At 30.9% G+C, this 41,392-nt stretch carries 32 protein-coding genes and 1 pseudogene; 27 read left to right on the top strand and 6 right to left on the bottom strand.

Translation table 11 applies throughout. The features are described from left to right. The 13 genes and pseudogenes from ACIQ66_RS09120 to ACIQ66_RS09060 all read left to right on the top strand — a co-directional run. Positions 1-2,910, top strand: a 2,910-nt coding sequence (locus ACIQ66_RS09120; RefSeq protein ID WP_396212491.1) for a translocation/assembly module TamB domain-containing protein, incomplete at its 5' end; no start/stop codon positions are given. A 136-nt stretch (positions 2,911-3,046) separates the two neighbouring features. Beyond that, positions 3,047-4,033: a 6-phosphofructokinase gene (pfkA, locus tag ACIQ66_RS09115; RefSeq protein ID WP_396212490.1), complete on the top strand. Its 987-nt coding sequence runs from the start codon at positions 3,047-3,049 to the stop codon at positions 4,031-4,033. 102 nt (positions 4,034-4,135) lie between these two features. Beyond that, a complete protein-coding gene (gene gap / locus ACIQ66_RS09110; protein ID WP_396212489.1) occupies positions 4,136-5,143 on the top strand; it encodes a type I glyceraldehyde-3-phosphate dehydrogenase in 1,008 nt (335 codons plus the stop codon). A gap of 123 nt (positions 5,144-5,266) precedes the next feature. Beyond that, a complete protein-coding gene (locus tag ACIQ66_RS09105) occupies positions 5,267-6,118 on the top strand; it encodes a BadF/BadG/BcrA/BcrD ATPase family protein (RefSeq protein WP_396212488.1) in 852 nt (283 codons plus the stop codon). A gap of 17 nt (positions 6,119-6,135) precedes the next feature. Then, complete coding sequence (locus ACIQ66_RS09100) at positions 6,136-6,507, top strand: methylglyoxal synthase (protein WP_396212487.1); 372 nt, start codon at positions 6,136-6,138, stop codon at positions 6,505-6,507. A 557-nt stretch (positions 6,508-7,064) separates the two neighbouring features. Beyond that, on the top strand, positions 7,065-7,658 hold the full coding sequence (locus ACIQ66_RS09095; protein ID WP_396212486.1) for a DUF1016 N-terminal domain-containing protein: 594 nt from the start codon (positions 7,065-7,067) through the stop codon (positions 7,656-7,658). Then, positions 7,655-8,866: a DNA cytosine methyltransferase gene (locus ACIQ66_RS09090; protein ID WP_396212485.1), complete on the top strand. Its 1,212-nt coding sequence runs from the start codon at positions 7,655-7,657 to the stop codon at positions 8,864-8,866. The genes ACIQ66_RS09095 and ACIQ66_RS09090 overlap by 4 nt, the downstream gene beginning before the upstream one ends. Next, complete coding sequence (locus ACIQ66_RS09085) at positions 8,859-10,376, top strand: DNA cytosine methyltransferase (RefSeq protein WP_396212484.1); 1,518 nt, start codon at positions 8,859-8,861, stop codon at positions 10,374-10,376. The genes ACIQ66_RS09090 and ACIQ66_RS09085 overlap by 8 nt, the downstream gene beginning before the upstream one ends. A gap of 10 nt (positions 10,377-10,386) precedes the next feature. Further along, positions 10,387-11,082: an HNH endonuclease gene (locus ACIQ66_RS09080; protein WP_396212483.1), complete on the top strand. Its 696-nt coding sequence runs from the start codon at positions 10,387-10,389 to the stop codon at positions 11,080-11,082. Between the two features lie 13 nt (positions 11,083-11,095). After that, positions 11,096-11,740, top strand: coding sequence for a hypothetical protein (locus ACIQ66_RS09075; protein ID WP_396212482.1), 645 nt, complete (start codon positions 11,096-11,098; stop codon positions 11,738-11,740). A gap of 8 nt (positions 11,741-11,748) precedes the next feature. Then, complete coding sequence (locus tag ACIQ66_RS09070; RefSeq protein WP_396212481.1) at positions 11,749-13,680, top strand: McrB family protein; 1,932 nt, start codon at positions 11,749-11,751, stop codon at positions 13,678-13,680. A gap of 6 nt (positions 13,681-13,686) precedes the next feature. Further along, positions 13,687-16,044: a DUF2357 domain-containing protein gene (locus ACIQ66_RS09065; protein WP_396212480.1), complete on the top strand. Its 2,358-nt coding sequence runs from the start codon at positions 13,687-13,689 to the stop codon at positions 16,042-16,044. 278 nt (positions 16,045-16,322) lie between these two features. Then, positions 16,323-17,198, top strand: a pseudogene (locus ACIQ66_RS09060) (Abi family protein). A gap of 435 nt (positions 17,199-17,633) precedes the next feature. Here the strand turns inward: ACIQ66_RS09060 and ACIQ66_RS09055 are convergent. Both ACIQ66_RS09055 and ACIQ66_RS09050 read right to left on the bottom strand, forming a co-directional pair. Beyond that, a complete protein-coding gene (locus tag ACIQ66_RS09055) occupies positions 17,634-18,014 on the bottom strand; it encodes a RidA family protein (protein WP_396212479.1) in 381 nt (126 codons plus the stop codon). Between the two features lie 34 nt (positions 18,015-18,048). Further along, entirely contained in the window at positions 18,049-20,703 is a 2,655-nt protein-coding gene (locus ACIQ66_RS09050) for a putative LPS assembly protein LptD (RefSeq protein ID WP_396212478.1), read from the bottom strand. A gap of 135 nt (positions 20,704-20,838) precedes the next feature. Between ACIQ66_RS09050 and ACIQ66_RS09045 the strand changes: the two genes are divergently transcribed. From ACIQ66_RS09045 to ACIQ66_RS09005, 9 genes are all read left to right on the top strand, one after another. After that, positions 20,839-22,038: an N-acetylmuramoyl-L-alanine amidase gene (locus tag ACIQ66_RS09045; RefSeq protein ID WP_396212477.1), complete on the top strand. Its 1,200-nt coding sequence runs from the start codon at positions 20,839-20,841 to the stop codon at positions 22,036-22,038. 36 nt (positions 22,039-22,074) lie between these two features. Further along, entirely contained in the window at positions 22,075-23,031 is a 957-nt protein-coding gene (locus tag ACIQ66_RS09040) for an MlaD family protein (RefSeq protein WP_396212476.1), read from the top strand. 12 nt (positions 23,032-23,043) lie between these two features. Next, positions 23,044-24,378, top strand: coding sequence for a 4Fe-4S dicluster domain-containing protein (locus tag ACIQ66_RS09035; RefSeq protein ID WP_396212475.1), 1,335 nt, complete (start codon positions 23,044-23,046; stop codon positions 24,376-24,378). A gap of 70 nt (positions 24,379-24,448) precedes the next feature. Next, positions 24,449-24,895 carry a phosphoheptose isomerase gene (locus tag ACIQ66_RS09030; protein WP_396212474.1) on the top strand — a complete coding sequence of 149 codons (447 nt, stop codon included), beginning with the start codon at positions 24,449-24,451 and terminating at the stop codon, positions 24,893-24,895. Between the two features lie 100 nt (positions 24,896-24,995). Next, positions 24,996-25,787 (top strand): (Fe-S)-binding protein, encoded by a 792-nt coding sequence (locus ACIQ66_RS09025; RefSeq protein ID WP_396212473.1) that lies wholly within the window; start codon positions 24,996-24,998, stop codon positions 25,785-25,787. A gap of 42 nt (positions 25,788-25,829) precedes the next feature. Next, complete coding sequence (locus ACIQ66_RS09020) at positions 25,830-26,312, top strand: ABC transporter ATPase (protein WP_396212472.1); 483 nt, start codon at positions 25,830-25,832, stop codon at positions 26,310-26,312. Between the two features lie 16 nt (positions 26,313-26,328). Then, entirely contained in the window at positions 26,329-29,382 is a 3,054-nt protein-coding gene (locus ACIQ66_RS09015) for a glycoside hydrolase family 3 N-terminal domain-containing protein (protein ID WP_396212471.1), read from the top strand. A 65-nt stretch (positions 29,383-29,447) separates the two neighbouring features. After that, positions 29,448-30,581, top strand: coding sequence for an N-acetyl-alpha-D-glucosaminyl L-malate synthase BshA (gene bshA, locus ACIQ66_RS09010; protein ID WP_396212470.1), 1,134 nt, complete (start codon positions 29,448-29,450; stop codon positions 30,579-30,581). Beyond that, a complete protein-coding gene (locus ACIQ66_RS09005; protein WP_396212469.1) occupies positions 30,578-31,000 on the top strand; it encodes a protease complex subunit PrcB family protein in 423 nt (140 codons plus the stop codon). The genes bshA and ACIQ66_RS09005 overlap by 4 nt, the downstream gene beginning before the upstream one ends. A 45-nt stretch (positions 31,001-31,045) precedes the next feature. Here the strand turns inward: ACIQ66_RS09005 and ACIQ66_RS09000 are convergent, their stop codons facing one another. Both ACIQ66_RS09000 and ACIQ66_RS08995 read right to left on the bottom strand, forming a co-directional pair. Beyond that, positions 31,046-31,537, bottom strand: a complete 492-nt coding sequence (locus ACIQ66_RS09000) for a hypothetical protein (protein ID WP_396212468.1) — start codon at positions 31,535-31,537, stop codon at positions 31,046-31,048. A gap of 98 nt (positions 31,538-31,635) precedes the next feature. Next, positions 31,636-32,481 (bottom strand): hypothetical protein, encoded by an 846-nt coding sequence (locus ACIQ66_RS08995; protein ID WP_396212467.1) that lies wholly within the window; start codon positions 32,479-32,481, stop codon positions 31,636-31,638. Positions 32,482-32,622: 141 nt separating this feature from the next. Here ACIQ66_RS08995 and aroC point away from each other — a divergent pair, with 141 nt between their 5' ends. Together aroC and ACIQ66_RS08985 are read left to right on the top strand one after the other, a co-directional pair. After that, the gene (aroC, locus tag ACIQ66_RS08990) at positions 32,623-33,684 is read left to right on the top strand and encodes a chorismate synthase (RefSeq protein WP_396212466.1); all 1,062 of its coding nucleotides are present in this window, start codon (positions 32,623-32,625) and stop codon (positions 33,682-33,684) included. A gap of 66 nt (positions 33,685-33,750) precedes the next feature. After that, on the top strand, positions 33,751-35,016 hold the full coding sequence (locus ACIQ66_RS08985; protein ID WP_396212465.1) for a dicarboxylate/amino acid:cation symporter: 1,266 nt from the start codon (positions 33,751-33,753) through the stop codon (positions 35,014-35,016). Positions 35,017-35,382: 366 nt separating this feature from the next. Here the strand turns inward: ACIQ66_RS08985 and prfB are convergent. Further along, positions 35,383-36,481, bottom strand: a protein-coding gene (gene prfB, locus ACIQ66_RS08980; RefSeq protein ID WP_396212464.1) for a peptide chain release factor 2 whose coding sequence is annotated in 2 segments (ribosomal slippage) — positions 35,383-36,417 and positions 36,419-36,481 — 1,098 coding nt in all. Because the reading frame shifts where the segments join, the coding sequence is not laid out codon by codon here. Between the two features lie 181 nt (positions 36,482-36,662). Here prfB and ACIQ66_RS08975 point away from each other — a divergent pair. Further along, a complete protein-coding gene (locus ACIQ66_RS08975) occupies positions 36,663-37,691 on the top strand; it encodes a threonine aldolase family protein (RefSeq protein WP_396212463.1) in 1,029 nt (342 codons plus the stop codon). An 11-nt stretch (positions 37,692-37,702) separates the two neighbouring features. Here ACIQ66_RS08975 and ACIQ66_RS08970 read toward each other — a convergent pair whose 3' ends face one another. Continuing rightward, on the bottom strand, positions 37,703-38,026 hold the full coding sequence (locus ACIQ66_RS08970; protein ID WP_396212462.1) for a YbaB/EbfC family nucleoid-associated protein: 324 nt from the start codon (positions 38,024-38,026) through the stop codon (positions 37,703-37,705). A gap of 144 nt (positions 38,027-38,170) precedes the next feature. Here ACIQ66_RS08970 and ACIQ66_RS08965 point away from each other — a divergent pair, with 144 nt between their 5' ends. Continuing rightward, the gene (locus ACIQ66_RS08965) at positions 38,171-40,228 is read left to right on the top strand and encodes a S9 family peptidase (RefSeq protein ID WP_396212492.1); all 2,058 of its coding nucleotides are present in this window, start codon (positions 38,171-38,173) and stop codon (positions 40,226-40,228) included. A gap of 75 nt (positions 40,229-40,303) precedes the next feature. Further along, on the top strand, positions 40,304-41,344 hold the full coding sequence (locus ACIQ66_RS08960) for a PLP-dependent cysteine synthase family protein (RefSeq protein WP_396212461.1): 1,041 nt from the start codon (positions 40,304-40,306) through the stop codon (positions 41,342-41,344). Positions 41,345-41,392 lie beyond the last annotated feature (48 nt).

Below are 41,392 nucleotides of genomic sequence, written 5' to 3'. Positions count from 1 at the left end.
ACAACAGCCATTTTCAAAGGCGATGTTTCAATGAAAGTTTCAGGTACAAATCTTGATAATTTGAAGGGAACAATTTATGTTAACCAAACCTCTTATCAAAACAATAAAAACAATTATTACTTTGATGATTTTACCATAAATTCAAGCTTTTCAGCTGATAATACTCGAACTATAACGGTAAATTCTCCAGATATTATTAATGGAAAAGTGGTTGGGAAATTTCAAGTCAATTTGTTGCAGAAAATGCTCGAAAATTCTCTTGGAAGTTTGTACACCAATTATTCACCTAATAAAATCAAAAAAGGACAATTTCTCAATTTTGATTTTGTGGTGAACAATAAAATTATTGAGTTGTTCTATCCAGGTGTTTCAATTGGAGAAAACACCAATTTTAAAGGCTTGATGAATTCCGATGATAATGAATTTAAACTAAATTTTAAATCGCCTTCCATCAAAGTAAATGATAATTATTTTGATAATATTCAAGTTGAAGTTGATAATAAAAACCCTTTGTTTAATACTTATATTACGCTTGATAGTGTTAAAACCAAACAATATAAAGTCAGAGATTTCAGCTTGATAAATGTTACCACAAAAGATACATTATTTGTTCGTTCGGAGTTTAAAGGCGGAGAAAAAGGAGAAGATTTTTATAATTTGAACTTGTTTCACACTTTCAATAAAGATAAATTAAATGTTGTTGGAATACAAAAATCGGAGTTGATGTTTAAAGATTATTTATGGTATTTGAATGAAAATAATGATAAAAAAAACACCATAACTTTTGATAAAAAGTTCAATGATTTTACAATTGACGATATAATTATGTCGCATGAAAATCAGAAAATGCATTTGTCCGGATTATTAAATGGAAATGATGATAAAGACTTGAAATTAAGTTTTGATAATGTTGAAATAAACAAAATATTTCCGACAGTTACCAAATTTGATTTTAGAGGACGACTAAATGGCGATATTAACCTAGAACAAGATAATGGAATTTATAAACCAACTTCAGGATTGCGTATCAAAGATTTGTTCTTGAATAAAATTGAATTAGGAAATCTTGTTTTGGATATAGAAGGTGATGATACTTTTGAAAAATTTATCATAAAATCTTCAATTGAAAACAAAAATGTAGAATCTTTTTCTGCAGATGGAACAATTGATGTTGTAAACAAAGAATCTAATTTGAATTTGGATTTGAATTTTAAAGATTTTAACCTTGGTGTTCTTAGTTCTCTTGGTGGCGACGTTTTATCAAATATTCGTGGATTTGCCTCCGGAAAAGCCAAAATAAAAGGAGATATTGATAATTTAGATATCAATGGTAGATTATTTGTAGATAAAGCGGGAGTTGGTGTTCCCTATCTTAATGTTGACTATAGTATCGATGATAAATCAATTGTAGATGTAACTGAAAATAAGTTTATTGTAAGAAGCACTAATTTGACAGATACAAAATATGATACCAAAGGAAAAATCATTGGTGAAATTCAGCACAAAGACTTTGGCGATTGGAAGTTAGATTTAAACTTAAGCTCAGATAGAATAATTGCCTTAGACACAAAAGATAATGAAGAATCAGCCTATTACGGAATTGCATTTATAAATGGAAACGCTACTATAAAAGGACCAACAGATGAATTGATAATAACTGTTAAAGCAAAATCTGGGAAAGGTACAAGTATTAAAATTCCAATAAATGATAATGAAGGTACTGCAGAAAATAATTATATCCATTTTGTAACGCCACAAGAAAAATTTAATTTGACCAAAGGAATAACAGCTACAAGAGATTACAATGGACTTGAATTAGAATTTGATTTTGATATAACACCAGATGCAGATATTGAAGTTATTTTAGATAGAAATTCTGGTCATGGAATGAAAGGAAAAGGATTTGGTTCGTTGCTATTCAAAATCAATACTTTAGGGAAGTTCAATATGTGGGGAGATTTTCAGGCATATGAAGGAGCTTATAATTTTAAATACGGTGGTCTAATTAATAAAAAATTTGATGTAAAAAAAGGAGGATCAATTTCATGGGAAGGCGACCCTATGAGAGCAATTCTTAATCTTGAAGCAGTATATAAAACAGATGCAAATCCTTCTGCACTAGTTGATAATGATACTTATAAAAGAAAGATTCCTGTAGAGGTTGTGATTGGTATTACAGGAAATTTGAGTAATCCTGAACCTGATTTCAATATAAATTTTCCAAATATTAGCTCAGTTCTTCGTTCTGAAATTCAAACGGCTTTAGAAGATAAAGATTTGCGTCAGAAACAAGCTTTGGTTTTATTAGCAACAGGTGGTTTCCTAAGTATAAAAGATGGAGTTGATCAAGTTTCGATAACAAATAATTTGTATGAAAAATTCAGTGATGTGTTTGGAGATATTTTTAGTGATAACAACGACAAAATTAAAGTGGGTGTAGATATAATTTCTGCGGATAGACGAGAAGGTATTGCAACTGATGGTCGTGTTGGGGTTTCAGTAAATTATACCATTAACGAACGAATTATTTTTAATGGAAAAGCAGGTATTCCGGTTGGAGGAATAAATCAATCTGCAATTGTGGGTAATGCAGAAATTGAATACCGAGTAAATGAAGATGGCACATTAAATCTTCGTTTTTTTAATAAAGAAAATGACATTAATTACTTTGTTGGACAAGGAATTGGCTACACTCAAGGCGCCGGAATTTCGTATGAAGTTGATTTTGATACTTTTCAAGAGCTTTTAAATAAAATATTTAAAAACCAAAATATTGAACGAGAAAAAAAATCTTCTGATCAAATACCAGATTCTGATTATTTACCTGAGTTTATAAATTTTTCTGAAAACAATAAAAAGAAAAAAGAAACTCTAACAGAAACAAAATCTTCTGTTCCTGAAGAAGATTAATTATTTATCTAAATAAGTAAAAATTAAAAACTTATCAACGAAAACGTTTGAATTTACCATATTTTATCATATTGGTAAAATTCAGACTCTTTATATGGTTATTCTTTGCTAAATTTACATTTTAAAACATAAAATTATGTCAAAAACGATAAAAAAAATAGCGGTCCTTACATCTGGTGGTGATGCTCCAGGAATGAATGCTGCTATTCGTTCTGTAGTTAGAACATGTGCCTTTTATAACGTTGATTGTGTTGGAATTTATAGAGGATATCAGGGAATGATTGAAGGTGATTTTAAAGAAATGGGACCACGTTCTGTACACAATATTATAAACAAAGGTGGAACTATTTTAAAATCAGCTCGTTCAAAAGAATTTATGACAGTTGAAGGTCGTGCAAAAGCACATAAAAATTTAATTGATGCTGGCGTTGACGCATTAGTAGTTATTGGTGGAGATGGATCATTTACAGGAGCCGAAGTCTTTAATAGTGAATTTAATTTTCCAGTAATGGGAATTCCTGGAACTATCGATAATGATATTTTTGGAACAAGTCATACTCTTGGTTACGATACGGCATTAAACACTGTCGTTGAATGTATAGACAAAATTCGTGATACGGCAAGTTCTCATAACCGTCTTTTCTTTGTGGAAGTAATGGGTAGAGATGCAGGTCATATAGCCTTAAATGCCGGAATTGGAGCAGGAGCAGAGGAAATTCTTATTCCCGAAGAAGATTTAGGTTTAGAAAGACTTTTAGAATCACTAAGAAAAAGTAAACTTTCTGGAAAATCTTCAAGTATTGTGGTTATTGCTGAAGGCGATAAAATTGGTAAAAATGTATTCGAATTAAAAGATTATGTAGAAGAAAATATGCCCGAATATGATGTTCGTGTTTCTGTATTAGGTCACATGCAACGAGGCGGTTCACCATCATGTTATGATAGAGTTTTAGCATCAAGATTAGGTGTTAAAGCAGTTGAATCTATTATAGAAGGAAAATCAAACTTTATGGTTGGAATTATTAACGATAAAGTTGCACTTACTCCTCTTGAGCAAGCAATAAAAGGTCATTCAGAAATCGATCACGAATTACTAAGGGTTTCTGATATAATGACTACATAGTTCAATAGCAATAACAATAACAATAACAATAGCAATAACAATAGCAATAACAATAGCAATAACAATATTAAAAGCTAGAATTAATACATAAAATTATTAAAAATGTCAAAAGTAAAATTAGGAATAAATGGTTTCGGAAGAATTGGTAGAATCGTTTTCAGAGAAACATTTAACAGAGATAATGTTGAAGTAGTAGCTATTAACGATTTATTAGATATAGATCACTTAGCTTATTTATTAAAATATGATTCAGTACACGGTCGTTTCAATGGAAAAGTAGAAGTTAAAGACGGACAACTTTATGTTAACGACAAATTTATTAGAGTTACCGCAGAAAGAGATCCAAAACTAATCAAATGGGATGATAAAGATGTTGATGTTGATATCGTTGCAGAATGTACTGGAATTTTTACCACTTTAGAAACCGCTCAATATCATATTGATGGTGGTGCTAAAAAAGTAGTTATATCGGCTCCATCTGCTGATGCTCCAATGTTTGTAATGGGTGTTAATCATAACGATGTTAAAGCTACAGATACAATTGTTTCTAACGCTTCTTGTACAACTAATTGTCTTGCTCCATTAGCAAAAGTTATCAATGATAATTTCGGAATTGTTGAAGGTCTTATGACAACTGTTCATGCTACAACCGCTACTCAATTAACCGCCGACGGACCATCAAGAAAAGATTGGAGAGGCGGTCGTGCTGCTAGTGTAAATATTATTCCTTCATCTACAGGCGCTGCTAAAGCAGTTGGAAAAGTAATTCCTGAATTAAATGGAAAACTAACAGGTATGTCATTCCGTGTTCCAACGGTTGATGTTTCTGTTGTAGATTTAACTGTAAAATTGGCTAAAGAAACTTCTTATGAAGCTATTATGGCCGTCTTGAAAAAAGCTTCAGAAAATGAAATGAAAGGAATTTTAGGATATACTGAAGATGATGTTGTTTCGCAAGACTTTGTTGGTGACTCAAGAACTTCTATTGTTGATGCTAAAGCAGGAATTGGACTAAATTCTACTTTCTTCAAATTAGTTTCTTGGTACGATAACGAGTATGGTTATTCAAGTAAATTAATTGATTTAGCTGTACATATTGCAAAATTATAATATATTTGAAATCCCGTTACCTAACTAGTAGCGGGATTTTTTTACAAAAAAAACAAGCAAACCAAACCCAATAATTAGCATTAGTTCTAATCACTAATCACTAATTACTAATTACTTAACAAAATGAAACTATTAGTTGATAGTGGTTCTACAAAAGCTGACTGGATAGCCATTGATGATGATGGAAAAGTCCTTTTTACCACACAAACATTAGGTTTAAATCCTGAAATTTTAGATAAAGAAGAAGTTATAAGTCGCTTAAATCAAAAATTTGATATTGAACACAACAAAGATAAAGCAACGCATCTTTTTTTCTACGGAGCAGGTTGTGGAACCGAAAGAATGAAAGATTTTTTAGCCGAAGTTTTCAAAGAATATTTTCAAAATGCGGTTGTTGTTGTTCATGAAGATACCTATGCCGCTGTTTACGCAACAACTCCAAAAGGGGAACAAGCTATTGTTTGTATACTTGGAACAGGCTCAAACTGCAGCTTTTTTGACGGAACAGTTTTGCATCAAAAAGTTCAATCGTTAGGATATATCGCTATGGATGATGGTTCAGGAAATCGTTTTGGTCGTCATTTGCTTCGCGGTTATTATTTCAATAAAATGCCAAAAGAGTTGGCCAAAGAGCTTGAAGAAGAATACAATGTTGATGCCGATTATATCAAAGCTAATTTGTATAAAGAAGCCAATCCAAATGCTTATTTAGCCACTTTCGCTAAGTTTATTATCAAAAATAAAGACACAGAATTTTGTAAAAAAATTATTCATAAAGAATTAAAGAAATTTGCTAAAAACTACATCATGCAATATGAAAATTACAAAGAAGTTCCGGTGCATTTTGTAGGTTCAATCGCTTTTTATTTGAAAGATGAATTAACCGAAGTTTTGAATAAATACGAAATTCAAATAGGTAATGTTTTAAGACGACCAATTGACGGATTAATTGCTTACCACGTTTTGAATAAATAAAAACACTAATTAAAATTATGGAAATAGCAATTATTGCCCATGACGGAAAAAAAGCCGAAATGGTTCAGTTTCTGAACAAAAATAAACATCTTCTTCACAAAGAAAACATCAAACTTATAGCCACCGGAACCACTGGCGGAAAAGTAGAAGCAGCAGGTTTTAAAGTAAAAAAAATGCTCTCAGGACCACAAGGTGGCGATGCTCAAATAGCGGCGCGCGTAGCCGAAGGAAAAACAAAATTGGTCTTATTCTTTAAAGACCCTAACTCAAGCCATCCGCACGAACCAGATATTAATATGCTAATAAGAATTTGTGATGTTCACAATGTGCCATTAGCCACCAATGAAGCTACAGCACAGTTATTGCTTTTGGGAATTGATGAGATGTAGTAGGAGATTATTTTATTATCACACTAATTTTTTATTGAGTAAGAACATTATTTTTTCAAAATAAACTCAAATCTCTCGATTTTAAACTCTTTTCATTTAAAGTTAAGGTTTCCTTTGATTTATTTTATTAATTGAATATCAAGATATTAAATAGTATTAATTTTCAAAACCCCCACTTAAATAAATGGTATAGGTACCATAGTGGTTTTATATTTTGATTTGACCAAGAGGAAATAAAATCATAGAGGAATAAAAAATAAAAACTAATCTGTGCTAATCATTTTAATCTGTGACTAAAATAGTTTTTTAGCCACTTTTTTTTCTTTCAAACTTTCGGGTAACATTTGTACCATCTAAAGTAAATCAATATAATAAAGAGTTTTGTTTGCACTCAAACAGCCGCTTAAATCCTTTTTTTATTTTATTAAAAAACATAAATATCTTTCTTACGTTTTTTGGTTATCCTGCCTATCCTTTTTCAATTTCACTCTTTTACATTCCATTGCTTTTTTGTAAGTTTGTGGATTATACTATTAATTTTTCATTTCATTTTTAAAATGCTTCAAAACCAATCCTTAATTCCCGACATAAAGGCAATTATTGCTACTGCCAAAGACAAAGCTGTTAAGGCTGTTGACAATGAGCGTACCATTATGTATTGGAGCATTGGTAAACGTATTTTTGAAGATGAACAACAAGGAAAAGACCGAGCAGATTACGGAACATATTTAATAAAGTTTCTTTCAGAACAACTTCAACCCGAATACGGCACTGGTTTTTCATACCGTCAATTAAACTGGTATCGTCAGTTTTACCGCGTTTTTCCAATTGTGTCCGCACTGCGGACACAATTGAGTTGGACACAATATAAATTTCTTTTAGCTATTGACAATCAATACAAAAGAGAGTTTAATGGAAGGTTATCTCCACGACTGTCGTTTAAAAATAGAGAATCCATTCGGGAAATCCAAGAAAAAAAAGAGTATAATCAAGAACAATTAGCCGAAATTATGAAAGTAAGCAGAACAACTATTTCTAAAATTGAAAACGGGAAATTTAATTGTAGTATAGATTACCTATCTAAATTTTCATGGTTTTTGGGATTTGAAGTAACAATTAAAGATTTTAAAAATAATTCAAAAAATATATGAGTAATTATACTTTTATAGATCTATTTGCAGGTTGTGGTGGTCTTAGCGAAGGGTTCTATAAACAAGATTTTAAAAGTTTAACCCACGTAGAATATGACGCATATGCTTGCAGAACTCTAAAAACAAGAATGCTACATTATGGTTATTCTGATGAAGAAGCATCTGTCCTAGAAACAGATATAACAAATGATAATATTATAGACCAAATTAAAAACGAAATAAAAGATAAAAAAGTAGACATAATTATTGGCGGACCACCTTGTCAAAGTTTTTCAACTCTTGGTAGAGCTAAAGATGATAAAGGAATGGCTGATGATCCACGTAATTTTTTATTTGAAAGCTATGTTAAGATATTAAATCATTTTGAACCTAAAGTTTTTGTTTTTGAAAATGTTACGGGGCTGTTAAGTGCAAAATTAAAAGGGAAACCAATTCTAAAAAAAATTCTAAAAGAACTTGGACAAAAATATAATTTAATAAAAGAACCTGAAAATATGGTCCTTAATTCTTGTGATTATGGTGTTCCACAAATTAGAAAAAGAGTTATTTTAATTGGAACTAGAAAGGATTTGTCTATAAAGCCGTCTGAAATTTATGAAGGAATAGTTAAGACTCACTGTAATCCTGAAAATGAATTAAATTCAAATAACAATTTAAAAAAATATGTAACTGTTAAAGATGCAATTTCTGATTTACCAGCTATTAAGCCAGGAGAAGGTAAAATTATAATTAAGCATAATGTCAAAGAACAAAATGAATTTCTAATAAAAATCAGAAATGAAAATGAGACATTGCTTAGGGATCATATTGCAAGAACACATAATGAACAAGATAGACTTCGTTATAAAACAATGAGTAAAAATAAATGGACTTTTACTGACCTATTGGAAAAAAAGCCAGATCTGAATCATATAAAACAAAGGGTTTTCAATAATAGTTATGTAGTTCAATGGTGGAACCTTCCTTCTAAGACTATTATTGCCCATTTATATAAAGATGGTAATCAGTTTATACATCCTGATTATAAACAAGAACGAACTATAACACCTAGAGAAGCTGCTAGATTACAATCTTTTCCAGATAACTTTGTTTTTGAGGGATCACGCACACAACAGTATAAGCAAATTGGCAATGCTGTACCACCTTTAATGGCGGAAGCTATTGCAAAAAGTATAAAGAAAACATTAGAAAGGATAGAAAATGTTTAATAGAGTTTCAGAAATAAAAGATATAAATACTAAAAAATTCTTTATCGAAAAGGTTATGCTTTTCAATAGATTAGTTCAAGTATTTGCTAATAAAAACAATATCTCTTTAGAAGTTTGTAATGATGGAAATGAAGTATTTGTATTAAATAGATTAGTTGAACTTAATATTGTTGAATCTAATAACGAACTTAAAGAATTAGAAAAGTTATTAAAAAAAGATTTATACACTGAATTCATTTCAAGTGTTAAATTCACAACAGTTAATAAAGATAAATTAGATAATACTTTTGACAAACTAGATTCTAAAAAAAGAAAACAACTTCAAGAAAGTTCTAAAGAAAATAGCAAGCCTAAAATAGTTGATTTTTTCTGTGGTGCTGGTGGTTTAAGTTTAGGTTTCGCTCAAGAGGGTTTTCATATTGATTTAGCTAATGATCATGAAGCAGTTTGTATTGAAACATATAAGTATAACCATCCTGAAATTCCAGATGAACGGGTAATCCAAGGCGATATCAGAAAGATTGTTGATCATTTAGATAATTATATAGTAAATGATATTGATGTTGTAATTGGTGGTCCTCCGTGTCAGGGTTTTAGTTCTGCAAATCAGCAACGAGTTATAGATGATCCTAGGAATGAACTCTACAAATATTACATTAAAGCAATCGAAAAAATCGCTCCTAAAATCGTTATCATGGAGAATGTAAGAGGTATGCTTCCGTATGCTGAACAAGTAGTTGAAGATTATCAAAACATTACTGTAAAAAAAGATGGGAATAAGTACACATATAAAATTGCATACAAAGTCCTTGTTTCTGATGATTTTGGAGTAGCTCAAAAAAGACAGAGATTAATTTTTATTGCTATAAGAAACGATATTGTAAAAAATAAAAAAGTTACACCCTCAAAACTTTTCGATGAAATAGAAAGTGCTGCAAAGAAAAATAAAAAACATGTTTTAAAAGACGCTATAGATTATATAAAACCTCTCGATGCGCCGAAAATTAAGAACTTAACAGAAGTGGATGATGAGATAACTGGTAAAAAAATTGATATTAATAATTTTTCTGGTAATGAAAATAGTTATTTAAAATTGATTAATCAAAATAGAATTATACCATATCTATTTAATCATAAAGCAAGATATACAAACGAAGTAAATTTCGAAATATATAAATTATTAGATCAAGGCAATGATGGTACCAATGAGAAAATAAAAGATATAATGCCTTATGCTCATCGTAATCATATTTTTAAGGATAAGTATTTCAAATTAATAGCAGATAAACCAAGCAGAACCATTACAGCTCATCTAAAAATGGATTGTCATTCGCATATTCATCCTTTTCAAGTAAGAAGTATAACTCCAAGAGAAGCTGCAAGAATTCAATCTTTTCCAGATGATTATATTTTTTTAGGAGCGTATCTAAAGACATATATGCAGATTGGTAATGCTGTACCTCCAGTAATGGCTAGAGGTATTGCCAAAATATTAAAAAAGTATTTATAAATTATTGTACATGGAAAAAAACAGTTTTTTAAAAAAATTAACAAAATCAAATTTAGGTTTGGCTAAGATGCATGATACCTATATTACTGTGCCTAAAAAGATAGTAAATCCAGTTATTTTTTTTGGAAATCCTCCTAAAGATATAAAAGTAAAAGATAAAATATCAAAGCGATATTTTAAATTTCCTTTTAACAAACAAGGAAATGGTGAATATCGTTTAACAAAATTTACTGAATATTTTTATTTTAAGAAAGCTGAATTAGGGGATAATATTTTTATTGAAAAAATAAACAGAACAAAAAATAATTTTTATTACGAAATTGATTTAATCAAAAATATTAAAATACAAGATAAATTCATATATCCGGACGAAGTACCTATTGCAGAAGAGTTAACAATGCCTGAAGGAGGAAAAATGAGGGTTACAGTAAATAAATATGAAAGAAGTAAAAAAGCTAGAGAAGAATGTATTGAACATTGGAAGGCCTTGTGTGCAGTTTGCGAATTAGAATTTATTAATAGGTATGGTGAAATAGGTGATGGTTTTATTCACGTTCATCATAAAACTCCGATTTCTAAAATTGGGAAGAAATATAAAATAAATCCAATAAATGATTTAATTCCAGTATGCCCAAATTGTCATTCTATGATTCACAAAAAGAATCCTCCTTTTACGATCGAAGAAGTAAAGAAAATGTTAGTGTAAATAATTTTGCTCCATGAAAATACAACAATTTATTAAAAAACTAAATAATACAGAATTAGGTAAAGGTAATACTCATGAGTATTATGTTTTAGTACCTAGCAATTTGGATATTGAAGTAATATTTGACGAGCAAAATAGAAACCCTCTTTTTTTTGATAAAGTTTCAAATAAAAATAGACAAAATTTAGCGCAACTGACTATCGGTCGTGAATCCCGAATTAAAGGACTTGGTCCATATTACAGAGAAAATGATTTGTGTGCTGGGGATGAAATTGTATTTGAAAGAAGAGATTATGAAGGGAAGACAGAATTTTATGTTGATTTAAACATAAAACAAAATATTATAACTTTCCAAAAAAACAGCAGAGGTTTTGAAGTTTTAAATCTTGATAGATTAATTTCAAAAATAAAAGATAATAAATACTATATCAAGGCTTATTATAACAACAAATTGTGTGATGTGTTAATTGAATTTAAAGAAGCATTTAAGAAAAGAGCAGACTCTCCAGACACAACTGATTTTTATGATATTATAGTAGATAGCAATAGTATACTTAGCGAATTTAAAGGTAATGAATATTTAGAATTAGAAGAAAATTTAAATTTCAACATGTTAAAAAAAGTAGTTGTTTGGCAAAAATATGAATTTCAATTATAAAAGTAATTATGACAAAATATTATTTAATTTCAATTAACTCTTTAATCACGACCTTTTCCAGAATAGAATCTGGAAAAGAGTTTGATTTTAGTATAGAAACAGAGAATACGAATCTTAAAGATGAAGTAATCGCTATAGGTGATAAAATATTAGCCACAATAGATGATAAAGTGTACTATAATTTTGTAGTAAATGAAGTTTCTAAAGGCTCACTAAAGCTTAAAAAAACTTTTGAAATTGAAAAAGGTATTGGTATAACTTATGATAAAATTGGTGATTTCGAGATCATAAGTCAGGAAAATTATAATTCAATATGCACAAAACTTTTTTCTGATTTTTCAATAACAAATTTAGATAACAATATTAAAAAATCGGACGCCATTAAAATCATTTTAAATGATAAATATACTGGACGTTTTGTGTACAAAGTTCTAGATTTTTTATACAAAGCAGACAAGCTTGATAAAATCAGTAAATATTTTATTAAAAATGCTGATCCGTTATATACTTCAATAAAAACTGATGAAGTAAGTCTTACATCGATTTTTAAAACATCTAAAGATTTACTTAAAAAAGAAGACTTAACATTTAATGATGGAAAGCCAAGATTTTTTGAAGATATAATTTTCAATAAAGAAGATGAAAATTATTATTTGTCTACTGAATGGACATCTGGAAAAGGGAGTCGACTTGATTTAGATTCTTTTAAATTATTACTTAGAAATTATTATCCTGAATATTCCATATATGAAGATAAAGGAGAATATTTTTTTTCAGATTATTTTTCAACTACTTCTAATATTCCTCAAATAAATTTTGAGTATAAGAATTTTGAAATAATAGCAAAAGAATCAAGACTGAATTTTTCGTCTGAATTAGTCCTTCGTTTCATTGCATCACTAACTTCTAAACCTTTTGTTATCCTTAGCGGTTTATCTGGTTCCGGAAAAACAAAAATAGCGCAAAGTTTTGTGCAATGGATTTGCGAAAGCAACGAACAATACAAGATTGTTCCTGTTGGCGCAGATTGGACTAATCGCGAACCTTTAGTAGGTTATCCAAATGGTTTAGTGGCAGAAGAATACATCACGCCTGATAGTGGCGTAATTCATTTGTTGATGGAGGCAGTAAAAAAAGAAAACGAAAACAAACCGTTCTTTTTAATCTTAGACGAAATGAACCTAAGTCACGTAGAACGTTATTTTGCAGACTTTTTGAGTATCATGGAATCTAACGATACCATAAAATTATACACGGGTAATACTAGAGAAAGTTTAGACGGTTTACCAGTTCCATTGGAATTAGGTTGGCCTAAAAATGTATTTATTATTGGGACGGTTAATATCGATGAAACAACGTATATGTTCAGTCCAAAAGTACTAGACAGAGCCAACGTAATAGAATTCAGAATTACTGCCGATGAAATTAAATCCTTTTTAGGAGATCCAGGTATTCCGGATTTAACCAAATTAACAAAACAAGGAGTAGCAATGTCAGAAAGTTTCTTGTGGATAGCTTCTCAAAACAATATTGTAAAAAATGAGGTTATAGCTAAAGAGTTGGTATCATTTTTTAACCAATTGAAACCAGTTGGTGCTGAGTTCGGTTATCGTTCGGCAACAGAAATCATGCAATTAGCAGCAAAGTTAAAAATGCTAGAGCCAAAAATAACTGATAATGCTTGTTTGGATATTGCCATTATGCAAAAATTATTACCTAAACTACATGGTTCGAGAAGCAAGTTAGTAGATGTTTTAATTGCCTTAGGTGAAATTTGTTTGGTAGACGCTAAAGATTGTAAAACAATTTATTTTGATGCCATAAAAATTGATGATTTAACAAAAAATACTAATATAAAATACCCGATTTCATTCGAAAAATTAATCAGAATGTACAAAAATGTGTTAGCTAATGGTTTTACTAGTTATGCCGAAGCATAGAGAAATATGGAGGAAATCAAACAACATATTCAAATACCATTAACATTTTTCAACCAGACTGACTTTCTAGAAATCTATCCTGAAAACAAGGCGAGACTTTTTGAAATTACAGAAGACGAAGCAAATGAAAATGGTGAAAGCATCTTTCAAATTTTGGAAGGTAACAGCTATGAATATGCCTTTACTAATAAAAAATACCGCTTAAATTGTAGTATTGATGGTATAGTTTCACAATCAAAGCGTGAGCCATCTCTAGGAAGAATTGTCCCAAATATCTATGTTGGAACACTTACATTATTTGTAACTGATAGCACATTAGAAGGTATAGAATTCACAATTACTATTGAAGTTCTAGCAACAAAGTTTGATACAGAACTCGATAAAAGTTACCGTGAAAACTACCGTTTTATGTTAAAAGACATAACCGATAAGTGTACCGAACTTTTAATGCAAATCAATTCTCCGGTAGAGCAAAATTTTGAAACAGACTTTTCAAGAGACAACGAAACCATTTACCAACGATTTAGTTTTATTAATGCTATCATTCAAAACAAAGATTTTGAAGAAGCAGTATTAAAAATTATAGCTTCTCCTAAAACCAATTGGGATTCGGAGGAAGAAGTAGTGGACATCCGTAGAATAAGAAGGTTCAACAATGCAACTACTAAGCAAATAACATCGGGTTCCAATAGAATACCTTTACAAGTATCACATCCATTATATAAAGTGGGTATTCAATCGATACCTAATAAAATAAATAGTTTCAGAAAAATTGAACACACAGATACTCCTGAAAATCGATTTATAAAGCATGCCTTAGAAGTTTTTTTAAGATTTGCAGAAGATTGCCAACAGTACTTCAAAGATAGAGGATATGCCAGACCATCTATTGAAGCCTCCAATTTGGTTACAAAATTGGATGGCTATTTAAGCCAATCTTTCTTTAAAGATATATCGAGACCAACCTCATTAAAATTAAACAGTCCAGTTTTACAAAGAAAAAGTGGTTATCGCGAAATTTTAAGTACATGGTTACAATTTGATTTAGCTGCTAAATTAGTTTGGAAAGGCGGCGATGATGTTTATAAAGCTGGTAAAAGAGATATTGCTACTTTATACGAGTATTGGTTGTTTTTTACATTGTACGACTTATTCAAAGCTAAATTCAAAATTAAAGATATAGAGCACGAAGAGCAATCTTACAATCATTTAATAGAACCAACCAAAGACGGTTTGAATGTAATGGTAAAACAAGGAAAGCACACTGCTTTGTACGGTGATTTTATTACAGAAAACAGAGCATTAAAAGTAAAATTCTCATACAATCGTTCCTTTAAAGGTGGTACAAAATATACTGATGAGCAAGCGGGTAGTTATACAACTACTCTAAGACCAGATTATACTTTATCAGTTTGGCCAGCAATGCTAAAAGAAAAAGAGGCTGAAAAACAAGAGCTTATTGTACATATTCATTTCGATGCAAAGTATAAAGTAACCCAATTCCAAATTCAAACTTCTGTTGATAATGATTTAATAGAACAAGAAGAAAACAACGAGCGAAAAGGTATATACAAAAATGCAGATTTGTTAAAGATGCACGCTTATAAAGATGCAATTAGAAGATCTGGAGGTGCTTATGTTTTATATCCAGGTACAGAAAAAAAGGAAATCAGAGGTTTTCACGAAATCATTCCAGGACTAGGAGCTTTTTCTATCAATCCAACAGGACAAAACAATGATATATCCGAATTATCTAAATTTATAGATTTAGTTATTGACCACTTGTTAGATAGAGCATCCCAAAGAGAAAATGTAATTCACAAAGCCCATCAAATTTACAAAATTGATAAGGAGGATAATAATATACTTCACGAACCAATTCCAGAATATTTAAGTGGTATAAAACTAATACCAGACGATACTTTTGTATTGGTGGGTTATGCAACAACACCTGACAGATTTAAATGGTACGAGGACAATAAAAAATACATTTTCCGCATGGACGAAGAAATGGGTTCTTTAGAGCTGAATAATGAAGTAGTAAATGCAAAATATTTATTATTAAGACGAAGCGGAGAATCTACTGCAACAGATTTATACGAGATTAAAAGTAAAGGGCCAAAAGTTTTTTCAACAGTTCATTTAGACAAATTAAAATATCCACCGTCGAAAAAACCAAAAGAGTATTATCTAGCTATTGAAATTCAAAAAGTGACAGCTCCAGAGTTTGAAAACGTAAGTTGGGATTTTAAAGAACTTGAAGAATACAAAAAGATACAAGAAATTATAAAAAATCCTTATTCAAAAGTTGGTATGCCTTTTACAGTGTCACTTACTAAATTGATGAGTAAGAAAATTAAATAAAGCACTCTCAACAATATGGGAAATATAGCTAACGATTTAAAATTTGAAGCACTACCTTCATATCAGGATGTATTAAAGGATTTAACGAAAAAAAAAGACAAAAACCTTTCCAATTTAAAATGATGTTTGATTTATTAAACAACAAAGCTGAATTAACTACTTTGAATAAAAAGCATTGCTTGATGAATAATAATACATTAAAAAAATATGGTTTCAATTGACAAGTTTTGGCAAGAAATTCAAAAAAATAATGGTTAGACATTTGATATAGAGAAAATATGGGAGATAAAGTAAACAGCATAAATAATCAAATAGAAAAATTCAAAGAGCGAGAATTAGATTTGTCTTGTTATGATGAAGCAAAACTCAAAGAAATGCTTCTTGATATAGGATATTACAGATTAGGTTTTTATTGCTATTACTATTTTGACAAAAAAGCAAATAAGTTTTCAAAGGATATAAAAATATCAGATATAATGAACCTTTATTACCTTGATATTGATTTAAAATACCTTCTTTTAAAATACATTAACCGTATTGAAATAAACTTTAGAACAAAGCTTATTTATTATGTGTCAATGAGATATAAAGAAAATTCAAGATGGTATGTTGACGATACAATTATGGATGTTGAGAGTATTGAAGCATTTAAACAAAATGTATATACCGAAAAATTCAAAAAAGACAATCTTACATTAAGAAACCATCATATTAAAAATCCAAAAGACGAATTTGCACCTTGTTGAAAAGTTTTTGAATACCTAACTTTTGGTGCAATCATTACAATTTTAGGAAATATAAAAGACCAATCAGTAAAAAAAATAATTGCAGATAAATATGGTATAAATGACTTAGACAAGTTTTTTAGGCTATTACATACTGTAAGACAAGTTCGAAATATTTGTGCTCATAGTGGTGTTCTTTTTGATTATTCTTTACCAAAAAGTGTAAGTTCCATTCCACAGATAAACTATAATAAAGGAGATAGAAATTCATTAGATGCTTCGATTAAAGTGATAGGCTTTTTCATTCAAACTATTTCTATAAACAGGTACAATGACTTTCAAATTGACATAAAAAGCTTCTTTGATGAAAGAAAAAAAGATCCTATTTTACAACAAGTTATTATCGATAGAATAAAATATTTAGATTAAAGTACATCGAATTAATAAAATGTTTATATCTTTGTACTTCAAAGTGCCTCTCTTAACGTAAGCTTATTTGGTGCACTATAAAAAAACATTCAGCTCAGTGTAACAACTGAGCTTTTTTATTTTATAAATATTACCTCATTCATCTGCAAAAAAATCCTCGTTTAGTCTAAGTATTCCTAAAGCCAGTTCTTTGTTTGCTTCATTTCGCTAATTTCCAAAGTAGTAAAAGACAACAAATTTTGGTTAGGTTTTAAATAGGACGTTTTACACTTCAGTTGCCACTCCTTTGCCAACGTTTCAAAAAAAATACTAGCACAGTTTTTATACACTAATTTAGCATAGAGTGTTAGTAAGACAACCATCAAAAGTAGGGTTTCAGACATTGCTTAAAAAGTTATCACTCTCAAGGATTGCTATTTTTCTGTTAACAGCAATCTATTTTACAGCTATCATCGAGATTTCAACATTCACGCCTTTTGGTAAGCCAGCTACTTGTACTGTTTCTCTTGCAGGTGCGGTTGCTTCGTCAAAATAGCTTCCGTAAACACTGTTTATTTTGGCAAAATCATTCATGTCCATGATGAAAATGGTTGTTTTTATCACGTTTTCAAAATTCATTTCGGCTGCTGCTAAAACCGCTTTCATGTTTTCCATTACTTGCTTGGTTTCGGTTTCAATAGTATCAAGAACCAATTCCATTGTAGCAGGATTCAAAGCAATTTGACCCGAAGTATAAAGTGTATTTCCTACCAAAACCGCTTGGTTATAAGGCCCAATAGGAGCAGGAGCATCGCTCGTAATTATTATTTTTTTCATGTATAAATTGTTATCTAAATTCTAAACTCTAAAATTATCTAGGCTTATTTTTCTCCCATTTAATATCACTAAGAACCCCTGATTTTATTCCAATAAAAAATCCCCAAAATGAGTTATTACCAAAAGGTGTCCAGTTAAAATCCATTCGCCAACTCAACAAATCTCTTTCAAATCGGAGTTGGGTAAACGTAACACCTTTTTGTACAAAATCATAACCTGTAGATGCACCAATTTTCCATTTGGGCGTTAAATCGGTGTTCATAGAAACCATTAACGAGTTTCCAGAAATTTTCTTTTCGCGTCGGTCATTACTGTAAGTTAGCTGATAAGCAAAAGTCATATCCCAAGGAATAACCGACTTGAAAAAGCCACTAAAGTTATCTTCTTCGTCATCTTCGTCGGTAAATTGACTTTCGCGTCGGTCGCTAAAATCGACGTTCGTACCAAATAAATCATCTTCTCGACCACCATTTCGCGAACCTTGCTTATTCTTTTTCTTATCAACTTCATCACCTTTGCTAGTAATAGAATAATTCAAAGTCATATTAGCACTGGTCATTCTAAACAAACTTCCGCCATTATCAATATTGAACATATTAATAGTTTTTCCAGAATTATTAATAGCATATGGGTTTAATGTCATACCAAAATTAATATTCATTTTGTCTTTAAACAATAAGGTTCCACCACTAACTCGCAATGGTGCCCAACGCAAAGAATCGGCCACAATATTGTAACTTGTTTGTAAGTTCAAATTATTAAGCAACATAATTTTTTTAGGCTCGGTTTTAGTGCTGTCTTTATCGGTAACTTTAGCTTCAAAAGTATTACTTAAACTAAAACCAAAACTATTAGAATTACTCTTACCTGGTGCACCATATATTCCGTTTTCAAAACGAGTATATTCTCTAATTTCCATTCTACCACTAGCATCTGATGCATAAGTATCATAGTATCTTTCAAAACTTGGCGTGTAAGCATAGGATACATTTGGTTTCATTATATGACGAATTGATTTAATTTTTTTATTTTCACCCAAATTAAATGTTCCGTAAATAGTTGTTCCAATTCCTGTTGAATATGAATAAGTTCTAAAAGCGTCAAAACCATTAACTGTAGAAGTTACATCTTTGTCTAAAGTAGCATTATACTCTTTTTTGATGGTTTTTAAATACCAAATTTCTTCATAATTTACTGATGAAGTAACACTAAAATATTTCATAATTTTAAAGTTGGTACTCAACGGAATTGAATGTTTCATTCCAGTTAATGCATCTTTAAACATTGCAGACTTAAAAAATAAACTGTCGGTTGTTTTGAAACGATTTTCACCGAGCAAATTGTATTGCAAATTGATGTTTTTGAAAAACCCTTTTTTGGGAGCATCTTTTGGAGCAAAAGGAAAAATTCTATCTACATTTACTTGTAGAGTAGGCAAAGTCATATTAATTTCTTGTGTATTTGTATTTTGACTATGTGTAGCAGTTAGCGACATATTAATCTGCGGAACAGAATTAAAAGTCTTTGAATAGGAAATAGAAGAACTAAGCGTATTATTTAATTGGGAACCAACATTCACTTGATTTAGTGATTGCTGAAAATACCTACTACTTCCAAGATTAACAGAAGCCGAAAATCTTGAATTAGGATTTGCTTTTGCATCTTGCGAATGCGACCACTGGATATTGTATATTCTTGATTTTGAATAATTTGGAAAACCACGTTCGCTAAAAATTTGATTCTCAAAACGCACATTCATGTTTCCTCTAAATTTATACCGTTTTGCATAACTTGATTCAAATCGCATAGCGTAACTTCCGTTGGTGTAATAATCTCCCAAAATGGCTAAGTCATACATATCACCAAGAGCAAAATAATAGCCACCATTTTGCAAAGCATAACCTTGAGCACGAGTATCGTTAAATGTTGGAATAATTAATCCAGAAACACTTTCGGTTGTCATTGGAAAAAAGGCAAATGGAAGGGCAAGAGGTGTTGGCACATTGGCAATTACCATATTGGTCATGCCGGTTACCACTTTTTTACCCGGAACAAATTTTACTTTATCAGTTACAAAATAATATTCAGGATCTTCAATATCTTTTGCAGTTGTAAAACGTGCACCCTTTAAAAAATATACTGAGTCATTTTCTCTTTTTGAAATTTCAGCTTTAACTTTAAACTCTCCTTGATCAGTTCTTGAATTCCAAATTAATGCTTTTTTTGTTTTAAAATTGAATCTGATAGAATCTGGTTCTACAACATTTTCACCTTGTTTAAACACGGGCAATTGTGTGTATTTTCCAGTCGAATCTTTTATTCTACCAGCATATACTTCGTCTTTTTCAAAATCTAAAACGATGATTCCTGACGTTAATTCAATGTCTTGATAGTATAATTCGGCTTTGTTATATAATGTAATTTGTTTCTTTTTTTGATCTATTTTTTCGTAGTCAACCGCTTTTCTTTTTATTTTACTTTCTATAATCGATTTCTTTTTTTTTACAGAATCGGTCTTGATAGAATCTTTTTCGGTAAGTAAATTTGGTAAAGAAATACTAGTGCTATCTACTTGTTTATTAGGGGGTATAGCTATTGTTTTATTGCCAATATCTTGTGAATAACTTTTAGATATTCCAATTGTTAGGAAAATTGCTGATAAAACGATATTAAATAAGTTTGTGCGCAAAGGTTTAAATACTATTTTTGTAAAAATATGGCGTAATTATTGATACGCCAAACATACGTATTAATTTTCGCCAAAAATAAACATTTATAAATTTTAAAACGATACCCTTTTATAAAAATTAACTTTATTAGTTCTATGAACATTAATCATAAATTTGGATTACTATTATTTCTTTTTGTATTTGCAACAAATATAGTTTGTGCACAAAATAGCGAAAAGTTTATTGTAGCATTGGATGCTGGACACGGTGCTCACGATCCTGGAGCTAAATACAATGGACATACCGAAAAAGATATTACACTATCAATAGTTCTAAAAACAGGAAAAATATTAGAAAAAAATTCTGATATTGAAGTTGTTTATACACGTAAAACAGATGTTTTTATCGATTTGGTTGAACGTGCAAATATTGCAAATCGTGCTGCAGCCAACATTTTTGTTTCTATTCACTGCGATGCAATTGCTAGAGCTGAAGCCTATGGTTCACAGTCTTTTGTAATGGGTATTAACAAAAACGCCTCTAATTTAGCGGTTTCTAAAAGAGAAAACTCGGTTATTACTTTAGAAAAAGATTATAAGAAAAAATATAAAGATTTTGATATAAATAATCCCGAAACTATTATTGGAGCAACTGTTTTGCAAGAACAATATATGGACAATAGTATTTCATTAGCAAGCAAAATTCAAGAAAAGTTTAAGCAAGATTTGGGAAGAAAAAACAGAGGTGTTTCGCCTGCACCATTTATGGTTTTGCACAAAGCTTCTATGCCACGAGTTTTAGTTGAAACAGGATTTATTTCCAATCCTACAGAAGGAAATTATTTGGGTTCTGAGTTAGGTCAAAATCAAATAGCTCAAGCAATAGCCGATGCAATAATTAGTTACAAAAGAGAATATTTTGGAGTAAATGATGATGATTTTAAAGAAAGGCCTAAGACAATTAATGAAGAACAAAAAGCAATTATAATTAAAGACGAAAAACCTAAAGATGTCATTGTAAAAGAAGAAAAATCTACTAATACCAATGTAAAAGAAGAAAAACCAACAGCTTCAGAAATAATTTCTAAATCTTCTTCTAATGGAATTATTTTTAAAGTCCAAATTTTGGCTGCAAATCAGAAAGTTGATTTAAAACCTAAAAATTTTAACGGTTTAAAAAATGTTGATATGCTATATGAAACGGGTGGATTATACAAATATACTTTTGGATCAACGTCAGATTATCAAATAGCTAAAGAAAATTTGAAAGAAGCAAAAGATAATGGTTTCACAACTGCCTATATTATAGCTTTTAAAGACGGAATACGAATAGACATTAAAGACGCTATCAAATAAAAAAAATTAATCTAAATTTGTTAAAAACTACTTATTTTGAAATTTACAAGAGAAATTAAAACTGCCATATTAGTAATTGCTTCCATTATATTATTTATTTGGGGCTATAGTTTTTTAAAAGGAAGTAACCTCTTAAACGATCATAAAAAATTATATGTAGAATACGAAAACGTAGAAGGTTTAGCAACAGGAGCACCTGTTACTGTTAGCGGAAAAATTATTGGAAAAGTTACTTCTATTAATTTAACCAATTCAGGAAAATTATTGATTGAACTTCAAATTAACGAAGAAGATTTTCCTATTTCTAAATCAAGTGTTGCACAAATTTATGAGCCTGGTTTTATCGGCGGAAAACAAATTGCCATTATTCCAAATTATAAAGATCAAAATATGGCGGTTAGTGGCGATAAATTAATGCCAAATGTAAAAATTGGTTTGATTTCATCTTTTGGAGATAAATTAGAACCACTTCAAGAACGTATAGAAAAACTGTTGGCAAATGCTGATGTGATGATTACCAATATCAACTCCGTTTTAGATGCACAAACACAGGCAAATCTAAAAGCTTCCATAAAAGAATTAAATACAACGTTAGCTAATTTTAGTCATGTTTCTTCCAATATTGATGATATGTTAGTTGAAAACAAAGCCAAGATTAATTCTGCTGTTACAAATTTAGATAAAACATCTCAAAGTTTCGCCAACATTTCTTCCGATTTGGAGAAAGCAAAATTGAACGAAATGGTTACTAAATTACAAACGACTTTAGATAATGTCAACAAAATTATGACAAGCATCGAGTCGGGTAACGGAACAGTTGGTAAGTTGATGAAAGATGATAAAATGTACACCAATTTCACCAAAGCATCAAAAGAATTAGAATTACTACTTCAAGATTTGCGTTTAAATCCAACTAGATATGTAAATGTTTCTCTTTTTGGAAAGAAAAACAAACCATATAATGAACCAGTTTCAGATACAATTAAAAAGTAAAAAATAACCGCTATGAGTTTTTTAGATACTATACTATTTGCAATTCTCCTTATTATAGGTTTTGGCTATTTTGCTATCAATGTAAAAAAGCTAATTCGTAATATTAAATTAGGTCAAGATATTGACAGAACTGATAATTCCTCGCAACGATGGAAAAACATGACTATGATTGCGCTTGGTCAATCTAAAATGGTGAAAAGACCAATTGCTGGATTTTTGCACATCATTGTTTATGTAGGTTTTGTAATTATCAATATCGAATTGCTTGAAATTATAATCGATGGACTTTTTGGAACGCACCGAGTGTTTTCTGGTTTAGGAAGTTTGTATAATTTCTTAATTGGTTCATTTGAAATACTAGCATTTTTGGTTTTAGTTGCTGTAATTGTATTTTGGATACGAAGAAATACAATCAAACTAAAACGTTTTGCAAGTTCTGATTTGGATGGTAAACCAAGAAATGATGCGAATTACATTTTGTATTTTGAAGTAGTTTTGATGTCATTATTTCTTTTAATGAACGCTGCCGATTTTCATTTACAAAATGTAGTTGGTGGATTTGGACATTATCATCAAGCTGGTTCTTTTCCAGTTTCACAATTTATTGCGCCAATTTTTGATGGAATGAATAATCAATTAGTAGCTATACTAGAAAGAACATTTTGGTGGTTACATATTATTGGAATTTTATGCTTCTTAAACTATCTTTACTTTTCAAAACATTTACACATTTTATTAGCCTTCCCAAATACTTTTTATGCAGATTTGAATGCAAAAGGAAAGTTTGATAATCTTGAAAGTGTAACCAAAGAAGTCAAATTAATGATGGATCCAAACGCCGATCCATTTGCAGCTCAACCTGTTGATGATAATTCAATTCCAAGTAAATTTGGTGCATCCGATGTTCAAGATTTAAATTGGGTACAATTACTTAATGCCTATACTTGTACTGAGTGTGGTCGTTGTACATCTGCATGTCCAGCGAATCAAACTGGTAAAAAATTGTCTCCTCGAAAAATCATGATGGATACTCGTGATAGACTAGAAGAAGTTGGTATAAATTTGGATGCAAATAAAGGAGTTTTTGTTCCAGATAACAAATCGCTATTAAACGATTATATAACTACTGAAGAGCTTTGGGCATGTACATCATGCAATGCTTGTGTAGAAGAATGTCCAGTAAGTATAAGTCCATTGTCGATTATTATGGATATGAGAAGATACTTGGTTATGGAGCAAAGTGCAGCACCACAATCATTAAATGCAATGATGACCAACATAGAAAATAATGGTGCACCATGGCAATATAACCAAATGGACAGATTAAATTGGAAAGACGAAAATTAAAATAAACCAACTGATTTTTTTCCCTTTGTGAGGCTTGGGAAATTGTCAAATGAAACTTAAAATTTAAAAAATGAAAGCGGAAGACAACCTACAAACCTTGCAAACAGTAACTGAAAACGGACAATATGTAAGTCCAATTTTAAAAGAAGGAATTAAAAATTATCTAATTGATATCGACGGAACTGTTTGTGACGACATTCCAAACGAAGAACCAGAAAGAATGTTAACTGCAGAGGTTTATCCTGACGCATTAATAACATTGAATAAATGGTATAATGAAGGACATGTTATTTTCTTTTTTACCTCACGAACTGAGGCGCATAGAGAATATACTGAACGTTGGTTGAAACAACACGGTTTCAAATACCACGGCATTTTGTTTGGAAAACCACGTGGTGGAAACTACCATTGGATTGACAATCACTTGGTAAAAGCAACTCGATATAGAGGAAAATTTACCGATTTAATAGAAAAAGAAGTAACCATCGAAGTTTTTGACGATGGACAACATGAATAATTTTGATTGAATAATAACGATTTTTGATTGTAGAATTTAGTAGTTATGTTTTTTCCAAACTCATAAACTTCTAAACTCATAAACTCATAAAAAATAAAGTATGTCAGAAGTTTTAATTGTACCTACAATGGCCGAAATGATGGCTCAAGGCAAACAACCAGAAGTGTTATTTTGGGTTGGATGTTCTGGTAGTTTTGACGATAGAGCAAAACGAATTACAAAAGCTTTCGTGCGAATATTAAATCGTGCCAAAGTTGATTTTGCTGTTCTTGGAACCGAAGAAAGTTGTACTGGTGATCCGGCAAAACGTGCCGGAAACGAATTTTTATTTCAAATGCAAGCCATGATGAACATTGAAGTTCTAAATGCTTACGAAGTAAAGAAAATTGTGACGGCTTGTCCGCATTGTTTCAACACGATTAAAAATGAATATCCTGAATTAGGTGGAAAATATGAAGTAGTTCATCACACCGAATTTTTAAAATCATTATTAGATTCTGGAAGATTAACAATAGAAGGCGGACAATTCAAAGGAAAACGAATTACGTTTCATGACCCATGTTACTTAGGAAGAGCTAATAATATTTATGAAGCACCAAGAGATTTAATCCAAAAATTAGATGCTGAACTGGTCGAAATGAAACGTTCTAGAGCTAATGGTCTATGTTGTGGTGCTGGTGGTGCTCAAATGTTTAAAGATGCCGAACCAGGAAAAAAAGAAGTAAATATTGAAAGAACAGAAGACGCTTTAGAATTAAAACCAGAAATTATTGCGGCAGGTTGCCCATTTTGCAACACAATGTTAACGGATGGTGTAAAAAATAAAGAAAAAGAAACCGAAATTAAAGTGCTCGATATTGCTGAATTGATAGCAAATGCACAAGATTTATAATTTCAAATTTTAATAGCTAAATATCAAAAATCTACAATATAAATGTACGTACCATTTGAAACATTACCCGAAGAGTCACGCATTTGGATATACCAATCCAATCGTAAGTTTTCTGATACCGAAATTGCTGAAATCGAAAAAGATTTAGTTGAATTTCTATCCAATTGGTCTGCACATGGAAGTTCTTTAGAAGCTTCTTATCAAATAAAATACAATCGATTTATTATAATTGCAATCAATCAAGATGTGCATCCTGCAACGGGTTGTTCAATCGATACTTCTGTATCTTTTATTCAAAATTTAGAAAAGAAATATGAAGTCGACTTACTTGATAAAATGAATGTGGCATTCAAGCAAGGTGAATTTATAACTTATAAAACCTTACTTGATTTTAAAAAATTAGCTAAAGAAAAAGCAGTTTCCGAAAACACAATTGTTTTTAATAATTTAGTAAATACCATACAAGAATGGAACGAAAGTTGGGAAGTGCCAGCAGCCGAAAGTTGGCATAGTCGTTTCTTTTAAAAAATAATATAGCAGTATGAATTATAATCAAAAAACCTTTTTTGTCAAGGTACTTTTTATGGTAACAATTGTTAGTATTACTATAAACTGTGCTTCTAAAAAAAGTAATATAATACCAATTACTATAACACCTGCTGTTCAACTTGAAAAGAAAAAAGATATAATTAGAGATGATCACGAAATAGAAGTAGAAGTTCAAGAAGTTACCATTCCAAAATACACAAAAGATTCTACTGATTATTTTTCTGATTCATCATATGAAATCCAATGGTCAGATAGTATTTACAACACATTAAATCTTGACGAAAAAATAAGTCAATTGATGATGGTAGCTGCTTATCCTAATAAAGATGAAATTCATTATACTACTGTTGATTCATTAATTACAAAATATAAAATTGGTGGTTTGATTTTTTTTCAAGGTGGACCAATAAAGCAAGCCAAATTAAACAATCGTTTTCAATCAAAATCTAAAATCCCAATGCTTATTGGTATTGATGCCGAATGGGGGTTGAGTATGCGAGTTGATTCAACATATAAATTTCCTTTTAACATGACTCTTGGAGCAGTTAAAGATTTGAATTTAATTGAAGCGATAGGAAAAAAAATGGGAGCAGAGGCAAAAAGAATGGGAATTCACTATACTTTCTCGCCAGTGGTTGATATTAACACTAATCCTAGTAACCCAATTATTGGTGTTCGTTCTTTTGGTGAAGACAAAGAAGATGTTACCAACAAAGCTATTGCACTGATGAAAGGTATTAATAGCCAAGGTGTGTTTGCAACAGCAAAGCATTTTCCTGGTCATGGTGATACTTCTACCGATTCGCATCACACTTTACCAGTTCTCAATTTTACCAAATTTAGACTAGACGAAATTGAACTATATCCTTATAAAAAAATGTTTGCTGAAGGTTTGCAATCAGTTATGGTAGCACATCTAAATATTCCTGTTTTAGAACCAAATCCGGCAACACCAAGTTCGCTTTCTAAAAATATTGTTACCGATTTATTAAAGAAAGAATTAGGTTTTAAAGGAATGATAATTACAGATGCGCTTAACATGAAAGGTGCAAGTAATGCTTTTAAACCAGGAGATATTGAACTGGCCGCTTTCTTAGCTGGAAATGATATTTTATTAATGCCAGAAAATGTACCAATTGCTATTGAAACTATAAAAAAAGCTTATAATGACACTCTTTTTTCAGAAGAACGATTAGCAGAATCTGTTAAAAAAATTCTTCGTCATAAATATAAAATTGGGTTAAAAAAATACAAACCAATTGTAATTGATAATTTGTACAATGATATAAATCCTGTTCTTAATGATTCATTGCAATATGCGGTATATGAAAATGCGATTACGGTATTGAAAAATGATTCTAAAGTACTACCAATCAAAGATTTGTCGGATAAAATTGCCTACGTTAAAATAGGAAAAGATACCAATACTGATTTTGTAGAAACATTAAAAAAATACACATCTGTAACCGAAGTTACGGGTGAAAATAGTGCAGATTTAAATGAAAAATTAAAAGATTTCGATATTGTAATTGTTGGCTATCATCCATCTGATAAAGCATGGAGAAATACAAATTTAACTGATAATGAAGTAACATTGATTAACGATTTAGCAAACAATAATAAAGTCATTGTCGACTTTTTTGCCAAACCTTATACGTTGTTACCATTTACTAATTTTGATGCTTTTGAAGGATTAATTATTTCCTATCAAAACAATCCAATATCCCAAATTGTGTCTTCCGAAATAATATTTGGAGCATCACAAGCAAAAGGAAAATTGCCAGTTTCTATCAATACTTTTTTCAAAATTAATGATGGAATTACAACTGATAATCTTTATAGACTAGGATTTTCGTCTCCCGAATTTGTTGGAATTAATTCTGAAAAATTAAATGAAATTGAAAACTTTACTACCAAAGCAATTTCAAGAAAAATGGCGCCTGGAATGCAAATTTTAGTTGCTAGAAAAGGAAAAGTTTTTTACCAAAAATCATTTGGATATCATACTTATAACGAAATTACGAAGGTTCAAAACTCTGATATATATGACGTTGCTTCTATAACGAAAGTAGTGGCTACTTTGCCAAACATTATGCAGCATTTTGATAAAAAGAAGCTAACTCTAAGTACAACTTTAGGCGAAATATTACCTGTTTTTAGAGATACTGATAAACAAGATATTAATCTTCTTGACGTGCTTACTCATTATGGACGTTTACAAGCTTGGAAACCTTTTTATAAAGAAACATTAGATAGTTTGAAATGTCCATTAGATAAATATTATAGCAATACGTATTCATCAAAATTTTCTCGTAAAGTAGTTGATAGTCTTTATTTTAGAACCGATTATCACGATACTATAATGAAATATATAGCAACTAGTAAATTAGCTGAAAATAAGACATATAAGTATAGCGATTTTGCTTTTATGATTTTGGCCGAATATCTAAAAAAATCAACTGGAAAAACTATTGATAAATTAACGTATGATAATTTCTATAAATCTATGGGAATGAATTATACACTTTATAATCCGCTTCAAAAGTTTGATAAATCGGTTATTCCACCATCAGAAGAGGATGATTATTTTCGTCACACTATAGTTCAAGGATATGTTCATGATATGGCAGCTGCAATGGAGGGCGGTGTTGCTGGTCATGCAGGAATATTTTCAAACAGTATGGATATTGCCAAAATGATGCAAATGTATTTACAAAAAGGGCGCTACGGAACCAAACGTTATTTTTCTGAAGAAACTTTTGACATGTTTAATAATTGCTATTATTGTGATTTAGGAAACCGTCGCGGGTTGGGTTTTGACAAACCTCAAAGTGATAAAAAAGATGCTACTTGTGATTGTGTTTCTATGCTGAGTTTTGGGCACACTGGCTTTACCGGTACAATTGCTTGGGCAGATCCTGAAACCGAAATAATTTACGTGTTTTTGTCTAATAGAACTTATCCAAATTCAACATACAATATTTTATCAAAAGAAAATATTAGAGAAGATATTCAAAAAATTATTCAAGATGCCATCATCAAATAATTTAACTTCAATTTTTGAGTTTTCTAATTAAGTATCTTTACTTTCGTGATTCTAAAAATTTTATAATGAAAATAGCAATCGTTTGTTATCCTACATTTGGCGGAAGTGGCGTAGTTGCTACCGAGTTAGGTATAGAACTTTCTCATCGTGGTCACGAAGTTCATTTTATTACCTACAAACAACCTGTTAGACTTGAACTACTAAATCCAAATGTGCACTTTCATGAAGTAAATGTTCCTGAATATCCGTTGTTTCATTACCAACCATACGAATTAGCACTTTCTAGTAAGCTAGTTGACATGGTCAAATTATATAAAATCGAATTGTTACATGTTCATTACGCTATTCCACATGCTTACGCAGGTTATATGGCTAAACAAATGTTGAAAGATGAAGGCATTCATATTCCAATGGTAACAACACTTCACGGAACAGATATTACACTTGTTGGAAATCATCCATTTTATAAAACAGCAGTTACTTTTAGCATTAACAAATCTGATTTTGTTACTTCGGTTTCACAAAGTTTAAAAGATGACACCTTAAAACTTTTCAATATCAAGAAAGAAATAAATGTAATTCCCAATTTTATTGAACTGGATAAACATCGAAATGAAACTTTAATTTCTTGTCAACGTTCAGTTATGGCTAATTCTGATGAAAAAATAATTACCCACATTAGTAATTTCAGAGTAGTTAAGAGAATTCCTGATGTGATTAAAATTTTCTTCAAAATTCAAGAACAAATTCCAGCAAAATTGATGATGGTAGGCGATGGTCCAGAAAAACTAAAAGCTGAAATTTTATGTGAAAAACTTGGAATTTCAGACAAAGTAATCTTTTTTGGAAACAGTAATGAAATCGATAAAATCCTATCGTATTCTGATTTATTTTTATTGCCGTCTGAAACCGAAAGTTTTGGTTTAGCAGCTTTAGAAGCTATGGCTTGGAGTGTTCCTGTAATTTCAAGTAATTCGGGCGGTTTGTCAGAAGTAAATTTTGACGGTGTTTCAGGTTATCTAAGCGATGTTGGAAATGTTGATGAAATGGCTCAAAATGCTTTGAAAATTTTAGAAAATATCAAGACACTTTCTGAATTTAAAGAAAGAGCTTTGTCTATAGCTCAACAGTTTGACATAAAAAACATTTTACCAATGTATGAAGATTTATACAAACAAGCTTTGACAATCAAATTATGAAAATAGTAATTGCTTTATTTTCCATTGTAGTTTTGTTTTCTTGTGCATCCAATTCTTCAAAAAAAACAAAACCTTTATTTGAAATTTTAACAGAGCAAAATAACGGTGGTGCTTCCATTCAGTTTTATGAAATTCTATCAGAAGAAAAGGAAATTTCAATGTTGCTAAATGATGATAATCTGAAAAGAAAAGTCAAACCAGAAGATGTAAAAACAGCTAATTTTATTATTCTAAATCTTGGAGAAAAGAATTCAAGTGGTTACTCAGTAAAAGTTGAAAACATTCAAGAAACCGAAAATCAAATTATCTTAACGGTTAAGGAAATTAAACCAAAAGCCGGTGAACCAGTAACCAATGTAATGAGTAATCCTTATACTATCGTAAAAATAAATTCTAAAAAAGAAATTGTTATAAAATAAAAAAATACCGTCTCTACAATAATTACGAGACGGAATTTTGTATTTTTAGTCGAATTTATATCTGATACCTAAAGCGATATCTGGACCAAAACTATCATCTCTATAATTATCAGAATCAAAGTATAATTCTGGACGCATATCTAATGATAATTGTAAAGGAAAATCAAAGTTATATTCTATACCAATATCACCAGCTGCAAAGAGTATTGCACCATCATCTTTAGAACCTTTATAGTCATAACTCCAAGTTCCAATACCACCACCAATACCAGCATACCAATTAAATCCACCTTCAATATTCCAAACCCATTGGTAAAGACCTACAATTTTTATTGCATCAACATTGTTAGAATTTCTCCAACCTAAGTCTAGCTCAAGTCTGTTGTTACTGTTTAATCCTCTTTGATAAGAAACTTCACCCCCAAAACCGTCGCTATCACCTAATCTAAGACCTAATGCATTTTTTGAAATGTCTTGAGCCTGAGTGCTAAATACTAGTCCTACTAGCATGAAAGCAGATAAAATAAGTTTTTTCATGATTAATTATTTTGTATAAATTATATTTACAAAGTTATAACCTGAAAACATTAAGAAACTTATAATATTATAATGAAAAGTTACATAATTACAGGATGTTAGTTTGTCAGGCAACTAGATAAATAATCATTAATTTTTTGTTCTCCATTTGGAGGAATACCTGCATTTGTAACTGCTTGAACAAGAAAAGGATAAGTTGTGTCAACAGAATACTTAACAACTGTATTTGCTTGAATTACACCAATATTTTTTGCATAAAATTGATTAGAAACAATTACAGGTTGTGATTGCAAAATAATTGCTTCAACACCACTTATAAAAGTTGTAATTTTTAACTCAATTTCAATTCTAGTCTTCTTTACATTATTGTAAGTTACTCCTTTAACGAGCATAGGTGCAACATCTCCCAAACAAGTTGATTTTATTGAGTATGTAAACGTTAATGGTCTTTCAACTATCAAAGTTGTGTTTTCAAAACTCGCAGGACTAGTTTGACTCAAAACTTCATTTGCAACTCCATTTTCTTTAAAAATCACAAAATCATTTACATCAAATTCTAAAGGCAAGGAAGCATCTAAGTTGGCAGTAATTTCCCCTGTAAGTTTTAACGAGCTTCCATCAATTCTCAAATTATTATTATTCAACATTCCACCATAAAAACCAGTTGGAGCAAATTCAGTCTTCATTTTTTTATACGTTAATGTATTTAGAACCACATCGCTATCAACAAGTAATTTATCGGCTCCTGTAACAGTTGTTCCAGTTGGTTCTACTGGAATATTTTCTGTTTCATAATTCCAATAATTAGCAATCTTTATTGGATGGTAAATCGTTGGAATATCATTTCCTTCAGTTGAGATAGGAGTTTGAATAACTTGATCATCACTAGAACATGAAATAAAAAATAAGGATGTTGTTAAAATTAAAAATGAGGTAAATTTCATAACTTTAAAGTATTTGTTTTGGCTAAAATAGTAAATAATTTATTATTTTAAATTAATTGTAAATAAATCAATCATTTAACTACTAAATAAATGGCTTTCAAACTTGAAAAATTATGCTATATTTGTTCAAAACTAATACAAATGGCAGGCAATAGTTATGGAACCCTTTTCAAAATAACCACTTTTGGAGAATCTCATGGAGAATCTCTTGGCGGAATAATTGATGGTTGTCCAGCAGGGATTGAATTAAATTTTGAAGCTATTCAACACGAAATGCAGCGTCGTAAACCTGGTCAGTCTTCAATAGTAACCCAAAGAAAAGAAGAAGATGAAGTACAATTTTTATCAGGAATTTTTAATGGAAAAACAACAGGAACCCCAATCGGATTTATAATTCCAAATACCAATCAAAAGTCAGACGATTACTCACATATCAAAGACAGTTATCGACCAAGTCACGCCGATTATGTGTACGAAAAAAAATATGGCATTCGTGATTACCGTGGTGGCGGAAGAAGTTCTGCACGAGAAACAGCAAGTAGAGTAGTAGCAGGTGCAATTGCCAAACAAGTTATCAATGAAATCAAAATTAATGCTTATGTTTCATCCGTTGGAGAAATTTTCATCGACAAACCTTATCAAGCTTTAGATTTTTCATTTATAGAAACTAATTCGGTTCGCTGTCCAGATTTGGCAACAGCCATAAAAATGGAAGAATACATCAAAGAAATCAAGAAACAAGGTGATACGGTTGGCGGAACGATAACTTGTGTAATTAAGAATGTTCCAATCGGTTTGGGTGAACCAGTTTTTGATAAACTGCATGCCGAATTAGGAAAAGCAATGCTGTCAATTAATGCTGTTAAAGGTTTTGAGTTCGGAAGCGGTTTTTGTGGCGCTAAAATGAAAGGTAGTGAACATAATGATTTGTATAACGAAGATGGCACAACCAAAACCAATCTTTCTGGCGGAATTCAAGGTGGCATTTCAAACGGAATGGATATATATTTTAGAGTGGCTTTCAAACCTGTTGCGACATTAATTCAAAAGCAAGAAGTATTAACAAATCAAAATCAACTAATAGAACAACAAGGTAAAGGACGGCATGATCCATGCGTGGTTCCGAGAGCTGTTCCTATTGTAGAAGCAATGGCAGCCATCGTATTAGCCGATTTTTATTTACTAAACAAAATTTTAAAATAGTTATAAGTAGTCAGAATTCAGTTAGCAGACTGAAATCTGAATGCTGAAAACTGAAAACTAAAAAAAATGACTTTAATTCAACCAAACGAAACACCAAAAAAATCCTTTTTATCCAATCTTACTTTTCAAATTCTTATTGCAATGGTTCTTGGAGCTATTTTAGGAATTTTTATTCATAACAATTACACCCAAGAAGCCGCAAAAGAGTTTAGTGGTTACATCAAAATGTTGGCCACCGTTTTTATACGATTAGTGCAAATGATCATTTCGCCATTAGTATTCACAACGCTAGTTGTCGGAATTGCAAAACTTGGTGACATAAAAGCCGTTGGACGAATAGGAGGAAAGGCGTTAGGCTGGTTTTTTACAGCTTCTTTTATTTCACTACTCATAGGAATGTTTTGGGTTAACGTACTGCATCCAGGAACTGGTTTGGAATTATCTGATGTTGATGCCTCAAGTGCTGCCGAGGTAACTGATAAAACACAAAATTTCTCTGCTCAAAATTTCATCGAACATATTATTCCTAAAAGTATTGTTGAAGCAATGGCAACCAACGAAATACTTCAAATAGTAATTTTTTCTATTTTCTTTGGATTAGCAGCTGCATCAATTGGAGATTATGTTAAACCTGTTGTAAATGCGCTTGACAAAACCTCACATATCATTCTTAAAATGGTAAATTATGTCATGAAATTTGCTCCAATCGGTGTTTTTGGTGCTATTGCAGGCGTTTTTGCTATTAGAGATTTACAAGAATTACTTATAACTTATGCTAAGTTCTTTGGTTCGTTCTTAATTGGAATTTCATCACTTTGGGTGATATTATTACTAGTTGGATTTATTTTCCTAAAAAGCAGAATGAAAACGTTGTTAAAACACATCATAAGTCCACTCATAATTGCCTTTGGAACAACAAGTTCTGAAGCAGTCTTCCCTAAATTGACAGAAGAATTAGAACGTTTTGGTGTAAAAGATAAAATAGTATCTTTTATGTTGCCCTTGGGATATTCTTTCAATCTTGATGGAAGTATGATGTATATGACATTTGCTAGTATTTTCATCGCACAAGCCTATGGAGTTCATTTGGATATGGGAACACAAATGACCATGTTATTGGTATTAATGCTTACAAGTAAAGGAATTGCAGGTGTGCCAAGAGCAAGTTTGGTAGTAGTTGCCGCAACCTGTGGCATGTTTGATATTCCAATAGAAGGAATTGCGCTAATACTTCCAATTGATCATTTTTGCGATATGTTTAGAAGCGCAACCAACGTTTTAGGAAATGCTCTTGCAACAAGTGTTGTAGGAAAATGGGAAAAAGAAGATTAAATTATATAGAAAAAATATATATTAACAGACAATTTTAAATTATTACTAAGAAAAATTTTTTACTTTTAGTGTTAATTCTTGTTGGAACTAATGCAAATGTTTCATTTACTGACCAGCTACTATTTCAAGAGATCTACACCAATACTTTACAGCAATAATTAGAAATGTTGTTGCTGAAAATAATTATTCAATTATCGAAAAAAGGTACTACAGATGGTAACTACTAAAGTAATATTTCTATTTTTTGTTAATTGTAATATGATACTTATTTTTCAGATGCTAGAAAGTAATTTATTTCTTAGAATAGACAATTTATATTAGATAAAACAGATAATTTAAATTAAACAATTAAAATTTTACTCTGTGCTACTCACTATCCTTTTGTCCCATCATCATTAAGAATGCTTTCAAGAATTCGTCTATTTCTCCATTCATAACGCCATCAACATTACTGGTTTCTTTACCTGTTCGGACATCTTTAACCAATTTATATGGTTGCATCACATAATTTCTTATTTGAGAACCCCATTCTATTTTCATTTTTCCAGCTTCGATGTCGCTTCTTTGCTCTTGTTGTTTTTTCAGTTCTATTTCGTACAACTGTGATTTCAACATTTGCATAGCACGTTGGCGGTTGTCTTGTTGCGAACGCGTTTCTGAACATTGAATTTGAATGCCTGTTGGTTTGTGAAATAGCTGTACTTTGGTTTCAACTTTATTTACATTTTGTCCTCCAGCACCACTTGAACGCGAAGTAATTATCTCAATATCTGCTGGATTTATTTCAATTTCAATAGTATCGTCAACCAATGGATATACATAAACAGACGCAAAAGAAGTGTGCCTTTTAGCATTACTATCAAAAGGTGAAATACGAACCAAACGATGAACGCCATTTTCACCTTTTAGGTAACCAAACGCAAAATCGCCTTCAATTTCCAGTGTTACGGTTTTTATTCCGGCAACATCGCCTTCTTGGTAGTTCAGCTCTTTTATTTTGTAACCTTGTTTTTCTGCCCACATCATATACATACGCATAAGCATTGATGCCCAGTCGCAACTTTCGGTTCCACCAGCACCAGCCGTTATTTGTAAAACAGCACTCAAGCTATCGCCTTCTTCTGAAAGCATATTTTTGAATTCTATATTTTCAATATGATTGTTCGTTAAATTGTATTGGTCATCTAATTCTTGTTCAGAAAGTTCACCTTCTTTGAAAAACTCGTATGCCAATTGCAATTCGTCAGCCATTTCTATGGCATGATTATAATCTTCGACCCATTTTTTCTTAGAGCGAAGGTTTTTTACAAGCAATTCTGCTTCTTTGGCATTGTTCCAAAAATCGGGAGCGAAGGTCTTTTCTTCTTCGTTTGTTATTTCGATAAGCTTGGCATCAATGTCAAAGATACCTCCTCAACGCACCAAGGCGCTCTACAATACCTTTTATTTGTTCGGTATTTGTCATAAATGTTGTAGTTTTGTAGTGACGAAACTAGCCCCGATAGTAGTGGAAATCCTTTTTATTGCTTTGTAAAAAAAATCCCTTCGACTGCGCTCAGGGTGACAAAAGCAATAAAAAGATTGCAACGGATAGCGGGAATAGCTCCAAAAATTAAAAAAGCAAATGTAAACTTTCTTATTATTATATGGAAATAAATTTAGTTAGCGATACCGTAACCAAACCTAGCAATGAAATGTTGCAATATATGTTTAAGGCAAAAGTAGGTGATGATGTATATAAGCAAGACCCGACTGTAAATGAATTGGAAGCTACAGTAGCAGATTTGTTTGGAATGGAAGCTGCTTTGTTTTTTCCGAGTGGTACTATGGCTAATCAAACGGCTATTAAATTACATACCAATCCTGGCGATGAAATTATTTGTGATAAATGGTCGCATGTTTACTTGTATGAAGGTGGTGGCGCAGCAGCAAACAGTGGTGTTTCTTTTCAGTTATTAGACGGAAATAGAGGAATGATTACAGCTAACCAAGTTAAAAACGGAATTAATGATCCTGAATTTTATCATGCGCCTTTGTCAAAATTAGTTAGTATAGAAAATACAACCAATAAAGGAGGCGGTGCTTGTTACGATATTGAAGAATTAGAAAAAATTAAAACAGTTTGTGCCGAAAACAACTTGAAATACCATCTTGACGGTGCACGATTGTGGAATGCTTTGATTGCTAAAAAGCAACATCCAAAACAGTTTGGAGAATTGTTCGATACCATTTCAGTTTGTTTTTCTAAAGGATTGGGAGCGCCAGTTGGCTCCATGTTGGTTTCGGATAAAGAAACGATTAAACGAGCTTTGCGAATCAGAAAAATATTTGGTGGTGGTATGCGACAATCAGGTTATTTGGCAGCTGCTGCGATTTATGCAATGCAAAATAACATTAGCCGACTTGAAGAAGACCATCGTAGAGCAAAAGAAATTGGTCAACTATTGAAACAATTACCTTGGATAGAAAAAGTTGAACCAGTTGAAACTAATATTTTGATTTTTTCGGTAAAAGCTCCTTTGAACGAGAAAATAGTTGTTGAAAAATTAAAACAAAAAAGCATTCATATTAGTTCTATGGGACAAGGTAAAATGAGAATTGTAACCCATCTTGACTACAAAGAAGTAATGCATACTTATGTTATAGAAACACTGCAGAAAATGAAGTTTGATTAAGTTTTCATAATTTACTTAAACATATCCATCCCAGGAATTGATGGCATTCCTTCTTTGGCGACAGCTGCTAATTCGGTTTCGTTTATATTGGTGGCTTTTTCGATAGCTTTGTTTAAAACTAAAATTAGATAATCTTCTAGTTGTTCTTTGTCTTCAAGCAAAGTTTCATCAACTGAAATAGATTTTATTTTTCTATTGGCAGTTAGTGTAACTTTTAGTAATCTGTCATTACTTTCTTCGTCAACTAGCACTGTATCAAGTCTTTTTTTAGTTTCTTCTACTTTATACTGAGCTTCTTTTAGTTTACCCATCATTCCCATTAAATCTCCAAACATAGTTTTAAGTTTTATTTAATAAATTCTTTTTGCAAAAATAGTACATTGCACTATTAATTTTAAAAAAATATGAAAAATAGATTACTTATTTTGTTTTCCTGCTTTACTTTTGTCGTTGGAAATTCTCAAAATATAAATACAGAAATGCAAGAAAAAAATACACCGCCAATAGCTAAAAGAATCCCTCATAAATTAGAAAAACATGGTCATGTAAGAAATGACGATTACTATTGGCTAAACAATAGAGAAAACCCTGAAGTAATCGATTATCTAAATAAAGAGAATGATTATTACAAAAAAGCAACGGCGCATACGGTTGATTTTCAGAAAGATTTGTTTGAGGAAATGAAATCTCGTATTAAGGAAGATGATCAGTCGGTTCCTTATCTATATAATGGTTATTTTTACATAACGCGTCATGAAAAAGGTAAAGATTACCCAATTTATTCTAGAAAAAAAGGTTCGCTTGAAGCTAAAGAAGAAATTCTTTTTGATTGTAACGAAATGGCAAAAGAACAATCTTATTTTCAATTAGGTGGTTTAAGTATTAGCGAAGACAATAAATGGGCTGCTTTTAGTGTCGATTTGGTTTCAAGAAGACAATATACATTGCAATTCAAAAATTTAGAAACTAATGAAATTCTGCCAACTAAAATCATCAACACTTCTGGTGGCGCTACTTGGGCGGCAGATAATAAAACTGTTTTTTATTCAAGAAATGATGAAGTTACGCTTCGTACTGATAAAATTTTCAAGCATAAATTAGGTTCAGATAGTGCAGATGATCAATTAGTTTTTTTTGAAAAAGATGAAACATTTGATAGTAATATTTACAAATCAAAATCAGAAAAGTATATTATTATTGTTTCAAGTAGCACATTGACTAGCGAATACCAAACAATTTTAGCCAACAATCCTGATGGAGAATTCAAAATTTTTCAGAAAAGAACTCGTGGTTTAGAATATTCGATTTCACATTATGGAGATAGTTTTTATATTCTAACAAATAAAGATAAAGCTACCAACTTTAAATTGATGAAGACTAATGAAAATAATACTTCAAAGGATAATTGGGTGGATGTAATTTCGCACAATAAAGATGTTTTACTCGAAAAAATTGATATTTTTAAAGATTATTTGGTAGTTTCTGAACGTTCAAATGGTTTGAGCAAAATTAAAATTATGCCTTGGAGAGGAGAAGCTTATTTTTTGCCATTTGAAATTGAAACTTATACAGCTTATACAACTTCAAATATTGATTTTAACACCGAAATATTGCGTTATGGCTACCAATCAATGGCTACACCAGTTTCGGTGATTGATTTCAATATGAGAACCAAAACCAAAAAAATTCTAAAAGAACTAGAAGTGCAAGGCGGAAAGTTTGATAAAAATAATTACGAAGAAAAACGTATTTGGGCAACTGCAACCGATGGAACTAAAGTGCCAATTTCAATTGTTTATAGAAAAGGAATAAAAAAAGACGGAAACAATCCCCTTTTATTAAATGCTTATGGTTCTTATGGATATTCATCAGAGCCTTATTTTTCGGCTTTCAATTTGAGTTTACTAGATAGGGGTTTTATTCTTGGAATTGCGCATGTTCGAGGTGGAGAAGATCTAGGAAGACAATGGTATGAAGATGGTAAATTATTAAAAAAGAAAAATACCTTTACCGATTTTATTGATTGCACCAGGTTTTTAATTGATGAAAAATACACTTCAAGACAACATATGTATGCTGAAGGTGGTTCGGCTGGAGGATTGTTGATGGGAGTCTTGGCGAATATGGCACCAGAGTTTTATAACGGAATTATATCTCAAGTTCCATTTGTAGACGTTGTAACAACAATGTTGGACGATTCAATTCCGCTTACAACAGGAGAATATGATGAATGGGGAAATCCAAATGAAAAAAAATACTATGATTATATGTTGTCCTATTCACCTTATGATAATGTAAAAGCACAAGATTATCCCAGCTTATATATTTCAACAGGTTTGCATGATTCGCAAGTACAATATTGGGAACCAGCTAAATGGGTTGCCAAATTACGATTGTTAAAAACTAATGATAAAAAATTATTTTTAGATACAAACATGGAAGCAGGACATGGAGGCGCATCTGGTAGGTTTGAAGCACTAAAAGAATTAGCTAAAGAATTTACTTTTTTGTTAGATTTAGAAGGAATAAAAAGATAGTAAAAAAAAAATTATTAAATTTGCAGAGTTTTGAGGTTATAAAACTATATAAAGTTTGCCTTGACTAAATTTTTTATGAAAGATCAGATAAAAGCTTATAATAGTGTGTTAGATTTAATTGGAAATACTCCTCTTATAAAAATCAATAAAATTACTAATAATCTTATAGGTAATTTTTACGCAAAAGTCGAGGCGTTTAACCCTGGACATTCTACAAAAGATAGAATAGCTTTGTATATTATTGAAGAAGCAGAAAAAGCTGGAATATTAACACCTGGTGATACTATTATTGAGACAACATCTGGAAATACTGGATTTAGTATTGCAATGGTTAGTATTATTAAAGGTTATAATTGCATCTTAGCTGTTAGTTCTAAATCATCTATTGATAAAATTGATATGTTACGTAGCATGGGAGCAAAGGTTTATGTTTGCCCAGCAAACGTTTCTGCAGATGATGAGCGTTCCTACTATAATGTTGCCAAAAGACTTCATGAAGAAACTAAAGGATCTGTTTATATCAATCAATATTTCAATCAATTAAACATTGATGCACATTACAAAACTACTGGTCCTGAAATTTGGGAACAAACTAATGGTAAAATAACGCATCTAGTAGCTTGTAGTGGAACTGGTGGAACTATTTCTGGCGCAGCTAAATTTTTAAAAGAAAAAAATCCAAATATTAAGATTCTTGGAGTTGACGCTTTTGGTTCTGTGTTGAAAAAATACCACGAAACAAAAGAGTTTGATAACGACGAAATTTATCCATACAGAATCGAAGGATTAGGCAAAAACCTTATTCCATCAGCAACTGATTTTGATGTTATTGATAAATTCATAAAAGTTACTGACGAAGAAAGTGCACATACCGCAAGAGAATTAGCTAAAACAGAAGGCTTATTCGTTGGCTATACTTCTGGAGCAGTTATGCAGGCAATTAAACAATATGCTCAAGATGGCGAATTTGACGAAAATAGTAATGTTATTGCCATTTTTCCAGATCATGGTTCGCGTTATATGAGCAAAGTATTTAGTGATGACTGGATGAAGGAACAAGGTTTTTTCGATAGTGTGAATATTGAAGAAAAACTTAAAATAGAATACGTTAAATAGTTTATAATTAGATATATAAATAAAAAAAACTCCGAATATTTTTCGGAG

The organism is Flavobacterium sp., from assembly GCF_044377315.1.
Classification (GTDB): Bacteria; Bacteroidota; Bacteroidia; order Flavobacteriales; family Flavobacteriaceae; genus Flavobacterium.
Note: the sequence above shows the minus strand (reverse complement) of the source record. Positions and strands in the feature narration are given on the sequence as shown.

Bases quoted from the DNA above. Each gene is read 5' to 3' on its own strand.
- pfkA (WP_396212490.1), top strand. From the start codon at position 3,047: ATGTCAAAAACGATAAAAAAAATAGCGGTCCTTACATCTGGTGGTGAT.
- gap (WP_396212489.1), top strand. From the start codon at position 4,136: ATGTCAAAAGTAAAATTAGGAATAAATGGTTTCGGAAGAATTGGTAGA.
- ACIQ66_RS09105 (WP_396212488.1), top strand. From the start codon at position 5,267: ATGAAACTATTAGTTGATAGTGGTTCTACAAAAGCTGACTGGATAGCC.
- ACIQ66_RS09100 (WP_396212487.1), top strand. From the start codon at position 6,136: ATGGAAATAGCAATTATTGCCCATGACGGAAAAAAAGCCGAAATGGTT.
- ACIQ66_RS09095 (WP_396212486.1), top strand. From the start codon at position 7,065: ATGCTTCAAAACCAATCCTTAATTCCCGACATAAAGGCAATTATTGCT.
- ACIQ66_RS09090 (WP_396212485.1), top strand. From the start codon at position 7,655: ATGAGTAATTATACTTTTATAGATCTATTTGCAGGTTGTGGTGGTCTT.
- ACIQ66_RS09085 (WP_396212484.1), top strand. From the start codon at position 8,859: ATGTTTAATAGAGTTTCAGAAATAAAAGATATAAATACTAAAAAATTC.
- ACIQ66_RS09080 (WP_396212483.1), top strand. From the start codon at position 10,387: ATGGAAAAAAACAGTTTTTTAAAAAAATTAACAAAATCAAATTTAGGT.
- ACIQ66_RS09075 (WP_396212482.1), top strand. From the start codon at position 11,096: ATGAAAATACAACAATTTATTAAAAAACTAAATAATACAGAATTAGGT.
- ACIQ66_RS09070 (WP_396212481.1), top strand. From the start codon at position 11,749: ATGACAAAATATTATTTAATTTCAATTAACTCTTTAATCACGACCTTT.
- ACIQ66_RS09065 (WP_396212480.1), top strand. From the start codon at position 13,687: ATGGAGGAAATCAAACAACATATTCAAATACCATTAACATTTTTCAAC.
- ACIQ66_RS09055 (WP_396212479.1), bottom strand. From the start codon at position 18,014: ATGAAAAAAATAATAATTACGAGCGATGCTCCTGCTCCTATTGGGCCT.
- ACIQ66_RS09045 (WP_396212477.1), top strand. From the start codon at position 20,839: ATGAACATTAATCATAAATTTGGATTACTATTATTTCTTTTTGTATTT.
- ACIQ66_RS09035 (WP_396212475.1), top strand. From the start codon at position 23,044: ATGAGTTTTTTAGATACTATACTATTTGCAATTCTCCTTATTATAGGT.
- ACIQ66_RS09030 (WP_396212474.1), top strand. From the start codon at position 24,449: ATGAAAGCGGAAGACAACCTACAAACCTTGCAAACAGTAACTGAAAAC.
- ACIQ66_RS09025 (WP_396212473.1), top strand. From the start codon at position 24,996: ATGTCAGAAGTTTTAATTGTACCTACAATGGCCGAAATGATGGCTCAA.
- ACIQ66_RS09020 (WP_396212472.1), top strand. From the start codon at position 25,830: ATGTACGTACCATTTGAAACATTACCCGAAGAGTCACGCATTTGGATA.
- ACIQ66_RS09015 (WP_396212471.1), top strand. From the start codon at position 26,329: ATGAATTATAATCAAAAAACCTTTTTTGTCAAGGTACTTTTTATGGTA.
- bshA (WP_396212470.1), top strand. From the start codon at position 29,448: ATGAAAATAGCAATCGTTTGTTATCCTACATTTGGCGGAAGTGGCGTA.
- ACIQ66_RS09005 (WP_396212469.1), top strand. From the start codon at position 30,578: ATGAAAATAGTAATTGCTTTATTTTCCATTGTAGTTTTGTTTTCTTGT.
- ACIQ66_RS09000 (WP_396212468.1), bottom strand. From the start codon at position 31,537: ATGAAAAAACTTATTTTATCTGCTTTCATGCTAGTAGGACTAGTATTT.
- ACIQ66_RS08995 (WP_396212467.1), bottom strand. From the start codon at position 32,481: ATGAAATTTACCTCATTTTTAATTTTAACAACATCCTTATTTTTTATT.
- aroC (WP_396212466.1), top strand. From the start codon at position 32,623: ATGGCAGGCAATAGTTATGGAACCCTTTTCAAAATAACCACTTTTGGA.
- ACIQ66_RS08985 (WP_396212465.1), top strand. From the start codon at position 33,751: ATGACTTTAATTCAACCAAACGAAACACCAAAAAAATCCTTTTTATCC.
- ACIQ66_RS08975 (WP_396212463.1), top strand. From the start codon at position 36,663: ATGGAAATAAATTTAGTTAGCGATACCGTAACCAAACCTAGCAATGAA.
- ACIQ66_RS08970 (WP_396212462.1), bottom strand. From the start codon at position 38,026: ATGTTTGGAGATTTAATGGGAATGATGGGTAAACTAAAAGAAGCTCAG.
- ACIQ66_RS08965 (WP_396212492.1), top strand. From the start codon at position 38,171: ATGCAAGAAAAAAATACACCGCCAATAGCTAAAAGAATCCCTCATAAA.
- ACIQ66_RS08960 (WP_396212461.1), top strand. From the start codon at position 40,304: ATGAAAGATCAGATAAAAGCTTATAATAGTGTGTTAGATTTAATTGGA.